Consider the following 55014-nt stretch of genomic DNA (forward strand, 5'->3'; position numbering starts at 1 on the left):
CCGAGACGCTGATCGCCACCTACCGCGAGCTCAACGCCGCCGACCTCGCGCACGCCCTGCAGGACCTGCCGATCAAGCGCCGGCACGAGGTCGCCGAGGCCCTCGACGACGAGCGGCTCGCCGACGTCCTGGGCGAGCTGCCCGAGGCCGAGCAGATCACCATCCTGGGCACGCTCGCCGAGGCGCGCGCCGCCGACGTGCTCGAGGAGATGGACCCCGACGACGCGGCGGACCTGCTGGCCGAGCTGTCCAACGTCGACCGCAACCGGCTGCTGGAGCTCATGGAGCCCGACGAGGCCGAGCCGGTCCGCCAGCTCCTGCAGTACTCCGAGGACACCGCCGGCGGCATCATGACCAGCGAGCCGGTCATCCTCACCCCCGACGCGACGATCGCCGAGGCGCTGGCCCGCGTCCGGGCGCCGGAGCTGACCCCCGCCCTGGCCAGTCAGGTCTACGTGTGCCGCCCGCCGTCGGCCACCCCGACCGGCCGCTACCTGGGGCTGGCGCACATCCAGCGGCTGCTGCGCGAGCCGCCGTCCAGCCTGGTCAGCGGGGTGCTCGACGACCTGGACCCGCTGACGCCGGGCGCGCCGCTGGCCGAGGTCACCCGCTACTTCGCCACCTACAACCTGGTCGCCGCGCCGGTCGTCGACGACCAGGGCCGGCTGGTCGGCGCGGTCAGCGTGGACGACGTCCTGGACCACCTGCTCCCCGAGGACTGGCGCGAGCGGGCCCGACGTGGCTGACCCGGGCCGGCGGCTCGACGTCCCGCGGGGGCGGGCGCGCGGTCTCGGCAGCTTCCTGCGGCTGGACCCCGACGCGGTGGGCCGGTTCGCCGAGGGCATCGCCCGGTTCCTGGGCACCGGCCGGTTCCTCGCCGTCCAGACGATCATCGTCATCGCCTGGATCACGCTGAACGTCGCCGCCGTCCGGCTGCGCTGGGACCCCTACCCGTTCATCCTGCTCAACCTGGCCTTCTCCACCCAGGCCGCCTACGCCGCGCCGCTGATCCTGCTGGCGCAGAACCGGCAGGCCGACCGCGACCGGGTGCAGGCCGAGGAGGACCGCGCCCGCGCCGCGACCACCCGCGCCGACACCGAGTACCTGGCCCGGGAGCTGGCGGCGCTGCGGGTGGCGATCGGCGAGCTGGCCACCCGCGACTTCATCCGCGGCGAGCTCGGCCGGATCCTGGAGGACGAGGGCGACCGGCGGGACGAGAAGCCGCGCAAGAAGAAGGACCGGGACAAGGACCGGGACGCCGCCCGCCCCTAGCGCCGGCCCCTGGCGCCGGCCTCTGGCGCCGGCCCCTGGCGCCGGCCCCTGGCGCCCGGTCCTGTCGCACCCAGGCGGCAGACTCCGGCCATGCGCGCGCACGCCGTGGTGCCCTCGCCGGTCGGGCCGCTCACCGTCGTCGCCGAGGACGGCGTCCTGGTGCGGCTGTACCTCGAGCCGCCCGGCCCGGCGCCCGACCTCGGGCCCCGCGACGACGCCGCCCTCGCCCCGGTGGCGCGCGAGCTCGGCGAGTACTTCCGCGGCGAACGGGCGGCCTTCGACCTGCCGCTGCGGCCGGCCGGCAGCGCCTTCGAGCTGGCCGTCTGGGAGCAGCTCACCCGCATCCCCTACGGCGAGACCCGCTCCTACGGCCAGGTGGCGCGGGCGGTCGGCGAGCCGGGCGGGGCGCAGGCGGTCGGGCTGGCGTGCGGGCGCAACCCGCTGGCCGTCGTCGTCCCGTGCCACCGGGTGGTCGGCGCCGACGGCAGCCTGGTCGGCTTCGGCGGCGGGCTGCCCCGCAAGCGGTTCCTGCTCGACCTCGAGCAGCGCGACACCCGGCTCTTCTAGGCGCCCCGGCCGGTCATCAACCAGGGTTGATGGAACGCGCTCATCAACGTAGGTTGATGAGCGTGGTCGACCTCCCGCCCCTGCCCGCCCCGGACGACCCGGAGGCGGCGCTCGCCGCCGTCGTGGCGCTCCGCCGGCTGGCGGCCCGGCTGGAGGTGGACGCGGTGACCGAGGCCGTCGCCCGGGGCTGGACCTGGGCCCAGGTCGGCGAGGCGCTCGGGATCAGCGCGCAGGCCGCGCACAAGAAGCTGGCTGCCGAGGTCCGCGCCCGGCGCGGACGGTGACGAGGAGACGTCGATGGGTCTGGTCCGGGCGTTCCGGGACATCCGCACGATCAAGCGCCTGCTCACGGGCGCGGAGGCCGAGGCGCGCCGCGCCGGGGAGCCGGTGCCCGGCCCCGAGCACCTGCTGCTGTCCGCGCTCGCGCTGCCCGACGGCACCGCCGCGCGCGCCCTCGCCCGGCTGGGCACCGACGCCGCCGGGCTGCGGGCGGCGGTGGCCCAGGTGCACGACGACGCGCTGACCGGCCTCGGGCTGGACGCCGCCCCGGCCCCGGTCACGGCCCTCGCCGCCCCGCCGGCCGGGCCGCTGCGCACCAGCCCGCAGGCGCAGCAGGTCTTCCGGCGGGCGGTGGCCCTCTCCCGCACCGCCTCCGCCGCCGGCCTGCGCGGCGCGGCCGTCGCCGCGGCGGTCGCCGAGCTGGAGCAGGGCACGGTGGTCCGCGCGCTGCGCCGGCTGGAGATCACCCCGGCGCAGCTCTCGGCGGCCGCCCGCGCCGAGGCGGGGCTGCCCGGCTGAGCTCAGGCCAGCACGTGGACGAGCGCCCCGGCCGCGCCGGCCAGCACGAGCACCACGATGAACGGCGCCCGCAGCGCCAGGGCCAGCGCGGCGACGGCCAGCCCGGCCAGCCGGCCGTCGACGACCAGCTCCTGCTCCGACGTCAGCGCCTGGACGGCGACGAGCGCGGCCAGCAGCGCGGCCGGCACGAAGTCGACGACCCGGGCCACCCACGGCTGCTCCACCCACCCGGCGGGCACCGAGAGGCCGGCGAGCTTGAGCAGGTAGCAGCCCAGCGAGGCACCGAGCACGAGGGTCCACAGCGTGCCGTCGCTCACGGCGCCACCTCCCGCGGGCGCGGCCGGCCGGCCAGCGCCACCGCGACGACCGCCGCGACCACCTGTACGCCCGGTGGGACGAAGGGGGTCAGCACCAGGGCGACCACGGCGCCCCCGAGCGCGACCCGGCGCTGCACCGCCGGCTCGGCGAAGGGCTGCCGCAGCCGCGGCCACAGCAGCGCGAGGAACGCGGCCGGGACGACGGCGTCCAGCGCCGCCTGCGCCGTGTCGCCCAGGGCGGCCGAGCCGAGCGCCCCGGCCACGGTGGTGGCGTTCCACAGCAGGTAGACGCTGGCCCCGGTGGCGAGGAACCCGACGCGGGCCAGCCGCCGGTCCGGCGCGGCCACCGCCATCGCCGTCGTCTCGTCGATCACCCACTGCGCGGTGCCCAGCCGGCGGAGCACCCCGCGGGGGCGCAGCAGCGGCACCAGCCGGACGCCGTAGACGGTGTTGCGGGTGCCCAGCAGCAGGGCGCTGCCCGCCGCGGCCAGCGCGCTGCCCCCGGCGCCGAGGACGCCCACCAGCGCGAACTGGGAGGCCCCGGTGAACATCAGCAGCGACAGCGCCGCGGCCTGCCAGACGTCCAGCCCCGCCGCGGCGGCCGCCGCGCCGAAGGCGACGCCGTAGAGGCCGACCGCCAACCCCAGCCCGATGGCGTCGCGGAGGACGGCGGTGCGGGCGGCGTCGGACACGCCTGCCGAGGCTAGGCGGCCCCTCCGACGTCCCCGGCGCGGGCCCGCCGGCGGCGGACCGTGCGGTCGAGGATGCCCAGCGTCCCCTTGAGCGCCGACTCCGGGACGATCGGGAAGCTGAGGAACGCCCGGTAGTCCGGTCGCAGGTTCGACCAGTCGTAGTACGAGGTGACCCGGGTGCCGCCGTCGACCGGCTCGAGCCGGTAGCCGTACACGTGGCGGAGCGGCGGCCGCACCGTGCCCTCGATGGTCCAGGCGATCTCCCGCTCGGCCTCGTAGACGGTGATCACGACCTCGACGTCGTACTGCCCCATCGGCAGGTCGCCCAGCGCCTCGCGGTCCATGTGCACGAGGAACCGGTCCCCGACCGCCGACACCGGCTCGCCCTCGGCGTCCATCAGCATCCCGGAGGCGTCGATGTCGACGTGCCCCTGCGGATCGCGCAGGACGGCGAACACCTCGGCCGGGCTCGCGGGCACGAAGCGGGTCACCTCGATCCGCTCGGCGTCGTCCCGCGGGGTCTCCTCGGCGCTGCTCATGGCCTCGAGCATGGCAGCCGGCTGCGCAGCAGATCACCCCGTCGGCGGACGGCCCCCGCCCGGCGCCGCCGTACAGTGGCTGCAGACCCGTGTGCGCACGTCGCGCCCAGGCCCGGAGGCCGGCAACGGGTGCCCCGTCGAAGGAGACACACACCAGGATGTCCGACACCCTGACCGGCCAGCCGGCGCTCGACGCCGTCAACGCCGCTCTGGCCACCGTCCAGGACCCGGAGATCAACCGCCCGCTCACCGAGCTGGGCATGGTCAAGGACGTGCAGATCGGTGCCGACGGCGCCGTCCGCGTGGAGGTCTACCTCACCGTCGCCGGCTGCCCGATGCGGGAGACCATCACCAACCGCGTGACCCAGGCCGTCTCCGCCGTCGCCGGCGTGACCTCGGTGCAGGTCGAGCTGGACGTGATGAGCGACGAGCAGCGCGCCGAGCTGCGCCGCACGGTCCGCGGCGACGCCGCCGACCCGGTCATCCCGTTCGCCCAGCCCGGCTCGCTCACCCGCGTGTACGCGGTCGCCTCCGGCAAGGGCGGCGTCGGCAAGTCCAGCGTCACGGTCAACCTGGCCGCCGCGCTGGCCAAGCGCGGCCTGTCGGTGGGTGTCGTGGACGCCGACATCTACGGCCACTCGGTGCCGCGGATGCTGGGCGTGGACGACAAGCCCACCCAGGTCGACAACATGATCATGCCGCCGCAGTCCTACGGCGTGAAGGTCATCTCGATCGGCATGTTCACCCCGGGCAACACCCCGGTCGTGTGGCGTGGGCCGATGCTGCACCGGGCGCTGCAGCAGTTCCTCGCCGACGTGTGGTGGGGCGACCTCGACGTCCTGCTCATGGACCTCCCGCCCGGCACCGGCGACGTCGCGATCTCCGTGGCGCAGCTCGTGCCCAACGCCGAGATCCTCGTGGTGACGACGCCGCAGTTGGCCGCCGCCGAGGTCGCCGAGCGCGCCGGCGCGATCGCCACGCAGACCCACCAGCAGGTGGTCGGCGTCGTGGAGAACATGTCGTGGCTGGAGCTGCCCGACGGCTCCCGGATGGAGGTCTTCGGCTCCGGCGGCGGCAAGGCGGTGTCCGACGCGCTGACCCGCACCCTCGGCGCCCGCGTCCCGCTGCTGGGCCAGATCCCGCTCGACACCCGGCTGCGCGAGGCCGGCGACAACGGCGCGCCGATCGTCCTGGCCGAGCCGGAGTCGGCGGCGGCGCAGGCGCTGAGCAAGGTCGCTGACGCGCTCGCCGTCCGCCAGCGCGGGCTGTCGGGCATGTCCCTGGGCCTGACCCCGGTCAAGCACTGACCTCCTGACGCCGAGAGGCCCGGTCCCCGGATGGGGGCCGGGCCTCTCGGCGTTTGTGGGCTCTTGCGGTGGTCCTCGCGGTCCTGCGCTGCTGCAGCGCCGCGAGAGCACGTGCAACGCCGCACGAGCGGCTCCGGGCCGTCAGGTCGCGTCGACGTCGAACGGCGGGGGGGAGCCGGCGTCGCGGGGGCGGGCCGCGGCGGCCTGACGGGCGGCCAGCGCGCGGCGGCCCGGCGTCATCCGCCGGCCGTCCGCGTCCGTGCCCAGACCGCCCGAGCCGTTCCCCTGAGCGACGCCGCGGCGCACCGGCGGCTCGTCGTCGTCATCGGCGAGAAGCTGCTCGCGGATGAAGGTCTTCGGGTGGTACTTGCGCAGGTCGAGGTCGCGCAGCCCGGCCAGGTCGTCGCCGAGGGACTCGTCGACCTGGGCGCGCATGCCGGTGATCGCGCCGCGCACCTTCTTCAGACCTGCGGCGGCGTCCTTGGCGAGGTGCGGCAGCCGCTCCGGGCCGAAGATGAACAGCGCGGCCAGCGCGAGCACCACGATCTCGCCCCAGCCGATCGAGTCGAACACCGCTGCTCCCGTCCTGCCGCCGCGCGCCTCGCGGACCGGCTCTCAGGGTAGGTCGCCGGTCCCGTCCTCCGGGAGTGCCCTGAAGTGGGGTGCGCCCTACGCCTCGGCCAGGGTGGCCTGCACGGTCGTCGACTCGGCGCCGCCGCGCACGTACTCGATGGTCACCGTGTCCCCGGGCGCGTGGGCGTCGATGGCGACCGCCAACTCCTCGGAGCTGCCGACGCGCATGTCGTCGACGGCGATGATCACGTCCTGCTCGCGCAGGCCGGCGGTGGCGCCGGGCCCGTTCGGCTCGACGTTGACCACCAGCGCGCCGTCCCGGGTGCCGTCGGTGACCGACCGGGCGTTGACGCCGAGGGTGGCGTGCACCGCCTCGCCGTCGGAGATCAGCTGCTCGGCGATGTCGCGCGCCCGGTCGATCGGGATGGCGAAGCCCAGCCCCACGCTGCCGCCGCCCAGCGAGGCGATCGCGGTGTTGATGCCGATGACGGCGCCGGTCGCGTCGACGAGCGCGCCGCCGGAGTTGCCCGGGTTGATCGGGGCGTCGGTCTGCACCGCGCTGATCACCGCGTTGGTGTCGCTGCCCTCGCCGGACAGCCGGACCGGCCGGTCCAGCGCACTGACGATGCCGCTGGTCACGGTGCCGGCCAGGCCGAGCGGCGAGCCGATCGCCACCACCGGGTCGCCGACGACGAGGTCGTCGACGCTGCCCAGGGAGGCCTCCAGCAGGCCGGGCTTCTCCACCTTGATGACGGCGATGTCGCTGGCCGGGTCGCGCCCGACGATGCGGGCCTCGGAGCCGCTGCCGTCGGAGAACACGGCCCGGATCTCCGCGTCGTCGTTGCCGTCGGCGCCCGAGATCACGTGGTTGTTGGTGACGATGTAGCCGTTCTCGCCGTCGACGACGACGCCCGAGCCGGTCGCCCCGGCGTCCCCGAGGCGGACCTCGATGGAGACCACGGCGGGGGTGACCGCGTCGGCGATCTCGGCGATCGAGCCCGGCTCCCGGACGACGCCCTCGTTCACCTCGGACAGCTGGGTGTCGGGGGTCAGCAGCGGCGACTCGGCCGCCGTCCGCGTCAGCCAGTAGCCCAGGCCGCCGCCGACGGCGCCGATCAGCAGGACCGCGAGCAGGCCCAGCACCGACAGCCGGACCGACAGGTCGCGGAAGCGCAGCTTCTTGCGGCCCTTGGCGTCGACGACGACCGGGCCCTCCTGCTCGGCCTCGTCGTCGAAGACGGCGGGGCCGGTCAGGGCGGCCGGCGAGTGCGGGTCGCGCCACGGGTCGCTGCGGGCGTCGGGCTTCCACCACGGCCCCGCCGAGGTGCGCCGGCGGCCGGGGCGGCCGCCGGGCGGCTCCTGCAGTCCCCGGCGGTCGGTGCCGGGCGGCGCGAACGCCCGCAGCACCGCCTCCGGCGGCGGGGGCGCGACCGGCCGCGGCGGCGGGGTGGGCCGGCCGTCGGCGAAGGTGCCGCTGACCGAGGACGGCCGCCCGAAGGCCTGCCGCAGCGCCGGGCTGGGCTCGGCCGGGGCGGGCCCGGAGACGCGCGGCCGCTCCGCCGGCGGGTCGAAGCCGCCCGCGCGCCCGGCCGGGCGCGCGAACAGCTCGTCGGGGGACCCGTCGACGGCGGGACGGTCGTCCCCCGGAGGGGACGGCGGGGTCTCGGGCAGCGGGTCCTCCCCCGGGCGCAGGGTGGTCAGGCTCGGTCGGTGGCCGGGTGGCCGGATCGCGGTCGCACGTCGGGTCAGGGCGTCCCGGCGCGGGCGCCCGCGTGGACGACGGCCGTCTGCGAGTCGCCCGTCATCGTGCGCACCACCGGCGGCACGACCTCGCTGTCCTCGCCGCCGACCCGGGAGTCGGCGACCGAGGACGCCGGGCGCTCCGACGTCTCGCCCGGCGCGGGCAGGCTCAGCGCGAGCGCGGTGACGCCGATGCCGAGGCCGGCGAGCGTGCCGGCCACGCCGCGGCGCAGCCAGCGGGCGTGCCCGGGGCGCACGGCCGGCGCCGGGTGCGGGTCGAGCGCGACCGACCACGCGCCGCTGCCGTCGCGCAGCGTGAGCTGGCCGGGGCCGGCGCTCAGCGCGCCCGGACCGCCGGTGCCGGGCACGTCGGTGGTGAAGGGGATGGCGCGCAGGCGGCTGAGCAGGTCGCCGGGGACGGCGACGTCGGTCGCCCCGTGCAGCGCCTCCTTGGCCTCGCGCTGGGCCTGGACCGCCATGCGGCAGCCGGCGCAGCCGGCCAGGTGGCGGGCGGCGCGGGCGGCGGGGCCGCTGGCCAGCTCGCCGTCGACGAGCGCGGCGATGGCCTCCTGGGCGAGGTGGATCTCGGGGAGGCTCATCCCTCTCCCTCCCCCGCGGACACGGCCTCGGGACGCCGGGGCGCCAGGTGCGCGAGGGCCTGCCGCAGCTGCACGCGGCCGCGGTGGATGCGGCTGCGCACCGTGCCGAGCTTGATGCCCAGCGTCGCGGCGATCTCCTCGTAGGTCAGGCCCTCGATGTCGCAGAGGACGACGGCGACGCGGAACTCCGGCGCCAGCGCGTCGAGCGCGGCCTGCACCTGCGGGTCGAGGTGGGTGTCGGCGTAGACCTGCTCGGGGCTGGGCGCCGTGCCGGGCAGCCGCTCGGTGTCCTCGGGCAGGGCGTCGAAGCGGATCCGCTGCCGCCGCCGCACCATGTCGAGGAACAGGTTGGTCGTGATGCGGTGCAGCCAGCCCTCGAAGGTGCCCGGCGAGAAGTCGGCCAGCGACCGGAACACCCGGACGAACGTCTCCTGGGTGAGGTCCTCGGCGTCCTGGGCGTTGCCCGACAGCCGGTAGGCCAGCCGGTACACGCGCGCCGAGTGCTCGCGGACGACCTGCTCCCAGGTCGGCGCCACCCAGGCCGCGCCGGCGGAGGGCGCGTCCGCCTGCGGGTCGGGCGTCGCGGCGCCGGGCTCCTCCACGGGTCCAGGATCGCAGATCGCGGGCTCCGGCACGGGTCCGGCACCCGCGGGTCCTCCCACGACGGGGGTACTGGCGGCTCGGCTACGTCGCACGGCACGTCCAACGGACGGCGACCGAACGCGTGTTCCCGTTCACAGGCACTTCACAGGTCGCGCCGCGCCTGCTCAGCGGCGGGTCGCGCCACTACCCTCGCCCGGTGACGACCGACCGGGGACGGCCGCCGGCGGGCGGGGACGGGAGCGACCCGGGCACCGGCGAGGCCGGCAGGTCCTACGCCGACCGCTTCGCCGCCGAGACACCGGCCCTGGCCGCCGCCCGCACCCGGGCCGCCGGGCTGGAGGGCCCGCCGCCGATCTCCCCCGCCGTGGGCGCCGCCCTGGCGGTGCTGGCGTCGGGGGCGAACGCCCGGGCGGTCGTCTGCGTCGGCAGCGGCGGCGGGGTGAGCGGGCTGTGGCTGCTGCAGGGCATGCGCCGCGACGGCGTCCTCACCTGCCTGGACGCCGACGCCGAGCAGCAGCGGGCCGCCCGGCGGGCCTTCACCGAGGCCGGGCACCCGCAGGGCCGCACCCGGATGATCTTCGGCACCCCGGGCGAGGTGCTCCCGCGGCTGTCCCCCGGCGCCTACGACCTCGTCGTCTGCGCGACCGCGCCCACCGACTTCGCCGGCGAGCTCGCCGGCCTGCTGGAGCTGCTCCGCCCCGGCGGCCTGCTCGTCTGCCACGGCCTGCTCGAGGGCGGGCGGGTCGCCGACCGCTCCGCCCGCGACCCGCAGACCGTGGCCTGGCGCGACGTCGCCCGCCGAGTGCGCGAGGACGAGCGGCTCACCGCCGCGGTGCTGCCGATCGGCGCCGGCCTGCTGGTGGCCAGCACCGCCCGCTAGCCGAAGGCGTGCTCGGCCACCGGTTCCCACGGGCCGCCGAGGTAGCGCCACAGGCCGAGCCCGCGGGCGGGCACGGACTCCGGGACGAACCCGGCGGACAGCTCGGCGTGCAGCGCCCGGGCGGCTGCCGGGTCAACCTTGTTCTGCACGGTGACGTGCGGGGCGTGCCGCTGCCGGTCCTGCGGCGTCAGCCACGGCTCCCACGCCGCGGCCAGCCCGGCCCGCAGCGCCGCCAGCTCGGCCGACGCCAGCGTGTAGGCGACCCCCCGCCCCAGGGAGCGCACGCCGGTCACCTCGACCTCGAACGGCGGGCGGGCGGCGGCCGCGGCCAGGTCGGCGTCCACCCGCGTCAGGTGCTCGCCGGGCAGCGCGTGGAACAGCGTCACGTGCGCGGCCAGGTGGTTGCGCTCGGGCGGGAAGTGCGCCGCCCGCAGCCGGTCGAACCGCCGCTGCGCCTCGTCCCCGAGCAGCAGCGTGACGACCAGCGGCTCCATCGGGCCGGCGCTCAGGCCAGCGCGCGGGCGCCCTTGCCGAGCACGGTCACCCCGCCCGCGCTGACGTGGTAGCGCTCCCGGTCGGCGTCGAGGTCCACACCGATCCGCGCCCACGGCGGCACGACGACGTTCTTGTCCAGGATCGCCCGGCGCACGTAGGCACCCTCGCCGATCTGGACGCCGTCCATGAGCACGCTGTCCTCGACCCGGGCGCCGCGGTCGATCCGCACCCCGGGCGAGACGACCGAGTGGTGCACGGAGCCGCCGCCGATGATCGCGCCGGCGCTGACCATCGACTCCTCCGCGCGGCCGCCGAGGACGAACTTCGCCGGCGGCAGCTGCGGCGGCAGGGTGAGGATCGGCCAGCGGTCGTTGTAGAGGTTGAACACCGGCGTCACCGAGACCAGGTCCATGTGCGCGTCGAAGTAGCTGTCGATCGTCCCGACGTCGCGCCAGTAGCCGTGGTCGCGCTCGGTCGCGCCCGGGACGACGTTGGTCGAGAAGTCGTAGACCCACGCCTCTCCGGCGTCGGCGAGCATCGGCATGATCGAGCCGCCCATGTCGTGCACCGAGTGTGGGTCCTCCGCGTCGGTCCGCAGCGCCTCGAGCAGCGCGTCGGTGGTGAACACGTAGTTCCCCATCGAGGCGAAGCTCTCCTCGGGCGAGTCCGGCAGGCCCGGCGGGTCGGTGGGCTTCTCCAGGAAGCCGCGCACCCGGCCGTCGGCGTCGGCGTCGATGACCCCGAACTCGGTGGCCTCGCTGCGCGGCACCCGCAGCCCGGCGATGGTCACCCCGGCGCCGGTCTGCAGGTGCTGGTCGATCATCTGCTCGGGGTCCATGCGGTAGACGTGGTCGGCGCCGAAGACGACGACGACGTCGGGCCGGGCGTCGTAGATGAGGTTGAGGCTCTGGAAGATCGCGTCGGCGCTGCCCATGTACCAGCGCGGTCCCAGCCGCTGCTGGGCCGGCACCGGCGTCACGTAGTTGCCGAGCAGCTGCGACATCCGCCACGTCGTGGTGATGTGCCGGTCCAGGCTGTGGCTCTTGTACTGGGTGAGGACGGCGATCTGCCGGATCTCGCCGTTGACCAGGTTGGACAGCACGAAGTCGATGAGCCGGTAGTTGCCGCCGAAGGGCACCGCCGGCTTCGCCCGGTCCTGGGTCAGCGGGGCCAGGCGCTTGCCCTCACCACCGGCCAGGACGATGCCGAGGACTCGAGGACCGCCACGCATGGTGCGAACGTAGCCGCTGGACGGGCCGGTGAACCCCCCATGTCCCGAGGGACCGCCCCCTAGGGTGACCCGGTGCGCATCGGCATCGTGACCCGAGAGTGGCCCCCGGACGTCTACGGCGGCGCCGGGGTGCACGTCGAGCACCTCGTGGCCGCCCTCCGCTCGCTGCCGGCCGGGCCGGACGTCGACGTCCACTGCTTCGGCGCGGCCCGGGCGGACGCGGTCGCCCACGCCGTGCCCGCCGGGCTCGTCGCGGCCAACGGCGCGCTGCAGGCGCTGGGCACCGACGTCGAGATCGCCGCCGCGCTCGAGGGCGTCGACCTGGTGCACAGCCACACCTGGTACGCCAACGGCGCCGGGATGCTCGCGGCGCTGGTGCACGGGACGCCGCACGTGGTCACCGCGCACTCCCTGGAGCCGCGGCGGCCGTGGAAGGCCGAGCAGCTCGGCGGCGGCTACCGGCTGTCCTCCTGGGTCGAGCGCAGCGCCTACCTGACCGCCGACGCCGTGGTCGCCGTCAGCGCCGGCATGCGCGACGACGTCCTGGCCGTCTACCCCGAGCTGGACCCGGCCCGGGTGCACGTGGTCCACAACGGCGTGGACGCCGAGGCCTACCGCCCGGTGCCGGCGCCCGACGTCGTCCGCGCGCTGGGCGTCGACCCCGACCGGCCGTACGCGCTGTTCGTCGGCCGCATCACCCGGCAGAAGGGGCTGGCCCACCTGCTGGCCGCCGCCGACCGGCTGCCGGCCGAGGCCGGGCTGGTGCTGTGCGCCGGCGCCGCGGACACCCCCGCCGAGCGGCAGGAGGTCGCCGAGGCGGTCGCCGCGCTGCAGGCCCGCCGCAGCGGCGTGGTGTGGATCGAGGCGATGCTGCCCCGCGAGCAGCTCGTCCCGCTGATCACCGGCGCGACGGTCTTCGTCTGCCCGTCGGTGTACGAGCCGCTGGGCATCGTCAACCTGGAGGCGGCCGCCTGCGGCACCGCGGTCGTGGCCAGCGCGGTCGGCGGCATCCCCGAGGTGGTCGACGACGGCCGCACCGGGCTGCTCGTCCCGTACGACCCGGCCGACCCGGCCGCGTTCGAGGCCGGCCTGGCCGCGCGCATGGCGGAGCTGCTCGCCGATCCGGCGCGGGCCGCGGCGATGGGCGCCGCCGGGCGGGAGCGGGTCCTCTCGGAGTTCGGCTGGCCGGCGGTGGCGCAGCAGACCGTCGCCGTCTACGCCGCGGTCCTCGACGCCCGCGGCTGACGTGGGCGCCCGCGCGGCTGACCTGGCCCGACGTGCGGGACCGGCGGGCAGCGGGGACGCTGGTCCGTCGTGAGCACGTCGCCGTCCCCCGCCGAGAGCGACCCCGTCCGGTCGCTGCTGCGGGCGTCGCACCAGCTGCCCGCCGGCCGGCTGGGCACGGTCGTCGCCGAGCACGCCGCGGCGCTGGGCGCCCGCGAGGCGGTGGTCTACCTGGCCGACTACGCCCAGCACGTGCTGGTCCCGCTGCAGGGCGCGGACGTCCCCGAGCGGCAGGAGCTCACCATCGACGGGTCGACCGCCGGGCGGGCCTTCCGCCGGGTCGAGGTGATCCGCTCCCCCGGCGCGGAGGCCCGGTTCTGGCTCCCGCTGCTGGACGGCGCGGAGCGGATGGGCGTCCTCGAGCTGCTGGCCGACGGCGACCCGGGTGAGGCCTTCGACGCGGAGGCCCGGGCCTTCGCCTCGCTCGTCGCCGAGCTGACCGTCACCCGCGACGCGTACAGCGACGCCTTCGCCCGGCTGCGCCGCCGCCGGCCGCTCGGGCTGGCCGCGGAGATCCAGTGGGACCTACTCCCCCCGCTCACCTACGCCAGCGACCGGGTGGTCATCACCGGCGCCCTGGAGCCCGCCTACGACATCGGCGGCGACACCTTCGACTACGCCGCCAACGACCCCGTCGTCGACCTGATGGTGCTCGACGCCGTCGGCCACGGGCTGCCGGCCGTGCTGCTGGCCGCCGCCGCCGTCGGCGCCTACCGGCACGGCCGCCGCCGCGGCCTGCCGCTGCCCCAGGTCGCCGCGGAGATGGACGCGGTCATCGCCGGGCAGTTCCCGGCCAGCCAGTTCGCCACCGCCGCGCTGGCCCGCCTGGACAAGCAGACCGGGCGGCTGGAGTGGGTCAACTGCGGGCACCCGGAGCCGATCGTCGTCCGGGACGGCGCGCTGATCCACCCGCCGTCCTGCCCGCCGGCCCGGCCGCTGGGGCTGCAGACCGGCCCGCCCGAGCTGTGCTCGACGCAGCTGCGGCGCGGCGACCGCGTCGTCCTGTACACCGACGGCGTGGTCGAGGCGCGCTCCGCCTCCGGCGAGTTCTTCGGCGAGGAGCGGCTGGCCGACCTCGTCGTCCGGGCCGAGCGGGCCGGCGACCCGCCGCCGGAGACCATGCGCCGGCTGATGGGCAGCGTGATGCAGCACCAGGACGGCCACCTGCAGGACGACGCCAGCATGGTGCTGGTCGAGTGGCGGGCCGGCACCGAGGACGCGCTGACCCTGTGAGTGCCCTGTTGTGAGTGCCCTGCTGTGAGTGCCCTGGAGGAGGACGCCGAACGGGCGTCCGGACCGTCCGCGCTGCCCGACGTCGTCGTGGGGCTGGTGGCCGCGCCCGGTCCGGCGACCGAGCTGGCCACCCGGCTCGCGCCCGAGCTCGCCGCGGAGCTGGCCGCCCAGCACCCGGAGGTGCGCTGGGACGTCCGCGCCGTGTCCGACGGCCTGGTGCAGCCGCCCGCGGACGACGACGAGATCGTCGCCGCGACCCGCGCCCGCCTGCTGGCCGAGGACTGGGACCTGGCGGTGGCGCTCACCGACGTCCCGCTGGAGGTGTCCCGGCGACCCGTGGCCGGCACGGCCAGCCCGGTGCACGGGGTCGCGCTGATCTCGCTGCCCGCGCTGGGCGCGGTGGGTCGGCACCGCCGGGCGCTGCACACCGCCGTCGACCTGATCCGGTCGCTGCTGGGCACCGGGGACGGCGAGGTGGACGACGACGACCGCGCCGCGCTGACCCGCCGGCTGCGCCAGCTGGCCGCCGACGACGGCGACGGGCTGCTCTCCACCGCCCGGGTGCTCAGCGGCAACCTCCGGCTGCTGGTCGGGATGGTGCGGGCCAACCAGCCGTGGCGGCTGGCGGTGCGGCTGTCCCGCGCGCTGACGGCGGCGGTCGCGGCCGGCGTCTTCGCGCTCATCACCAGCGACGTCTGGCGGCTGGCCGACTCCTTCGGCTGGGTGCGGCTCACCGTCGTCGCCCTCGGCTCGGTCGTCGCCGTGGCGGCCACCCTGATCGTGGGCGCGCAGCTGTGGGAGCGCCCCCGCGGCCGGCGGGTGCGCAAGCAGGTGCTGCTGTTCAACGTGGCGACCACGGCCACGGTCGTGCTGGGCGTGCTGTCGCTGTACGCCGTCCTGTTCCTGCTGGCGCTGGCCGGCGGGCTGCTGCTGGTGGTCGAGCCGCTGTTCAGCGAGGGGCTGGGGCACGGGGCGCACCTGTCGGACTACCTGGAGCTGGCCTGGCTGACCTGCTCGCTGGCCACGGTCGGCGGGGCGCTGGGCGCGGGGCTGGAGAGCGACGACGCCGTCCGGGAGGCCGCCTACACCCACCGGGCCGGCCGCACGAGCGGGCCGCCCGCCGGTTGACCCGCCCCCATCGCGGGCATCCCCGGAGGGTGGCGACCATCGCGGAGCGGTTCACCGCGGCCCTGGACGAGGCCGCGGAGCCCGGCCTGGCCGGGCCCGAGCTGCTGCCCGCGCGGCTGATGCGGGCCTGCGCCCGCACCCTGCCGGTGGACGGCGCCGGGCTGAGCGTCGAGGACGGCTCCGGCCGGCGGCTGCCGCTGGGCGCGAGCTCGGAGGACGCCGCGACGGCCGAGCGCCTGCAGTTCACCGTCGGCACCGGACCGTGCCTGGCGGCGCACCGCGGCGGGGAGCCGGTCTTCGCGATGGCCGACGACCTGCGCCGCCGGTGGCTGCCGTTCGCCGAGCTGCTGCTGGGGCGCACGCCCTACCGCGGCGTCGTCGCGCTGCCGCTGCCCCTGTCGCTGGCCGGCAACGTCGCCATCGACCTGTACTTCACCGACGACGGCGCGGTGCCGCGGCTGCCGGTCTTCGAGGCCATGGCCGTCGGCGGGCTGATCACCTCCACGCTGAGCGAGGCCGCGGTCTGGTCGGACTGGCAGCCGGCGCACGGCCCGGAGTGGCTGCACACGCCGGCCGCACGGCGCCGGGCGCTGGTGTGGGAGGCCCTGGGCCAGCTGAGCGTCACGCACGGCACCGACACCCGCGGCGCCCTGGACCTGCTCCGCGCCGCGGCCTACACCGCGGGCCGACCGGTCGACGACGTCGCGGCCGACCTGCTCTCCGGCCGGATCTCCCCGACCACCCTGCGCCGGCCGGACGCGTCGGCGGGCTGAGCGCCCATTCCCCGCACCGGTGTGGGGATCGGCGCAGGTCGGGAGCGGAACAGCCGCCGGCCGCGGGCCGCTGTACCCGACGTGGAGACCGCCGCTCCGTCGTCCCCCGTCCGCCCGGCCCCCTCGTCCTCCCCCACCCGCCTGCTCGACGTCCGCGAGATCTACGCCGAGCCCGCCGCCCTCGACTCCGCCCGCGGCCGCGAGGTGCTCGAGCGCTTCCCGGGCGCCGAGGTGGTCGAGGTGCCCTCGCACTGGCAGATCCCCGAGCTGCACGGCAACGCCGGCAACGTCGACCGCTGGGTGCGGGTCAAGACCGAGACGCTCGTGCTCGGCGTCAAGAAGTCGCTGTCGGCGCGGGCGAACAGCCGGTCGTCGAACTGGATCGCCCCGTCCACCGCCAACGGCTGCGCGATGGCCTGCGCCTACTGCTACGTGCCGCGCCGCAAGGGCTACGCCAACCCGATCACCGTCTTCACCAACATCGAGCAGATCACCGGCTACCTGCGCCGGCACGTCGCCCGGCAGGGGCCCAAGACCGAGCCGGACCAGTGCGACCCCGTCTCCTGGGTCTACGACATCGGCGAGAACAGCGACTGCTCGGTCGACGCGCTGGTCAGCGACAACGTCGCCGACCTGGTCGCCACCTTCAGGGAGCTGCCCACGGCGAAGGCCTCCTTCGCCACCAAGTACGTCAACCGGCAGCTGCTCGACCTCGACCCGCGGGGCCGCACCCGCGTCCGGTTCTCGCTCATGCCCGACGCCGACTCCCGCGTGATCGACGTGCGCACCAGCCGGGTCGCCGAGCGGATCGCCGCCGTCGACGACTTCGTGGCCGCCGGCTACGAGGTGCACCTCAACCTCTCCCCCGTCGTCCTGCGCGACGGGTGGGAGGCCGACTGGGCGCAGCTGCTGCGGCAGCTGGACGACGAGCTCGGCCCGGCCGCCAAGGCGCAGGCCGCCGCCGAGGTGATCATGCTGACCCACAACCGGGACCTGCACGAGGTCAACCTCGGCTGGCACCCGAAGGCCGAGGACCTGCTCTGGCGGCCGGACCTGCAGCAGCCCAAGCGCAGCCAGAACGGGCAGTGGAACGTCCGCTACCGCAACGACGTGAAGCGCGCCGGCGTCGAGCGGCTGCAGGAGCTCATCGCCCACCACGCGCCGTGGCTGCGGGTGCGCTACGCCTTCTGAGCGGCCGGCCGGGCACGCCCCCGGGCCGGTGCCGTCGACGAATCGCCATGTCGACACGGAGTGCCCGGGATCGCACCGGGCGTGTGCGATCCTGGGGCGACAGCAGAGGGCGGTCCACGGGGGAGGAACGGTGCCCGAGCCTGCCCCCGGCGTGCCCGGGGACGCCCTGCTGGCGTCCCTGCCGGACACCGTGGTGGCCGCCGACGCCGACGGCCGGATCGTCTACGTCAACGACGCGGTGACCACCCTGCTCGGGCACGACCCGGCCGACGTGGTCGGCCGGCCGCTGACCGCGGTCATGCCCGAGCGCTTCCGGGACGGGCACGGCGCGCACGTCACCCGCTTCCTCACCACCGGCGAGGGCGAGCTGGTCGGCAACACGACCCAGTTGCCCGCCCTGCACGCCGACGGGCACGAGGTCGCCATCGACGTGACCCTGGGCCGGCTCGACCTGCCCGGGCTCGGCGCCCACGTCGTCGCCGTCCTGCGCGACGCGAGCACGACGATCCTGCTGGAGCGCCAGCTGAACGTCAGCCGGTACCTGGCGGCGACGCTGCGGGTGACCGCCGCGCTCACCGAGGCGCCGGACGCCGATGCCGCGTTCGAGCGGCTGCTGCCCAGCCTGTGCGCCGAGCTGGACTGGGACTGCGCGACGCTGTGGCAGCCCGACGACACCGGGCAGTGGCTGACCTACGGCGGCATCTGGGCGGTGCCCGGCGTGGACGTCGCCCCGCTGCACACCGCCAAGCTGCCGCTCACCTTCGTCCGCGGGCAGGGGCTGCCCGGGCTCACCTGGCGCCGGCAGGCCCCGGTCGCGATCGAGGACCTGCAGGGGGCGCCGGCGACCTTCGGCGCGGCGGCGGCGCGCTCGGCCGGCTTCCGCAGCGGCGTGGCCTTCCCGCTGCTGCGCGGTGACACCCTGCTCGGCGTCTGCGAGCTGTTCACCCGTCAGCCCCGCCCGGTGCCGCCCGAGCTGCTCGACGTCCTGGGCAATGCCGGCCGCCAGATCGGCCAGTTCCTCGGCCGGCTGCGCGCCGAGTCCGCGGTGCGCGAGCTCGCCGACACCCTGCAGCGCAGCCTGCTGCCCGCGACGCTGCCCACGGTCCCGGGGCTGGAGCTGGCCGCCCGTTACCGCCCGGGCGGCGGCTCCGGCCTGGTCGGCGGCGACACCTACGACGTCGTCCCGCTGCCCGACGGGCGGTGGATGCTGCTCATCGCCGACGTCTGCGGCACCGGCGCGGAGGCCGCGGCGGTCACCGCGCTGACCCGGCACACCGCGCGGGCCGCGGCCGCCGGCTCCGGCGACCCCGCCGAGGTGCTGGCCGCCGTGCACGGCGCACTGCGGCACGAGCAGGCCGGCGGCCCGCTGCGCTTCGTCACCGCCGCCTGCCTGGTCCTCGAGCCGGGCCCGGGCACGACGCGGGGGCGCCTGGCCGTGGCCGGTCACCCCCGGCCGCTGCTGCGCGGGGCCGGCGGCTGGACGGAGGTCGGCGTCGTCGGGCGGCCGCTCGGCGTGGGCGACGAGGCCCGCTACACCTCGGTGCCGGTGACGCTGGGCCCCGGCGCCTCGCTGGTGCTCTACACCGACGGCGTCACCGAGGCCCGCGACGCCGACGGCGCGCAGTTCGGCGAGGACGGGCTCGTGGGCCTGCTGACCCGGCCGGGCCCGGACGCCGCCGAGTGCATCGCCGAGACGATCTCCGCGGCGGTGGCGGAGCGGGTCCGCGGGTCGCGGTACGAGGCCGACGACCTCGCCGTGCTCGCGCTGACCGTCCCCTGCTGACCCGCCGTCAGCCGGTCTCGCCGGTGTCCCCGTGCGCCGCCCCCACCGGCTTGGACTCCGGGGAGCCGCGCTGCCGCAGGAACACCGACAGCACCGCCATCGACCCCACCGCGAGCATCTCGGACTGCCAGTTCTGGAAGGACCGGTTCCAGAAGTCCGCCTCGCCGAGGTAGCCGAGCCAGCTCACCGGGTCCTGCCGGTCGGCGAGCTGCTCGGTGTTGAACGCCGACCACCCGGCGATCGACGAGGCCGCCCAGGTCAGCAGGAACAGCGCGCCCATCACGAAGCCGAGCGACCGGGAGAACAGCGTCGTCCGCCAGCCGCCGGCCCGCACCCAGGAGGGCGACCACCGGTGCGCGTGCTCGCCCACCAGCTGCTCGCGGTCGGACTCCGGCCCCTCCTCCCCGGGCTCCTTGGACTCGGCCGACCCGCGCTGGATCAGCCACACGGTCGCGAAGACGTAGAGGAAGAACTGCAGGTACTCCGACTGCCAGTTCTCCATGACGTCGACGCCGAACGACGACGAGGTGACGTAGCGCCAGAGGGAGACCGGCTCGAGGCCGTCCGCCACCTGCTGGGCGTTGAAGTCCGCCGTCCCCGAGATCGCCTGGCCGGCGAGCGTGACCAGGAAGAGGCCGCCGAAGGCCAGCCCGAGCGCGTTGTCCCGGACGAAGCCGTGCGGGGCGCTCATCGGCCCATCAGTCCCAGCAGCGTGACATAGGCGACGCCGAGCAGGATCACCACCAGGTAGGTCACGTACAGCCGGTGCACACCCCTCACGGCCCCTCCACCTCGCAGTCGTAGGGCGCCTCGCCGCGCGGCGTGCAGCCGGCCGCGGCGACCCGCCAGCCGGCCGCGGTCTCGGCGAGGAACAGCGTGTCCTCGGTCGTGCGCACCTGGGCGTTGCGGCCCCAGACCGCCACCGACTCCACGGCGCCGCCGCCCAGCGGCAGGTCGGCGAGGACGGCGGCGCACGGCGCCGACTCGTCCGACTCCAGCGCCGCCCGCGTGGTCGCGACGAGCAGCTCGCACCGCGCGCCCGGGTCCACGCCACGGTCGCCGAACGCCGTCGCGACGTCCCGGACGTCGTCCTCCTGCGCGCTCGCGCACCCGGCGAGGGCCAGCACCGCCGCCGCCCCGACCGCCGCTGCACCCACCCTCGACACGGCCACGTCGGCCCCTTCCCGCGGGCACACGTCCGCCGGCCGGTCTCACCCGCGACCACCTGCGGCTACCCGTGCCTCGCGATGCGGCAAACCGCCCTCACCCGGACGGGCGACGGCGGCGCCCGGCCGCCTACCGTGGCGGTCGTGGCGCGGGTGGCGGTGGTCGGCGCCGGGCTCGGCGGGCTGGCGGCCGCGGCCCGGCTCGCCGCCCTGGGCCACGCGGTCACCGTGCTGGAGCAGGCGCCCACGATCGGCGGCAAGCTCGGCTGGTACGCCCGCGACGGGCACGCGTTCGACACCGGCCCGAGCCTGGTGACGCTGCCGCAGGTGTACCGGGACCTGTTCGCCGCCACCGGCGCGCCGCTGGAGGAGTCGGTGGACCTGGTCCGGCTCGACCCCGCGGTCGCCTACCGGTTCGCCGACGGCACCCGGCTGGACCTGCCGGGGACCCCCGAGGCGGTGCCGGCCGCGCTCGACGACGCCCTCGGCGGGGGGGCCGGCGACCAGTGGGCGGCGCTCATGGCCCGCGCGGCGGAGATGTGGCGGGTCACCGAGCAGCCGTTCCTGCGCTCCCCGCTGGCCGGCGCCGCCACCCTGGCGCGGCTGGCCCGCAGCGGCCGCGACGTCGCCACCGTCGCGCCCTGGCGCACGCTGCGCGGGCTGGGCCGGGCGCACCTGCGCGACCCCCGGCTGCGCGTCCTGCTGGACCGCTACGCCACCTACTCCGGCTCCGACCCGCGCCGGGCGCCCGCGGTGCTGGTCACGGTGCCGTACGCGGAGCAGGCCGCCGGCTCCTGGTACGTGCGCGGCGGCCTGCACCGGCTGGCGACCGCCGTGGCCGACCGGGCGGCCGGGCGCGGGGCGGTGTTCCGGACGGGGACGGCGGTGGAGCGGGTGCTCGTGTTGGGCGGCCGGACGACGGGGGTCGCGCTGGCCGGCGGCGAGGTGGTGCGCGCCGACGTCGTCGTCTCCGGCGCCGACGCGGCCGCGCTGTACCGCGACCTGCTGCCGCCGCTGCCGGCGACCCGGCGGGTGCGCCGCGGCCTGGCCCGCAGCACGCCGTCGCTGTCGGGGTTCGTGCTGCTGCTGGCGCTGCGCGGCCGCACCCCCGCCCTGGCCCACCACACGGTGCTGTTCCCCGACGACTACGACGCCGAGTTCGACGCGGTGTTCGGCGTCGGCCGGCACCGCGGCGCCCCCCGGCCGGTCGAGGACCCCACCGTCTACGTCAGCGCCCCCGACGACCCGGCCACCCGCCCCGACGCCGACGGCGAGTCGTGGTTCGTGCTGGTCAACGCGCCGCGGCACGACCCGGCCGGCGGCGTGGACTGGGACGAGCCCGGCCTGGCCGACCGCTACGCCGCCCGGGTGCTCGAGGTGATGGCGCGGCGCGGGCTGGACGTGCGGGACCGGGTGCGCTGGTGCGTCGTCCGCACCCCCGCGGACCTGGCGCGGGAGACCGGCAGCGTCGGCGGGTCGATCTACGGCACGTCGAGCAACGGCGCCCGCGCGGCCTTCCTGCGGCCGGGCAACGCGGGACCGGTACCCGGGCTGTTCCTGGTCGGCGGCTCGGCGCACCCCGGCGGCGGGCTGCCGCTGGTGACCCTGTCCGCGGAGATCGTGGCCGGCCTGGTCGGCCCCGCCTAGCCGGGATCAGCTGACCTGATCGTGGCGCGTCCTCCCTCACGGTGGACGGTGAGGGAGGACGCGCTGCGGTGAGGGAGGACGGCGGTGCGGTGAGGGAGGACGGCGGTGCGCGGTGTCGGCGGCGGGTGCGAGGGTCGGCGGCGTGCGCACCGACCCGCCCGAGAACGCCGCCGAGGCCGCCCAGCTGACCGCCTACCTCGCCTACCAGCGCGAGACGCTGCTGCTGAAGACCGAGGGGCTGACCCGCGAGCAGCTGGCCCGGCCGCTGCCGCCGTCGTCGCTGACCCTCGCCGGGCTGCTCCACCACCTGGCGTTCGTCGAGGAGCGGTGGGCGGTCGAGCGGTTCGCCGGGCGGCCGGCGCCGGAGCCGTGGGCGGGGGTGGACTGGGCGGCCACCCCGGACTGGGAGATGGACGTCGCGCCCACGATGGAGCCCGAGGAGCTGCGCGAGCGCTACCGGCTGGCCTGCCGGCGCACCGACGAGGTGGTCGCCGCGGCCGCGAGCCTCGACGCGCTCTCGGTCGAGCCGCGGCGCGACGGCGGGCACTTCAGCCTGCGCTGGATGCTGCTGCACCTGCTGGAGGAGACCGCCCGCCACAACGGACACGCCGACCTGCTGCGGGAGGCGGTGGACGGCGTCGTCGGCGAGTGAGGCGGCGGGGGCGAACGGCTCTGGGGGCGGCGGCGCGCGGCTGCCAGGGTGCTCGACCGTCAAGGGTGTCGCGTCGCCGGAGGAGGAGCCATGACCGCTCCCGCCGATCGGGTCGAGCAGGCACGGCAGCGGTGGAACGCCGGGGACCTGCCCGGCTACCTCGAGGTGTACGCCGAGGACCTGCGGTTCCACGGCCTGGAGCCGGAGCCGATGGACAAGGCGGCGGTGGCCGGCTTCTACCAGCAGTTCTGGGCGGCGCTGGGCGCGCCGGGCCGCCCCAACCCGCAGCTCGACCTCGCCGAGCAGCTGACCGACGGCGACCTGTTCGCCTGCCGGTTCACCGTCACGGGCGAGCACCGCGGCGACTTCATGGGCATGCCGCCCACCGGCCGCCCCTACGTGCTCCAGGGCATCACGATCATGCGGTTCCGCGGGGACCGGGTGGCCGAGCGCTGGACGACGTCGGACCTCCTGGGCCTGATGGTGCAACTGGGCGCGGTCCCGGCCCCGGCCTGACCGTCACCCGCGGGCGGCACCGAGCCCGAGCACGGCGGCCAGCCCGAGGGCGCTGCGCGGCGCGTACGCGGTCCGCCACAGCCCGCCGTGGACGGCGGCGTGCGCCTCGTCCTGCCACGGGTGCGCCTGGCGCGGCCCCCCGCCGGTGTGCAGGTCGTGCACCAGCAGCGCGGCCATGAGCACGTTGGACGTCGCGGGCTCGAACACCTCCACGCCGAACCGGTGCGCGCCGGCGTAGGCGGCGGCCAGCGCCCGGTTCTTCACCACCGAGCGGGTGCGGGTGGGCGGCGCGACGTTCATCGACACCGTCGTCCCGGCCGCCCGCGCCGTCGTCGCCCGCCAGCGCTGCAGCCGCTTGGCCAGCGCGTAGTTGGGCCCCTGCTGCGGCACCAGGCTGTCGTTGACGCCGGGGTCGGCGCCGGGCACGTAACCGCGCTGCAGCAGCCGGCCCGCGGTGACGGTGCGCAGCGGGCGGACCAGCAGCTTCGCCGTCCGGGAACGGCCGGTGTAGGCCCGCACCGAGTGCTCGACGGCCTCGGCGGGGACGGCGAAGACGTCGGTCGGCGTGGCGAGGAAGGCCAGCGCCAGGTCCGGGTGCTCGGCCTGCAGGCGCAGGGTGAGGGCGTCGACGGCGGTGGAGACGCGGACGTTGTCGGCGCCGTCGGCGTAGACGTAGTTGCCGAGCACGAGGCCGCCGGTCAGCCCGGCCGCCCACTCGGCGACCGCCGGCACCTCGGCGACGAGGTCGACGCCCGCGGCCTCGGGCAGGTCCCCCTCGGACCGCGCCGGGACCAGCAGCGTGCCGGCGCCGCGGGCGGCGGTGTCGAGCACCCGCCGCCACAGCGGGGCCCGCGGCAGGTCGACCCCGGCCACCCGGGCGCCCCAGCGCAGCAGCGCCGTCAGCGGCCCCATCTCGGCCCCGGCGCCCAGCACGACGACGGTCCGGCCGGGCAGGGCCAGCCACTCGGGGTGGGCGGCGACGGTGCGCACGGCCTCGGCGGCCGACGGCTCCATCGCCCCGCAGTCGACCCAGGCGTCGAGCCGGCGGGCCAGCTCCGCGCCGCGCAGCCGGGTGCCGTGGAAGGGCAGGGAGAGCTCGCGCTCGGGCTCGGCGTCGCCGCGGACCTCGCGGGTGGCCAGCGGCCGGCCGGGCGCCGCGCCGGCGAGGGCGGCCAGCGGCTGCTCGCCGTCGTCGTCCGCGACCCGCATGCGGTCGTGCAGCGAGGCGAGGCCCGCGGCCGCGACGGTGCGCGCCGCGCCGGGGTCGCCCAGCCCGGCCTCGACCAGCCGGCGGAAGTGCACCAGGTAGCCGGCCCGCCAGTTGGTCTCCTGCTCGGCGGCGCGGGCGCCGGGCGGGTCCACCGGCCGCAGGGCGTCGGCGACGACCGCCCGGCCGAGGGCCGCGGTGCTCCGCCGGCCGTCCGGGCCGGCGGGGAAGACCACGCCCCGGTCGCCGGCCACTCAGTCCACCACCGCGGGGACGGGGTGCACCGGCGCGCCGGCCTCCAGCCAGCGCAGCAGCAGGCGGGCGCCGAAGCCGGTGCCGCCCTTGACCACCTCGGCGTCGTCGGAGCCCGCGCGGGCGGGCCCGGCGACGTCCAGGTGCGCCCACGGCAGGTCCCCGGCGAAGGGGCGGAGGAACAGCGCCGCGGTCGTGCCGCCGGGGTTGCCCGGGGCGTTGTTGGCGTCGGCGACGGCGCTCTCCAGCGCCTCGGCGTACTCCTCGGCCAGCGGCATCCGCCACACCCGCTCCCCGGCGTGACCCGCCGCGGTGGTCAGCGCCTCGGCCAGCCCGTCGGCGGTCGCGTAGAGGCCGGCGGTGCGGGCACCCAGCGCGGTCTTCATCGCGCCGGTGAGGGTGGCGACGTCGACCAGCACGGTGGCGCCGAGCTCGAGGCGGGCGTGGGCGAGCGCGTCGGCGAGCACCATCCGGCCCTCGGCGTCGGTGTTGAGCACCTCGGTGGTCCGGCCGCCGACGTGGCGCACCACGTCGCCGGGGCGGTAGGAGGAGCCGGAGACCGCGTTCTCCGCGGCCGGGACGACGGCGGTGAACGCGACCGGGACGCCGAGGCGGACCGCGGCGTCGAAGGCGGCGAGCACGGCGGCCCCGCCGGCCATGTCGGTCTTCATCTCCCGCATGCCGGCGTTGGTCTTGATCGAGAGCCCACCGGTGTCGAAGGTGATGCCCTTGCCGACGAGCACGGGGTGCTCGCCCTGCGGGGCACCCGGCGGGCGGTGGGTGGCGACCACCACGCACGGCGGGGCGGCCGAGCCGCCGCCGACGGCGAGCACGCCGCCGAACCCGCCGGCGCGCAGCTCGTCGGGGCCCAGCACGGTGACGGTGACGGAGTCGAGCCCGGCCAACCGCTGCTGCGCCTGGGCCGCCAGCCACGCCGGGGTCTTCGTGCCGGCCGGGGTGTTCACCAGGTCGCGGGCCCAGGCGACGGCCTCGGCGGTGACCCGCCCGGCGTGGGCGGCGGCCACCACCGCGGGGTCGTCGGCGTCGGCGGCGACCACGACGACCTCGGCCAGCCGCGGCGGGTGCGGCCGGCTGGTCTGGCGGAACCGGTAGCCGGCCAGCAGCGCGGCCTCGACGGCGGCGCGCACCTCGTCCGCCCCGGTGGGCGCCGGCTCGTCGACCGGCAGGACCAGCCGCCGGGCGCCGTGCTCGGCCAGGGTCTGGGCCCGCCGCACCGCGGTGGCCACGTAGGAGCGCAGGTCCGGCAGCGTCCCGGCGCCGATGCCCACGGCCACCACGCTGCGCGGGTGGCGGCCGGGCACGGGGAGGTTCGTGATCTTCCCGGCCGCGCCGGTGTTGCCGGTGTCGCGCAGGGCGCCGGCCAGGAACGCCGGCGGGACGGGCGGCGGCCGCCCCGGGCCCGGGTCGGTCAGCCAGCCGGGCAGGGCGCCGCGCGCGCCGACCGGCACGGCGAGGACGTCGTCCTCCCCGAGCGGCGGCAGGGCGGCGACGACCGCGACCCGCGGCAACGGCGCGGCCCCGGTCGCCGGCGTGCTGCCGTCGGCCGGGGCCGCGTCGTGCGGTGCGGAGCTGCCGGGAGGCAGGCTCGCCGCGGTGTTCAGCTGGTCGCGCCCTTCAGGGCCTCGGAGAGCGCCGTCGCCTCGTCGGGCGACAGCTCGACGACGAGACGTCCGCCGCCCTCGAGCGGTACGCGCATGACCAGGCCGCGCCCCTCCTTGGTGACCTCCAGGGGACCTTCACCCGTGCGCGGCTTCATGGCCGCCATGCGTGCCTCCTTCGCCGGCCACCCGTCGCCTCTGCTGGCGGCGGTGTGGCTCCTCTCAGTGCAGTGAGCTGCCCCATGATCCCGTATCCCTGCCCGCGAGACCAACACGGGCCGCCGTTCAGGTGACGGCGCGGAAGCAGGTGCTCACGTGGTCGTCGACCATCCCCGTCGCCTGCATCAGCGCGTAGGCGGTCGTGGGGCCGACGAAGACGAAGCCGCGGCGCTTGAGCTCCTTGGCCATGGCGACGGACTCGGGGCTGGTGGCCGGCACGTCGGCGAGGGTCGCCGGGCGGGTGCGCGGGCCCGGCGGCGCGAAGGACCACAGCAGCTGCGAGAGGCCCTCCGGCAGCCGCTGCGCGGCCCGCGCGTTGGCGATCGCGGCGTCGACCTTGGCGCGGTTGCGGACGATGCCGGCGTCGGCGAGCAGCCGGGCCCGGTCCTCCTCGGTGAACTCCGCGACCGCGTCGATGGCGAAGCCGGCGAACGCGGCCCGGAACGCCGGCCGCTTGCGCAGGATCGTCAGCCACGACAGCCCGGACTGGAACGCCTCGAGGCACAGCCGTTCGAACAGGGCGTCGTCCCCGTGCAGGGGCACGCCCCACTCCTCGTCGTGGTAGGTCACGTACTCGGGGGCGCTGTCGCCCCAGGCGCATCGGATGCGGTCCACGGGCCGGGACGCTAGCCCGGCGGGCCGACGGTCCCCGCCCGGTCGTCCACAGGCGCCCGCCACTCCACAGGCGGACCCGGACCCGCGGTCAGGGGACGGGTGTCTCCACCGGCGGGGTCTCCGCCGCGCGCGGCTGGTTGCGGCGGGTCGCGAGCACGCAGCCGGCGATCACCAGCGGCAGGCCGAGGGCCAGGCCGAGGGTGAACGGCTCGTCGAGCAGCAGCACGCCGAGCAGCACCGCGACGGCGGGGTTGAGGAAGGTGATGACCAGCGCCCGCTGCGGCCCGACCTCGCGGATCAGCGCGAAGAACAGCGACAGCGCGAGCGCCGTGCAGACCAGTCCCAGCACCGCCACCGACAGCAGCGCCGAGCCGGACGCCGCGGACACCTCGTCCAGCCGGGTCAGCGCGAACGGCGCGTACACGACCGCGGTGACCAGCAGCGCGATGGAGCTGGCCGCCACCCCGGGGACGTCGGCGAGCCGGTGGGTGACGATCAGCGGCGCGGTGCCGTAGCCGAGGACGGTGAGGCCGACCGCGAGCAGCGGCACCCACGCCGCCCCGCCGACGTCGAGGCCGAGCAGGAGGGCGATGCCCACCACGCCCAGCGCCATCCCGGCGAGCCGGACCGGGGTCAGCCGCTCGTCACCGACCAGGCGCCCGGCGATCGCGGCGACGAACGGCACGGCCGCCACCAGCAGCCCGGTCAGCGAGCTCGACAGGGTCTGCTCGGCGTAGCCCAGCAGCAGCCAGGGCCCGGTCATCTCCAGCAGCGTGAAGGCCAGCAGCCACCGCCAGTGCCGCAGCGCCGGGCGCAGGTGCCCCTTCGCGATCGTCCAGGGCAGCAGCAGCGCGGCGCCGATGACGCACCGGCCGAAGACGACGACCACCGGCGAGAGGTCCTCCACCGCGACCTTGATCAGCAGGTACGGCACGCCCCAGATCAGCGACATCGCCAGGAACAGGACCCACCCGCGCCGGCTCACCGGGCCTCTCCACATCGGTCGCGCACGCCGACATCATGACGGCCGTGACCGACGACTCCGAGCGGCGGCTGGCCGCCCTCGCGCAGACCCTGGCCGGCGAGCCCGGCGTCGAGCCACCGGGGGCCGGCGGGCGCCGCGGGTTTGGCTCCACCGCGCTGACGGCGAACGGGTCGATCTTCGCCATGGCCGTCGGCGGCGCCCTGGTGCTGAAGCTGCCCCGGGCGCGGGTCGAGGCGCTGCAGGCCGACGGCGCGGGCACCCCGTTCCGCAACGGCCGCGGCGCCGCGATGCGCGAGTGGGTCGCCCTCGGCCCGGACGACGCGCGCGACCTCGCCCTGGCCCGGGAGGCGCTGGAGTTCGTGCGCGACGATTGACCGCGTGTCCGGCTACGCGTCCTTCGTCGTCTTCGCCACGGTGCTGGTCCTCGTACCCGGACCGGACACCGCCGTCGTCATCCGGAACACGTTGGCCGGCGGCCGCCGCCGGGGCACCTGGAGCGCCGTCGGCATCGCCGCGTCGAACGTGGTGCAGGGCACCGCCGCCGCCGCGGGGCTGGCGGCCGTGGTCGTCCGCGTCGAGCCGCTGTTCCAGGCGATCCGCTGGCTGGGCATCGCGTACCTGGCCTACCTGGGGGTGCAGTCGCTGCGCTCGGCCGTCCGCGGCCGCTACGAGGACCTCGCCGGGAACGGGACGGCGGACCCCGGCGCGGCGCTGCGCGGGTTCCGCCAGGGCTTCCTCAGCAACATCACCAACCCGAAGGTGCTGGCGTTCTACCTCGCCGTGCTGCCGCAGTTCCTCGGGCCGCAGGCGGCCGTCCCGGTGCTGGTCGCGTTCGCGCTGACCCATGCCGTCCTCGGGCTGGCGTGGCTGCTGGTCCTGGTGGCCGGGCTCCACCGGGCACGGCGGGTGCTCACCCGGCGCCCGGTGCGGCGGGCCATGGACGCCGTCACCGGCTGCGCGCTGCTCGGGTTCGGCACCCGGCTGGCCCTCACCCGCGGCTGAGCCGGCCGGGGTCAGCGCACCGGCCAGGCCACCTCGACGTGGGTGCCGCCGTCGTCGGGCGCCGACCGGTCGGTCAGGTACACCTCGGCGGGGCTGCCGGCCCGCTGCAGGCCCGCGGCGTCGATCCAGCGGGCCACGGCGTCGTAGGCGTCCAGGATCCCGGGGAACTCCGCCGCGTCCCGCGACAGCCGGGTGACCGCCTCCCGCCGCGCCGCCTGCCGGCGCACCCGCAGCTCCCCCACCGGGTCGACCGACCCGGTGAACGGGACGGCGACCTCGACCGGGCCGTCGCCGTCCTCGGTCACCATCCCGTGGTAGACCACCCGCACCGGCCCGGCCTCGGGCACGCCGGCGGCGGCCAGCGCCGCGGCGATCTCGCGGCGGGCGGCGCCGATGAAGTCCGACAGCTCCGCGACGGTCAGCCGCCGCTCGGCCGACAGCAGCCGCAGCTCCGGCACGTCCCGCACCTCGACGTCGTACACGCTCGTCCCCTCTCCGTCGGTCCCCCTGGTGACGTGGGCGACCACCTGCGCGCGCCGGGCGTGCTCCTCCGCCACCCCGGCCCACCAGCGCCCGACCGCCGCCGACCGGGCCGCCGGGCCGAGGTCGACGACGTCGCGCACGCGGGCCAGCGGCATGCCGGCCCGGCGGAGCAGCGCGATGACCCGGGCCCGCTCGACCTGGTCGGCCGACCACAGCCGGTAGCCGCTGACCGGGTCGACGTGCGCCGGCGGGAGCAGGCCCTGCGCGGCGTACAGCCGCAGGGCCTTGGGCGAGAGCCGGGTGCGGCGGAGGAACTCCCCGACCCGCAGCAGTGGTGCGTCCACGTCGTCGACCCTCCGGCCGGCCCCAGGGGCCGGGTCAAGCGGGCGGTCGGGTCGGGCCGTCAGACCCGCCCGGCGAGGTAGTCGCGGCGCCGGTCCGCCGGTAACCGCTCGATGGCGTACCGGAGCATCGTGCGCGGCATCCGCCGGTACCGCGGCGCCAGGAAGGCCTCGGCGCACGCGAGGTCGCGGTTGCCGACCTCCCGCAGCATCCAGCCCACCGCCTTGTGGATCAGGTCCTCGGGGTCGGTGAGCAGCCGGTCGGCCAGCCGCAGGGTCGGCTCGGGCCGGCCGGCGCGCACGGCGGCGAAGGTGGCCATCACGGCGATCCGCCGGTCCCACAGCGACGCCGACGCGGCCAGGTCGTCCAGCGGCGCCCAGTCGTCGCGGGCCAGCAGCCAGGGGCCGAGCAGGTACGGCGCCGAGGCGTCCACGAGGTCCCAGTTGTCCACCCGCTCCCGCCGGGCCAGGTAGAGCTCGACGATCCGCGCGCGCTCGTCGTCGTCCGCCCGCTGGAAGCGGCGCACCAGCACGAACAGCGCGGTCAGCCGCTCCTCGTGCCACGGGCTGCCGAGCAGCTCGGCGACGTCGGCCGGCGGCGTCGCCGCGGCGTGCCGCCTCGCGACCGCCCGCTGCGGCGGCACCGCGATCCCGAGGAACCGGTCGCCCTCGCCGTAGCCGCCGGGCCGCGCCTGGAAGTAGCGCGCCATGCCCTCGGCGCGCTCGGGGTCGGCCAGCTCCGCCAGGTCGGCGCGGATCGCCTCGACGGACACGTCAGGCGGGGTACGTCCGCGCGAAGGCGGCGAACCGGCGCAGCGAGATCCGCACCCCGAGGACGACGAACGGCCTCGCCAGCGGCCAGCCGAGGACGCCGAGGACCCCGAAGGGCAGCCACAGCTGCTCGGTCCAGACGAAGGTCGAGCCCGCGCCCCGCGGCTCGACCTCGAAGATCCCGGGGCCGCGGACGATGCGTCCGGTGTGCTGCACGACCACCCGCCGCGGCGGGTCCCACTCGGTGACGACCATCGTGTCCAGGACGCCGACGTGCCGGCGCCGCCGGGGCAGCCTCAGCCCGGTGCGCGCGGCCAGCCGGCCGCCGACCCCCTGGGCCGGGCCGCCGACGGTCTCCACGTCGGTGGCGAGCATCCACTCGCCCTGCCGCGTCCAGTCGGTGAGCGCGGCCCACACCCGCTCGGGGGGCGCGTCGACGTCGATCCGCTCGGTCAGCTCACGCACCGGACGGCGCCCCGTTCCCGCTCGGCGCGCCGTCGGAGGGAGCCGCGTGCCTGCCCGCGCGGTCGTCGTCGTCCGTGGACCGGGCGCGCAGCGCGGCGATCTCCCGGTCCCGCTCCTCGAGCGTGTCGGCGAGCTGCTCGAGCAGCCAGTCCACCTCGGTCATCCGGTAGCCGCGGGCGGTCACCGAGATCCGCAGCGCCCGCAGGTCGTCCCCGCGCACCGGGCGGTCGGCGGGCAGCTCGACCGGGGAGCGGTCCAGCTCGGCGGGCGGCTGGGTCTCCCCGCGGCCCAGCAGCATCGACGCGAGCAGGAACAGCAGGCCGCCGACCAGCAGCACGCTGACGACGAAGACGACCGCGGACAGCACGGCACGCCCTCAGTCGTCGACCGGACCCGAGGGCAGCGGCGCCCGCATGCCCCCGCCGCCGTCCCCGGCCGCGCGCTGCGCCTCCGCCTCGCGGATCACCGCGAGCACCTCGTCGACGTCGTCGGTGATCGTGATCAGGTCCAGGTCGGCCGGGCTGATCGTGCCGGCGGGCCCCATCGTCGACCGGATCCACTCGATCAGCCCCGACCAGTAGGCGGTGCCGTAGAGCACCACCGGGAACCGGGTGACCTTGCGGGTCTGCACCAGCGTCAGGGCCTCGAACAGCTCGTCGAGGGTGCCGAACCCGCCGGGCAGGATGACGAAGGCCTGCGCGTACTTCACGAACATCGTCTTGCGCACGAAGAAGTAGCGGAAGGCGATGCCGACGTCCACCCACTCGTTGAGCTCCTGCTCGAACGGCAGCTCGATGCCCAGGCCGACCGACAGGCCCCCGGCCTCCGACGCCCCGCGGTTGGCCGCCTCCATCGCACCCGGGCCGCCGCCGGTGATGACGGCGTAGCCGGCGCGGGCCAGCGCGGCGCCGATCTCGACCCCGGCCGCGTAGTGCGGGTCGTCCGGCTTCGTCCGCGCGCTGCCGAAGACGCTGACCGCCTTGGGCAGCTCCGCCAGCAGCCCGAAGCCCTCGACGAACTCGCTCTGGATGCGCAGCACCCGCCACGGGTCGGTGTGCACCCAGTCGGTGGGGCCGCGGCGGTCGAGCAGCCGCTGGTCGGTCGTCGTCCCCTGCGTGCGCGGGTCCGGCTCCCCGCCGCGCAGCATCACCGGCCCGCGGTGACGGGTCGGCCGCGGCCTGCGGCCGTCGGCCGGCTCCGGCGTGGTCGTCATGCAGGCACTCCTCGGGGCTCAGGCGGTCGGCGTGGACAGGTAGGCGACGAGGGCGTCCTCGGCCGGCTGCAGCCGCTCCACGAGGACGGACTCCTCGCGGGTGTGGGCCAGCTGCGGGTCGCCGGGGCCGTAGTTGACGGCCGGGATGCCGAAGGCGGCGAAGCGGGCGACGTCGGTCCAGCCGAGCTTGGCGCGCGGTGGCCGGCCCACCGCGGCGACGAACGCGGCCGCGGCCGCCTCGGCCAGCCCGGGCAGCGCCCCGCCGGCGTTGTCGACGACGGTCAGCGTGGCGCCGTCGGCCAGCGCCTCGGCGAACACCTCGCGGACGTGGGCCTCCGCGGCGTCCTCGTCCCGGTCGGGCGCGTAGCGGAAGTTGACCGTCACCCGGCACTCGTCGGGGATCACGTTGCCGGCCACCCCGCCCTCGATGCGCACCGCGTTGAGCCCCTCGCGGTAGCGGCAGCCGTCGATGTCCACCTCGCGGGCCTCGTAGGCGGCCAGCGTGGCGAGGATGTTGGCGGCACCGTGGACGGCGTTCACCCCGAGCCAGCCACGCGCGCTGTGCGCCCGCCTACCGCGCACCTCGAGCACCGCCCGCAGCGTGCCCTGGCAGCCGGCCTCGATCTCGCCGTCGGTGGGCTCCAGCAGGACCGCGAGGTCGCCGTAGAGCCAGCCGCGGCGCTCGCGGGCCACCCGGCCGAGACCGTTCTTCACGGCCTCGACCTCCTCGTTGTCGTAGAGGACGAAGGTCAGGTCGTGCGCCGGCTCCGCCCCCGGGACGCCGAAGCGGGCGGCCAGCCGCAGGATCACCGCGTCGCCGGACTTCATGTCGCTGGTGCCGCAGCCGTACAGCCGGTCGCCGTCGAGCCGGCTGGGCACGTTGTCGGCGATCGGCACGGTGTCCAGGTGCCCGGCCAGGACGACGCGGCTCGGCCGGCCCAGGTTGGTGCGGGCCAGCACGGAGTCGCCGACCCGCTCCACCTCCAGGCCGCCCAGCGCGCGCAGCGCCGCCTCGACGGCGTCGGCCAGGGCGCCCTCCTCGCCGGACACCGACGGGGCGTCGACCAGCGCCCGGGTGAGCGCGAGGACGTCGGCCGACAGGTCCAGGGCGGGCACGGCGCTCACGACGCCCGAGCCTAGAGGAAGGACCCCGGCGCCCCCCGCCGCTCGCGGGCTCGCGACGGGCCCCTGCACCGGGGCCGACTGGCACGCGTCGGTACCGTCCCCTCCCGTGACTGACGACGCTCCCCGCTCCGCCGTCGCCGCCGGACTCGCCACCGTGACCCGCTCCGGGACCGTGCTCGACACCTGGTACCCCGAGCCGCGGCTGGGCGCCCCCGAGGGCGCCGCGAACGGCACCGTCAAGCTCGGCGCCCTGGAGCTCGCCGGGGAGCTGGGCCCCGACTACGGCGGCTTCGTCCGCAGCGACGAGGCCCGCGACGTCGAGGTGGTCGGCGTGCGCACGGTGATCGCCGACCTGTCCGCGCCGCCGGTCGACACCCACGACGTCTGGCTGCGGCTGCACCTGCTGTCGCACCGGCTCATCCGCCCGCACGGCGCCGACTTGACCGGCGTCTTCGGCCTGCTCACCAACGTGGCCTGGACCAGCGCCGGCCCGGTGGAGGCGGCCACCTTCAACGCCCACCGGCTGCGCGCCGCCGCGGGCCACGTGACCGTCTTCGGCGTCGACAAGTTCCCGCGGATGGTCGACTACGTGCTGCCCTCCGGCGTCCGCATCGCCGACGCCGACCGGGTGCGGCTGGGCGCCCACCTGGCCGAGGGGACGACGGTCATGCACGAGGGCTTCGTCAACTACAACGCCGGCACGCTCGGCCCCTCGATGGTCGAGGGCCGGATCAGCGCGGGCGTCGTCGTCGGCCCGGACAGCGACATCGGCGGCAGCGCGTCGATCATGGGCACGCTGTCCGGCGGCGGGAAGCAGGTCGTGTCGATCGGCAGCGGCTGCCTGCTGGGCGCCAACTCCGGCATCGGGATCTCGCTGGGCGACAACTGCGTCGTCGAGGCCGGCTGCTACGTGACCGCCGGGTCGCGGGTCACCCTGCCCGACGGCTCGGTGGTCAAGGCGCTGGAGCTGTCGGGCCGCAGCGGCCTGCTGTACCGCCGCAACAGCGTCAGCGGTGCGCTGGAGGCGCTGCCCCGCGAGGGCACGTGGGGCGAGCTCAACGCCGCGCTGCACACGAACTGACCGCCGCGTCGCCTCCAGGGACCTGACAGGCGGGGCACCTACTCTCGGGGGCGATGTCCAGCCCCCGTACCCGCCGCCCCCGGACGGGGAGCCGGACCAGCGGCAGCGGGGGACGGCGTCCGGCGGCCGCGAGGCGTCGGGCGACCGGCAGCTCCGCGCGTCGGGGCGCGCCCCGGCGTCGCCGACGCGGCCGGGCGCGGGTGTCCCCGGCGGCGCTGGGCTGGGCCGCGGCGCTCGTCGTCCTGGCCGTGCTGGTGGTGGTGGGCATCCGGGTGGCCGGTGAGCGGACCCCGGCCACGGCGAGCGGCCGGTGCACCGTCGCGGGCAGCGACCTGGAACTGACCGCCGAGCGGGCCGCGTCGGCGGCGACGATCGCGGCGGTCGCCCGGGCGCGCGGCCTGCCGGAGCGGGCGGTGGTCATCGCGCTGGCGACCGCCCAGCAGGAGTCGGGACTGCGCAACCTCGACTACGGCGACCGGGACTCGCTCGGGCTCTTCCAGCAGCGGCCCTCGCAGGGATGGGGGTCGCCGGAGCAGGTGCGCGACCCCGTGTACGCCGCCGGCAAGTTCTACGACGGGCTGGTCGAGGTGCCCGGCTGGGAGAGCGGCCGGCTCACGGTGGTCGCCCAGGCGGTGCAGCGCTCGGGGTTCCCGGAGGCGTACCAGAAGCACGAGGCGATGGCTCAGGCGCTGACCAGCGCGCTGCTCACCGGCGGGTTGAGCTGCAGCTGGCAGCCCCAGGAGGTGGGCGGCCGGCTGAGCGAGCGCACCGCGGCCGCCGCCGGGGAGGCCGAGCGGGAGCTGGGGGTGGCGGCCAGCGAGGAGTTCGGCGCCGTGGCCCTCGACCCGGCCGCCGGCTGGCTCGGTGCGACCTGGGCGGTCGCCCATGCCGAGCGGCTGCAGCTCGGGTCGGTCGCCTTCGCCGGCCGGACCTGGACCGCCGAGGGCGGCTGGACCGAGTCGCGGGCCGGCGACGGCGCCGTCCGTCTCGAGCTGCTCACCTGAGGCTCAGGCCAGGCCCATGCGGGCCCGGCCGTAGAGCTCCGGGTGTGGCACGTGGGTGGGGTCGACCACCCGCGGGCGGCCGTCGGTGCCGGCCCGCAGCCAGCGGGCCAGGACGGCGAGGTCGACGACGGCGAGGACGGCGAGCAGGACCAGGAACGCGATCACGGGATGCCTCCGGGGCAAGGGGTGGGGGTGAGGACGGGGCGGGGTGCGGGCGGGCGCCGGTCAGGCGACCCGCATCCGGACGGCGTACAGCTCGGGGTGGTCGGCGAACGCCGGCTCGCCGCGGCCGGCGCGGTCGGGGGTGCCGACGCTCCAGGTCTGCGCGAGGGCCATCAGCGAGACGGCGGCGAGGACGGCGAGCAGGACGATCAGCGTGGTCATCTGAGGACCTCCGGTGCAGGGGGCGCGGTGCCCCGGGTCGGGGAGCGCGCCGCCGCGGCGGGGGGTCCGCGGCGACGCAGGACGACGGTGCGCCCGACCGCTTGCACGGAGGTGGCGGTGCGCTGGCACCGCGCTTGAGCCCGGTTGCACCAGGCCCTGCTGGGGTCTCAGTAGTAGCCGGTGCGCCCGTCGAGCAGCTCCCGGACGGCGTCGAGGTGCCCGACGTGCCGGGCGGTCTCCTCGACCATGTGGGTGAGCACCCACCGCAGGTGCACGCCGGGCGTGTACTCCCGGTTGCGGCAGGGCTGGTCGAGGGCGGCGGCCGCGACGATCTCGTCCGACCGCGCGCACTGGGCGGCGTACTCGGCCAACAGCTGCTCCAGCGCGACGCCGTCCACCTGCTTGTCCGCGTCCGGGCGGGACTCGTCGAACTGCACGTTCGTGCTCGGCGACGCGCCGGCGAAGAGCACCTCGAACCAGCAGTGCTCGGTCCACCGCAGGTGGGAGACGATGCCGGCGACCGTCATCAGCGGGGACGACGGGAGCACCGGGCGGTGCGCGTCGGCCTCGGCGAGGCCCTCGCACTTCCACGGCACCAGCGCCCGCTGCAGCCCCAGCCAGCCGACGAGCTGGGCGCGCTCGTCGCCGTCGACGGGCGGCCGCACGCGGGGAGGCGTCATGCCGCCGCAAACTAACGGCGCCCACCGGTCACCGCACGAGGGAACTGTCGGAACGGGTGCACCACCGTCACGACGGGAAGGCGACGGGCGCGGCGGCCACCGGCCGTCGAACCGTGTAACTCCCCATCCTCCGGACAGCGTGTGAACCGGTGTGATCCAGGACACGAGAAGCATTCGGACGGATTACAGTCCTGACCGTGTCGCCCACGGGGGGTCGGTCGTCCCTGCCGCGACCGTACGGCGCCCTTGCCGGTCGGACCGCCGTCGTCGCAGGCGGTGCGACGCTCGCTGTCGTCCTCCTGCCCTTCCTCGGCTTCGCCTATCGGGCTCCGGCGCTTCGCGTCTCCCTGGAGACCGCCAACGCGCTCATCGCGCTGCTCGCCGCCTATCTGCTGTACGGCCGCTTCCGGACCGATCGGCAGGCCCGGCAGCTCCTGCTCGTTCTCGCCCTCTGCACCGTGGCAGGCGCCAACCTCGTACTGACTGCGGTCCCGAGCGCCGTGGCGCTGACGCAGGGCGAGGACTTCAGCCGGTGGACCGGGCTGTTCGTCCGCTTCTCCGGGACCCTGCTGCTCCTCGCTGCGGCGCTGACTCCTCCGGTGGTCCGGATCGGGCCCCGGTCGACTCGCCTCCTCTCCGCTGGCATCGGCACGGCCCTGATGGCCGTCACCGCCGTCGGGGCCGCCGTCGGCGACGCGCTCCCGCCCACCGTCGACCCGTCGCAACCCCTCGGGGACGGGACCCGCCCAGTCCTGGCGGCGCACGCGGCGGTCCTCGTCGTCCAAGCCCTGGGTGCACTCAGCTACACCGTCGCCGCCATCGCCTTCACCCGGCAAGGCCGGTGCACCGGCGACGAGCTGATGCGGTGGCTGGGGGCCGGCTGCGTCCTCGCAGCGCTGGCTCGCGTCCACTACCTGCTCTTCCCGTCGCTGTACTCGGAGTACGTCTACACCGGCGACGTCCTGCGGCTCGGCTTCTATGTCTTCCTGCTCATCGGAGCTTCCCGAGAGATCCGCTCCTACTGGGAGCTGCGCACCCGCGCCGCCGTGCTGGAGGACCGCCGCCGCATGGCGAGAGAGCTCCATGACGGGCTCAGCCAGGAACTGGCCTACATCGCCGCCCAGTCGAAGCGGTTGACCGCGGAGCCCGGGGATCCCGCGACCGCCGAGCGCGTCGACGCCGCGGCGACCCGAGCGCAGTTCGAGGCACGCAGAGCGCTACGGGCGATGACCCGACCACACGACATGCCGTTCCCGGCGGCGCTGCAACAGGCGCTCGACGACCTGGCGCAGAGGTACGACGTCGAGGTCGTCACCGACCTGGACACCGGGGCACGCCTCTCCGCCACCGAGGGCGAGACGCTGCTGCGGATCATCGGGGAGGCTGTGCGCAACGCCGTCCGACACGGGCAGGCGCAGCGGATCGACGTCCGGCTGACCTCCGAGCCGCTCTCCCTGTCCGTGACCGACGACGGCCAGGGATTCGCCGTCGGAGACCCGCACGGTACGCGCGCGGGCGGATTCGGCCTCACGAGCATGCGGGAGCGAGCGGCCCAGCTCGGCGCGGAACTCAGGATCACGTCCGCACCGGGACAGGGCACGAGGGTGCAGTTGAGGTGGCCGTGAGTGAAGCGCTGCGCGTACTCATCGCCGATGACCACACCCCGACGCGGATCTCGGTCGCCGAGGCATTGAGCCACCAGGGCATCGAGGTGGTCGCCTCGGTGGGCAGTGGGGATGCCGCGTTGGCAACGGCCCGGCAGCTGCGGCCGGACGCCTGTCTGCTCGACATCCACATGCCGGGCAACGGCATCGTGGCGGCGGCGGACATCACCCGTGAGGTGCCGGGCGTGGCCGTGGTCATGCTGACCGCGTCAGCGACGGACGAGGACCTGTTCGCCGCCCTCCGCGCCGGGGCCTCCGGCTACCTGCTCAAGGACATGGACCCCGCCCGGCTCGGGCCGGCGCTGCGGGGAGTGCTCGCGGGGGAGGCCGTCCTCCCCCGCTGGCTGGTGACCAAGGTGATCGCAGAGTTCCGGTCACAGCCACGGCGTCGCTTCACGCTGCCCGGACGTCCGAAGCCGGTGGAGCTCACGGAGCGCGAGGCCGAGGTCCTCGAGCTCATGGCCGCCGGGCTCTCCACGGACCAGATCGCCCGGAAGACGTTCGTCGCGCCGGTCACCGTACGAACCCACATCCGCGCAGTCCTCAAGAAACTCCGGGTGCCAGACCGGGAAGCCGCGATCCGCCTGGCCCGCGGAGAACACTGAGCGCGCCCCGGGACGGCCGGCACGTACCACGACGAGGGGCTCCGAGCGCCTGCTCGGAGCCCCTCGCCGTCAGGGTCGGTGCTGCGTCACCGGAGCCGGAACAGGGCGTTGATCGAGGCGCCGTCCGTGGTCCTGACGGTCACCTGGTAGCACTTGCCCGCGGCTCCGCTGGGGGTCTTCCAGTTCCAGATGTACTGCTGGCCCGTGGTGTCGTACCGGAGGTTGGTACCGCCGGAGACCAGCTGCTCGATGTCGTCCAGCGGCTGGGTGGCCCCGCAGGCGATCTCCCTGACGGCCAACCCCTCGAAGATGTCCGTGCTGGTCATCTCAGTGCTGCCTGCGAGGACGTCGAACTTCAGCGGCAGGGTCGACCCCGACTTCACGGCGTTCAGTGTGCGAGCGCCGTCGACCGGCTGGTAGAAGCCGCTGAAGGTGCGCTGGACCTTCACGGTGAAGGAACCCGTGGCCGTGTTCCCGCCGTCGTCCGTGGCGGTGCAGTTCACCCTCGTGGTGCCGATGGCGAACGTCGTCCCCGACGCCGGGGTGCAGACGACGTCGACGTTGGGGTCGACCGAGTCCGTCGCGGTGGGGGCGAAGGTCGCCGGGGCACCGTTGACGCCGGTCGCTGCCAGGAGCTGGTCGGCGGGCAGGGTCAGGGCGGGCGCTGTGGTGTCCACGACGTTGACGGTGAAGCTCGTCCTTCCGGTGTTGCCGGCGGCATCGGTCGAGGAGCAGTTCACCTCGGTGGCACCGAGCCTGAAGGTCGCGCCGGAGGCCGGGGTGCAGGTGACCGGGCCGGCGCCGACCGCGTCGGTGGCGGTCACGTCGAAGGTGGCCGGGGCACCTGCTGCGGAGGTGGCCTCGACCGTCGGGCTCGCAGGCGGGGTGAGGACTGGCGCAGTGGTGTCCTCGACACGGACCGTGAAGGCGTTCTCCGCCGGATTGCCCGCGGCATCGGCGACGGAGCAGTTCACCGTCGTCTCGCCGAGGGGGAAGGTCCCACCGGAGGGCGGGGTGCACCGGGGGTCGAGCGGACCGTCGACGATGTCGGAGGCGCTCACCTGGTAGCCGACCGTTGCACCATCCGCGGAGGTGGCCTCGGCGACGACGGTGTCAGGGACGACGACCACGGGCGACGTGGTGTCCTGGACCCTGACCGTGAACGTCTTCACACCCCGGTTGCCCCGGGCGTCCTCGGCGGTGCAGGTGACGGTCGTCTCGCCGAGAGCGAAGGATGCCCCCGAGGCTGGGTCGCAGGTGACGGGGACGGAGCCCGAGACCGCGTCGGTGGCGGTCGGGACGTCGTAGGTCACCGTCGCGCCACTGCCGCTGGTTGCCTCGGCGACCACCGGAGCGGTGATGTCGCCGATCACCGGCGCGCTGGTGTCCCGGACAGTGACGTCGAAGGAACCGCGGGCGGTGTTGTTCGCGGCGTCGGTCGCCGTGCAGTTGACCGTCGTGAGCCCGATCGGGAAGGTCGTGCCCGACGCGGGTGTGCAAGCAACGGGGACGGTGGTGCCGGAGTCGGTCGCGGAGGCGGTGTAGCGGACCACCGGGCCCTGTGCGTTGGTCGCCTCCGCTGAGAGCGGCCCCGGGAGCGACAGCGTGGGCGGTGTCGTGTCGCAGGTCTTCACGGTGGCAGACCAGGGGAGGGAGGCCGTCCGGGTCACCCCGCCGCCGGTCGCGGTGAAGTTCACGGAGCCGCTGGCCGTTCCCACCGAGGAAGGCGTGACGGTGACGGTCGCGGTGACCGGTGCACTCAGGGTGCTGTTGGCCCGGCTCGCCCAGTCCGCGGGCAGGAGCACCGTGTTGCCCGAGCGGAACTGCCCCGTGGGCGGGGAGGTGATGTTGCTCGACGAGGAGGACACCGACCAGGTGACCGTGGCGTTGTTGGGGTAGACCTGCCCCTGCCCGCTTCGCGAGACCGCCAAGAGGACGGGCTTGGTCACCGGCCCCTGATCCACGCAGATGTCGCCGAACGCCAGGGTGTTGGTGGCGACGGGCACGAGGCCGTCGCCATCGGCGACCGCGTTGTCTGCATGGGCAGCACCAGCCTGCAGAGCCAGCGCTGCCGAGGCGCCGACCGCGGTCACGAGCCGTGCGACCGCTCGTGTTCTGGACATGTGAGCCCCCCGAGAGAGTTCGGTGTCTGCAGCGCCATCGGCTGCCTCCGCCCACCAAGATGCGGCTGCACTGCCGTGATGCGGAAGCTCGCGGGGTGTTGGTATGTCTCAACGCTCGCTGCCCGCGGCCGAGCGACGAGCCGCTGTGCCGACCCGGACGACGCTCTCCGAGCCGGACGCCCGAAACGGGCGCAGCGGACTCATCGACGACCCGGCTCGGAAGCGCTCAGCCTCCTGTCCGTGCAGCCGTCGCCGCGACGTGAGGAGCCGCATCTCGATCTTCAGCTGCGACAACCGGTGGAGGCGCACATCCCTTGCCGAGGAGTCCGCCCCGGTCAGCCGGCCAGGCGCTCCACGGCGGCGTCGATCCGCTCGTCGGTCGCGGTCAGCGCCATCCGGACGTGCCGGGCGCCGGCCGGGCCGTAAAAGGAGCCGGGGGCGGCGACGATGCCCAGCCCGGCCATCCAGTCGACCGTCGTCCAGCAGTCCTCGTCGCGGGTGACCCACAGGTAGAGGCCGGCCTCGGAGGCGTCGATCCGGGCGCCCGCCGCCCGGACGGCCGCGGCCAGCCGGTCGCGGCGGGCGCGGTAGCGCTCCCGCTGCTCGTCGACGTGGCTGTCGTCGGACAGGGCCGCGGCCATGGCGGCCTGAACCGGCCCGGGCACGAGCAGGCCGAGGTGCCGGCGGACGTCCCACACCCGGCGGACCAGCGCGGGGTCGCCGGAGAGCAGCCCGGCGCGGTACCCGGCGGCCGTGGACTGCTTGGACAGCGAGTGGACCGCGAGCAGGCCGGTGTGGTCGGCGCCGGCGACGTCCGGATGCAGCAGCGAGCGGGGCTCGACGTCCCACCCGAGCATCGCGTAGCACTCGTCGGACACGACCGGGACGCCGTGCGCGCGGCCCCAGGCGGCCCAGGCGCGCAGCTCGTCGACGGTCAGCACCCGCCCGTGCGGGTTGCCCGGGGAGTTCAGCCACACCAGCACGACGTCGCGGGCCTCGGCCGGCGGGACGTCGCTGCGCAGCACCTGCAGCCCGGCGACCACGGCGCCGACCTCGTAGGTCGGGTAGGCGACCTCGGGGATGACGACGGTGCCGCCGCCGCGCAGGCCCAGCAGGGTGGGCAGCAGCGCGACGAGTTCCTTCGACCCGACGGTCGGGATCACCGACGGGGCGGCGCCGAGCGGATCGGCGACCCGGACGCCGAGCCGGCGCTCCAGCCAGCCGGCCGCCGCCGTCCGCAGGTCCGCGGTGCCGAGCGCCGTCGGGTAGCCCGGCGAGTCCCCCGCCGCGGCGAGCGCCGAGGTCAGCACCTCAGGGGTGGAGTCGACCGGCGTCCCGATGGACAGGTCGACGACGCCCCCGGGGTGCTGGGCCGCCCGCACCCGCGCTCCCGCCAGGGAGTCCCAGGGGAAGTCGGGCAGGCCGGCGGACGGGCCCGCGACCGACGTCGTCAGTGCCCTTCGCCCTGGGGCGGCAGGGCCGCGACCATCGGGTGGTCACGGCCGACCTTGCCGGTCTTGGCCGCGCCGCCGGGGCTGCCCAGGTCGGAGAAGAACTCCACGTTGGCGTTGTAGAAGTCCTTCCACTTGTCCGGGACGTCGTCCTCGTAGTAGATGGCCTCCACCGGGCAGACCGGCTCGCACGCACCGCAGTCGACGCACTCGTCGGGGTGGATGTAGAGCATCCGGTCGCCCTCGTAGATGCAGTCCACCGGACACTCGTCGATGCAGGCCTTGTCGAGGACGTCGACGCAGGCCTGGGTGATCACGTAGGTCACGGTGGTTGCCTCCCGAACGCGCAGCTCGACCGGGGCGCCCGCCGCCGGTCACATCTCGTCGCACAGTATGACGTCTCGCCGGGTGACAGGTGCGACCGGTCGGGCCGCGCCCACCCGTCGGGGCGAGCGACGGCACGGCACCGCAGGATCGGGGCATGGGACAGAGCCGCTCGCCACTGGACGTGACTGGCCTGGAGCTGCTCGCCGCCCGCGGCTGGCGCGGCTGGGAGTGCGACCGGCTGGGCGACTGGCTGCTGCGCGCGGCCGGCGGGTTCACCGGCCGGGCCAACTCCGCGCTGGTCGTGGGCGACCCGGGGCGGCCGCTGCCGGAGGCGGTCGAGGCGGTCACCCGCTGGTACGCCGGGCACGGCCTGCGGCCGACCGTGCAGCTGCCCGGCATCCAGGCCCGCGCGGCCGGCGCCGCCTTCGCCGCCGCCTGCTGGGAGCGCGACGAGGACGTGCTGGTGCTCACCACGCCGCTGCCCGCGCCCCGGATCGCGCCGGAGGTGCCGGTCATCCTCTCCCCCGCCCCCGACGAGGCCTGGCTCGCCGGCTACCGGCACCGCGGCCGGCCGCTGCCGCCCGCGGCCCGGCGGGTGCTCACCGACGCCGAGGACGTCGTCTTCGCCGCGGTGCGCCTGGCACCGGAGCCCGCGCCGCTGGCCGCGGTGGCCCGCGGCGTGGTGACCGACGGCTGGCTGGGCGTGAGCGCGCTGACCGTCGACGAGGCGCACCGCCGGCAGGGGCTGGCGACGGCGGTGATGGCCGCGCTGTACCGCTGGGCCGCCGGACGCCGCGCGCGCTGGGCGTACCTGCAGGTCGCCGCGTCGAACGAACCCGCCCGGACGCTCTACCGCCGGGACGGCTTCATCGAGCACCACCGCTACCACTACCGGCGCGCGCCGCTCCCCTGAGCGGCTCGGTGGGCCGCGGCCGCGGCGTGCCGAGCACCCGCCCGACGGCGACCGAGGCGCCGAGCACCCCGAAGAGCAGGAACGCCAGCCCCTGCCACCCGCCGGTGAGCACCAGGTCACCCTCGGGGCGCCGCTGGCTCGCCGGCAGCACCACCGCCAGCCACACCACGGCCGGCACCACGGCGGCCACCCGGGACCCGGTGAGCCGGTGGGTGAGCGAGACGAGCAGCAGGTTGGCGGCCACGGCGGCCGGGATGGACACCGGCACCGGCACGCCGCCGATGCGCAGCGGCAGCCAGAAGACCTCGACCAGCGCGAACCAGGCGGCGACCAGGCCGGCCAGCAGTCCCCCGGCGACCGCCCTCAGCCGGGCAGCGCTCACCCGGCCAGCCCGGCGAACAGGTCGTCCTCCCAGCCGTTCGGGCCGGCGCCGGCCGGGCCGCGCTCGCCCCGCACCAGCCGGTAGTGCTCCACGCCGAGCACCTCCTGGCCGAAGTTGTTCGACAGCGCGAAGAACGGCCCGTCGACCGTGATCTGGGTGGCGTGCGCGCGCATGGCGGCGTCCTTGGCCGCGGCGTGGGCGCGCCCGTCGACCGCGGCGGTGACCAGCTCGTCCGGGACGGCGAAGGGGATGTCCTCGATCGCGCCCAGCTGCTCGAACGGCGAGGCCTCCCCGAGCGACGCCATGGCCTCGGCGCCCTCGCGCAGGACCGACCGCGGCGTGCAGCACCAGTAGACCTTCGCGACCTGCCAGGGCTCGCCCAGCTCCGGCCGGTAGGCGGGGTCGGCGGCGGCGTCCACCGCGCCCATCGCCACCCGGTGGGCCTGGATGTGGTCGGGGTGGCCGTAGCCGCCGTTCTCGTCGTAGGTGACCAGGACCTGCGGCCGGGTCTCCCGGACGACCGCGACCGCGTGCCCGACCGCTCCGTCGAGGTCGGCGTTCCAGAAGGCCCGCGGCTTCGTGTTGGCCTCGGTGCCCATCATCCCGGAGTCCCGGTAGCGGCCCGGGCCGCCGAGGAAGCGCCAGTCGGTCACCCCGAGGGCGGTCATCGCGGCCGCCAGCTCCCCGATCCGGTAGCCGCCGAGCTGGTCGGCCTGGTCGGGGGCGAGCTGCGCGAGCTCGGGGACGAGGACCTCGCCCTCCTCGCCCAGCGTGCAGGTCAGCAGCGTGACGCGGGCGCCCTCGGCGACGTAGTGCGCCATGGTCGCCCCGTTGTTGATCGTCTCGTCGTCCGGGTGGGCGTGCACGAACAGCACACGGCGCTCAGCGGTCACGGTCGGCCATTGTCCCCGCCGCGCCCGGCGCCGCCGCTGCGGGCGCCGGTCGCGTCCTCCCTCACCCTGGAGCGTCCTCCCTCACCGCACACCGTGAGGGAGGACGCGCCACGATCAGGTCACCTGATCCCGGCTCAGTCCGCGTCGACGGGGACGACCGTCCGGGCCTCGGCGAAGTGGCAGGCGGCCGGGTGCCCCTGCCCGCGGTCGACCAGCGCCGGGGCCTCCTCGGCGCAGATGTCCTGGGCTTTCCAGCAGCGGGTGCGGAAGCGGCAGCCCGAGGGCGGGTCGGCCGGGCTGGGGACGTCGCCCTGCAGCAGGATCCGGTCCTTCTGGCCGCGCAGCGCCGGCTCGTGCAGCGGCACGGAGGACAGCAGCGCCTGCGTGTAGGGGTGCGCCGGGGTCGTGTAGACCTGCTCGTCCGTCCCCTCCTCCACGATCGAGCCGAGGTACATCACCGAGACCCGGTCGGAGATGTGCCGCACCACCGACAGGTCGTGGGCGATGAAGAGGTAGGAGAGGCCGAACTCGTCCTGCAGGTCCTCGAGCAGGTTGACCACCTGGGCCTGCACCGAGACGTCGAGCGCCGAGACCGGCTCGTCGCAGACGATGACCTCCGGCCGCAGCGCCAGGGCCCGGGCGATGCCGATGCGCTGCCGCTGGCCGCCGGAGAACTGGTGCGGGTAGCGGTTGACGTAGTCGGGGTTGAGGCCGACGCGGTCCAGCAGTTCCTGGGTCCGCTGCAGCCGGCCCTTCTTGGGCGCGACGTCGGCGTGCACCGACCAGCCCTCGGCGACGATGTCGCCCACGGTCATCCGCGGGTTCAGCGACGCGTACGGGTCCTGGAAGATGATCTGGACCTCGCGCCGGTAGTCCTTGAGCGCCCGGCCGGACAGCCCGGCGACGTCCTTGCCCTTGTAGACGATCGAGCCGCCGGTCGGCTTCTCCAGGGCGACCAGCAGCTTGGACACCGTCGACTTGCCGCAGCCGGACTCGCCGACGAGGCCGACCGTCTCGCCCCGGCGCAGGGTCAGGTCCACCCCGTCGACGGCGCGGACGTGGCCGATGGTCCGCTTGAAGACGACGCCCTGGGTCAGCGGGAAGTGCTTCTTCAGCCCGCGGATCTCCAGCAGCGTCTCCCCCAGCGCGCCGCGGGCGCCCGTCGCGGCGGTGGCGCCGGTGGCCGGTGTGGTGACGTCAGACACCGAGGACCTCCTCGCTGTAGTGGCACGCCGCCTCGCGGCCCGGCACGACCAGGCGCAGCGGCGGCTCGTCGGTGGCGCACTCCCGGCCGGGCGCCGCGGCGGCGCCGAGCCGGCGGTGCGTGCACCGCGGGTGGAACGGGCAGCCGCTCGGGATGGCGGCCAGGTTGGGCGGCTGGCCGGCGATGGGCTGCAGCCGGCCGCCCTTGGCCTCCACCTGCGGCACCGAGCTCATCAGGCCATCGGTGTAGGGGTGCGCCGGGTCGGTGAAGACGTCGTCCACGGTGCCGCGCTCGACGATCCGCCCGGCGTACATGACCGCGACGTCGTCGGCGACCTCGTTGACCACGCCCAGGTCGTGGGTGATGAGGATCAGCCCCATCCCCGTCTCCCGCTGCAGGTCCTTGAGCAGGTCCATGACCTGCGCCTGCACGGTGACGTCGAGCGCCGTCGTCGGCTCGTCGGCGATGAGGATCCGCGGGTCCAGCGCGATCGCCATGGCGATCATGACGCGCTGGCGCATGCCGCCGGAGAACTGGTGCGGGTAGTCGTCGACCCGCTTGGCGGCGGCCGGGATGCGCACGCGGTCCATCAGCTCGATGGCCCGCTGCTTGGCCTCCTTCTTGGAGGCGCCCTGGTGCACCCGGAACATCTCGCCGATCTGCCAGCCCACGCTGTAGACGGGGTTCAGCGACGACAGCGCGTCCTGGAAGATCATCGAGATGCCCGGGCCGCGGATCTTGCGCTGGTCCTCGGGGGACATCGCCAGCACGTCGCGGCCCTCGAACCGGATCCCGCCGGTGATCACCGCCGGCGGCGTGTCGAGGATGCCCATGATCGCCTGGGCGGAGACCGACTTGCCGGAGCCGGACTCGCCGAGGATGGCCAGCGTCTGCCCCTCGGCGAGGGTGTAGCTGACGCCGTTGACGGCGTTGACGACCCCGGAGCGCTGGCGGAACTCGACGTGCAGGTCGTCGACCTCGAGCAGGGCCGCGCCGGTCGGGGCCGGCTCGGTGGAGGAGATGATCTCGGAACGGGTCATGCGCGCTGCCTCGGGTCGAGGGCGTCGCGCAGGGCGTCGCCCATCATGATGAAGGCCATCACGGTCAGGGTCAGGATCAGGCTGGGGAACAGCACCAGGTGCGGGGCCGTCCGCAGCAGGGACTGACCGGCCTCGATCTGCAGGCCCCATGAGTTCGCCGGCCGCTGGAGTCCGACGCCCAGATAGGTGAGTGTCGCCTCGGCGGCGATGAGCACCCCGATCGTGATCGTGGCGTACACCAGCACCGGCGCGACGGCGTTGGGCAGGATGTGCCGGACGAGGATCCTGCTGTTCGACGCCCCCATGGCCCGGGCGGCCGCGACGTAGTCGGAGCTCTTCACCGCGATGACCTGGGAGCGGACCAGCCGCATCGCCGTCATCCAGCCGAACAGCGCCAGCGCGAGCGCGACGGCCCCCGGACCGGGCCTGTTGATGATCGGGATGTCCGTCGTCGGCCCGACGCGGAGCAGCACCAGCGCGCCGAGGACCAGCGGCAGGGCGTAGAAGACGTCGGTGATCCGGGAGAGGACGCCGTCGGTCACACCGCCGTAGAAGCCGGCGATCGCGCCCATGACCACGCCGAGGAGAAGGACGAAGACGACGGCGAGCAGCCCGATGATCAAGGAGTTGCGCGCCCCGTACACGACTGCCGCCTGGTAGTCGCAGCCCTGCTGGTCGAAGCCGAACCAGTGCTCCGCCGACGGCTTGACGAGCGAGTTCTGCAGCTGGCAGTCGCGCGGGTCGGCGCCGCGCGCGAACAGGCTCGGGAAGAGGGCCACGAGCACGAAGACCAAGGCGAGGAACGACCCGATCCAGAACAGCACGTTGCGCTTGAGCGAGGCCCACGCGTCGGTCCACAGCGTGTTCTGTCGGCCACTGGTCACGTCGACGGACGGGGTGCCCAGGACGGTGGTCGTGCCGGCCTCGACCTCGTCGTGTCGGAGGTCGGCCTGCTGCTGGTCAGTCATAGCGGATCCTCGGGTCGAGGACGGCGTAGAGCACGTCGACGACCAGGTTGAAGAAGATGAAGAAGAAGACCATCAGAGTGACGATGCCGACGACCAGCGCACCCTCCTGCTGGTTGATGGCGTCGAAGACCGCCCGGCCGATGCCGGGCAGGTTGAACACCGACTCCGTCACGATCGCGCCACCCATCAGGGTGCCGAGATCGGCGCCGATGAACGTGACGACCGGGATCAGGCTGTTCCGCAGCGTGTGCCGGATGATCACCCGGCTGCGCGGGAGACCCTTGGCCTTGGCGGTCCGGACGTAATCGGCCCGCAGGTTCTCGGCCACGCTGGTGCGCGTCAGCCGGGCCACGTAGGCCAGCGAGCCGGACGCGAGCACCAGCCCTGGGAGGATGTAGCTGTACCAGCCCTCCCCGATGCCGGACGTGGGGAACCACCCGAGCTGCAGGCCGAAGGCGTACTGGGTGACGAAGGCGAGCACCAGGATCGGGATCGACACGATCAGCGTCGTGGAGACCAGGACCAGGTTGTCGAGGAAGCCGTTGCGCCGGATGCCGGCGAGCACACCGGCGATGATCCCGATGATCGCCTCGAACAGGATCGCGACGACGGCCAGCCGGATCGTCACCGGCAGCCGCTGCTCGATCGTGTCGATCACGGGACGCCGGCTGAAGTCGATGCCGAGGTCGCCCTGAACCAGGTCACCGATGTACTTGGCGTACTGGACGAAGAACGGGTCGTCCAGGTTGAAGTCCTGCCGGATCTGCGCCTCGACGGCGGGCGGGAGGGCCCGGTCACCGCCCAGGGCGGCCACCGGATCGCCGGGCAGGGCGAAGACCATCGTGAAGATCAGGAACGACGCGCCGATCAGGACAGGGATGGTCAGCAGGAGTCGGCGCGCGACGTAGCGGCCCATGGTCCCCCCGGGTTCCGTGGCGCCGCCGACTGGCTCAAGCGGCGCCGGTGTCTATCGTGCAGGTTCGGGCGCACACGCGCCGCCGGGGGCGGCCGTCCTGGTCGGACGAGCGCCCCCGGCGGTCGGTGTGGGGTGTCCTTCGAGTCGGATCAGCCGGCGACGGTGACCGCGGCGGCGTCGATGCGACCGAACGCGTCGATGATCACGTTGTCGACGTTCTCCGAGTGCGCCCCCTGGTTCACCCGGTAGAACAGCGGCGCCGACGGCATGTCGCGGACGAGGACGTCCTCCGCCTGCTGGTACAGCGCGACGGCCTCGTCGTCGCTGGCCGCTGCATTGCCCTGCTCGAGAAGCGCGTCGAACTCGGGGTTGCTGTAGAAGGTGTAGTTCGAGCCGCCGATGGCGTCCGTGGAGTAGAGCGGGCCGAGGAAGTTCTCTGCCGTCGGGTAGTCCATGATCCACGCGTCGCGGAACGGACCGGTCATGCCCTGCTGACGCCGCAGGGGCAGGATCTCCGCCTGCTGCAGGTCACCGCGCAGGACATAGTCCACGCCGAGGTTCTCCCGGAGCTGGTTCCCGACGGCCTCCATCCAGGCCTCGTGGCCGGCACCGGCGTTGAACCACAGGTCGATCGGCTGGCTCCGGTCGAACCCGGCCTCGTCGAGCAGGCTGTTGGCCTCCTCCACGTTGAGCTCACAGGCGTCGCAGGCGTCGTCGCGGTGCCCGTTGACCACGGGGCTGATGAACGAGGTCGCAGGAGTGCGGGTGCCCTGGAAGATGGCCTCGGAGATCGCCTCCCGGTCGATGGCCATCGAGATGGCCCGCCGGACCCGAGGGTCGGCGTAGCGCTCGTCGTAGGTCGGGAACCCCAGCGAGGTGATGTCGCCGTAGGTGGTCTCCAGGTAGCGGTCACCGAACTCCGCCTCGGCCGAGGCCAGTGCGTCCGGCGGCAGGGTGTCGATGATGTCCAGCGAGCCGCCCTGCAGGTCGGTGTACGCCGTGTCCACCTCGGTGTAGATGCGGTATTCCACCGACTCGGCGTTGGCCGCGTCCTCGCCGGCGTAGTCCTCGTACCGGGTGAGGGTGATGCCGCCGCCCGCCCCGGGGACGAAGTCGTCCTCGGCCTGGAACGGGCCGTTGCCGATGGGCCGCTCACCGTAGGCCGCGGGGTCGTCGAAGAACACCGGAGGCAGTGGGAAGAAGGCGGTGTAGCCGACGGTCGTGGGCCACTGGGCGTACGGCGCGGACAGGGTGACCTCGAAGGTCAGGTCGTCCACCACGCTCAGGCCGCTCATCTCGGTGGCGGCAGGCTCACCGGTCACGTTGCCGGCGTCGTCGGTGGGCGCCTGCAGCTCGTCGTAGCCGGCGATGTTCGAGAAGAAGTACGAGTTCTGCTGGGCGTTGGGGCTGTAGGCGTTGTAGTTCCAGGCGTCGACGAAGGACTGCGCGTTGACCGGCGAGCCGTCGTGGAACGTCCAGCCGTCCTTCAGCGTGACCGTCCAGGTGGTCGAGTCCGAGGACTCGATGGACTCGGCCACCCCGGTGAACTCGGGCTCCGCGTCCTGGTTGTACTTCACGAGGCCGGTGAACAGCGAGTCCAGGACCTGGTTGCCTTCGGACTCGGCGGTGTTGCCGGGCAGGAGCGGGTTCTCCGGCTCCCCGATGTAGATGCTGAAGGAGCCGCCGCCCGAGGCGTCCGACCCGCTGTCGTCGTCGCCACCGCCACAGGCGGACAACACCATCGCAGCGGCCACGGCCGTAGCGACGAGCGCCCCAGGGCGCTTGCTGAGCTTCACGTGGAAGGCCTCTCTCGTCCCGCGATTGCGGGGGAACGGACTGGGGTAGCCAGGCACCGGCTCGAGGCCTGCGGCCTGGCGGTCATCTGTCGGACAGGTGGACACGGAGCAACATCTCCGTGCACGTCCAACAACGCTAGGGAGACCTCGCGGTGGCCGCCACCGGCGTTGTCCATTTGTGACCTTGGCTCACGATCTCACACGCCGGCCGGAAGCTCTCCGTGGGGATGCCCCTGCCGCGGGAGCCGTTGCGGTCACATCGGCGGACACCCGGACGGATTACGGCGGCCACGGAACGTGTCGCCACAGGTCCGCGAGGGTACCCACCTCGGTGTTTCCGAGGAGAGGAGCTCACCGTGAGCAGCGACGACAAGCTGGCGAACAAGGCCCAGGAGCTGGCCGGGCGGGGCAAGGAGACCCTCGGCGCGGCCACCCACGACCGCGACCTGGAGGCGGAGGGCAAGAAGGACCAGGCCGCCGGCAACCTGAAGCAGGCCGGCGAGAAGATCAAGGACGCCTTCAAGTGATCCGGCCGGCCTGACGGCCGGATCGGACGGGTCGAGGGGGTGCGGGCGCCGCACCCCCTCGCCGCGTCCGGGAGGCCTCGGTCCCCGCCCTCAGGCCGCGGCCGGCCCGGTCAGCAGCCGGACGACGGCCGGCAGCAGCGGCCGGTCGGCCGGGATCCACTCCAGCTCCGCCAGGTCCCCGGCCGCCACCCAGCGCAGCTCGGCGTGCTCGTGCGGGGTGACCACGCCGGCGTCGACGCGCCCCCACCAGACCCGCAGGGTGGACGCGCCCGGGGCGCCGCCGCCGACGACGCCGTCCAGCGGCACCTCCCCGAGGAAGGCCTGGGGGACGACGTCCACGCCCAGCTCCTCCCGGCACTCGCGGACCAGCGCCTCCAGGTCGGCCTCCCCCGGTTCCACCTTGCCGCCGGGGAACTCCCAGCAGCCGGCGTACGGGCCGTCGGCGCGCTGGGCGACCAGCACCCGGTCGCCCTCGACCAGGGCCACGCCGACCACCTGCACCACGTCGAGCGCCGCCCGGGCGGCGGCCGCGGCGTAGGCGTCCAGGTGCGCCTGCATCGCGCGGACCACCCGCCGGCGCAGGACGAGCTGGTCCACCGCCCCACCCAGGACCCCGGGCAGGGCGGTCGCCCAGTCCAGCTGCTCGTCGACGAGGGTGCCGGCGCCGGTGGCGGAGAAGCGGCGCGAGTGGGTCAGCCACCGCCAGCCGCGGCCCGGCCGGGCGGCGTAGACGTCGCGGAACGGGCGCACCGACACGACCTCCTCCAGCGGCTCGCCCCACGGGCGCCCGAGGGCCCGCGCGACGTCGAAGGCGACGGTCAGCGGCGCCTCCACCACGGTGGTGAATCGCAGCTGGTACACCGCGTCACCCTGACAGACGGGCGCGAGGCGGCAAGATGGGGCGATGCGCATCACCGCCCGGGTCGACTACGCCGTCCGCGCCGCCGTCGAGCTGGCCGCCGCGGCACCCGGCGCCCTCACCTGCGACAAGATCGCCACCGCGCAGGACATCCCCTCCCGCTTCCTGCAGTCGATCCTCGGCGACCTGCAGCACGCCCGGCTGGTCACCAGCCAGCGCGGCCGCGAGGGCGGGTACCGGCTGGCGCTGCCGCCGGAGGAGATCTCCATCGCCCGGGTGATGCGCGTCGAGCAGGGCTTCCTCGCCGAGGTGCACGGCCAGCGCCCCGAGGACGTGTCCTATCCCGGCACCGCCGAGCCGCTGGCCGCGGTGTGGGTCGCCGCCCGGGCGGCCTACCGGCGGGTGCTCGAGGAGGTGTCGCTGGCCGACGTCGTCGCCGGCAAGCTGCCGGCCGAGGTCGCCGACCTGGCCGCCGTCGAGGACGCCTGGCGCTCCTTCAGCGACGCCCCCTCCGCCTGACCGGCCGCGGGTCCGGAGAGACTGGGGGCATGACCCCCGCCCCGCCCCCCGGCGTCACCGTGTTCCTCACCGGGCTCTCCGGTGCGGGCAAGTCCACGATCGCCGACGCCCTGGTGGCCGGGCTGGAGGGCGAGGGCCGGCCGGTCACCGTGCTGGACGGCGACGTCGTCCGCACCCACCTGTCCAGCGAGCTGGACTTCAGCCGGGAGCACCGCGACCTCAACATCCGGCGCATCGGCTTCGTGGCCGGCGAGGTCGTCAAGCACGGGGGCACCGTCGTGGTGGCGGCGATCGCGCCCTACGAGCAGGCGCGGGAGGAGGCCCGGGAGCTGGTCGAGCGGCACGGCCGCTTCCTGCTGGTGCACCTGTCCACCCCGCTGGAGGTGTGCGAGGGCCGCGACGTGAAGGGCCTCTACGCCCGCGCCCGGGCCGGTGAGATCCCCGGGTTCACCGGGATCGACGACCCCTACGAGGTGCCGGCCCGCCCCGACCTCGTCATCGACACGTCGGTGACGCCGCTGGCCGAGTCCGTCGCGCGGATCCGCGCGGCGATGGACGGCCGGCCCGCGCCGGTCGCCTGACCCGCACGGCGTCACCCGGGTCACACCGGCCACGCCCGGCGGTGTGAGACCATCGGGGGCGTGACCGGTGGTGGCGTCCTCCTCGTCGCGCGCCGGCACGTCGACCTGGCGCGTGTGAGCAGCGCCGCGTGTCGCGCCGAGCGCTGACACCAGTCCTCCCCCGCAGCTCCCGCTGCGCCTCCGACCTGGCAGCGCCTCCCGACCGGGGCTGCCCCCGGCGAACGGCGCAGGAAGAAGTCCCTCCGTGTCCTCCCCCACGCGAACCAGCAACCGGCCCCAGCGCGGGCAGGGCCAGTGGGCGCTCGGCTACCGCGAGCCGCTGAACCCGAACGAGCGCATGAAGAAGGACTCCGACGGCCTCGAGGTGCGCCAGCGGATCATCGACATCTACGCGAAGGCCGGGTTCGACTCGATCGACCCGCAGGACCTGCGCGGCCGGATGCGCTGGATGGGCCTGTACACCCAGCGCGCCCAGGGGATCCCCGGCGGCAAGACCGCCGTCCTGGAGCCCGAGGAGCTCGAGGACTCGTACTTCATGATGCGGGTCCGCATCGACAGCGGGCAGCTGACCAGCGACGCCCTGCGGGTCATCGGCGGCATCAGCACCGAGTTCGGCCGGGACGTCGCCGACGTGACCGACCGGCAGAACGTGCAGTACCACTGGATCCGCATCGAGGACGTGCCCGAGATCTGGCGGCGACTGGAGACCGTCGGCCTGAGCAGCATGGAGGCGTGCGGCGACGTGCCTCGCGTCATGCTCGGCTGCCCGCTCGCCGGCATCCTCGAGGACGAGGTCATCGACGCCACCGACGTCATCGCCCAGACGGTCGAGAAGTACGTCGGCAACCCCGAGTTCAGCAACCTGCCGCGCAAGTGGAAGACGTCCATGTCCGGCTGCGTCGACCACTGCACCGAGCCCGAGATCGACGACGTCGCCTTCGTCGGCGTCCGCAACGAGGCCGGCGAGGCCGGCTACGACCTGTGGGTCGGCGGCGGGCTGTCGACCAACCCCATGTTCGGCAAGCGGATCGGCGTCTTCGTCCGCCCCGACGAGGTGACCGAGGTCTGGGCCGGCGTCACGTCGGTGTTCCGCGACTACGGCTACCGGCGGCAGCGCAACCGCGCCCGGATCAAGTTCCTGATGGCCGACTGGGGCCCGGAGAAGTTCCGCCAGGTGCTGCAGGACGAGTACCTGCACCGTGCCCTGCCCGACGGCCCGGCCCCCGCGCCGGCCAAGCACGACCAGCGCGACCACGTCGGCGTCAGCCGGCAGAAGGACGGCAACAACGCCGTCGGCTTCGCGCTGCGCACCGGCCGCATCACCGGCTCCCTGCTCACCACGATCGCCGACCTGGCCGACGAGTACGGGCAGGGCCGGATCCGGACGACGACGCAGCAGAAGCTCGTCATCCTCGACGTGCCCGACGAGAAGGTCGAGGCGCTGGTCGACGCGCTGGCCGCGCACGACCTGCAGGTGCGGCCCAGCGCCTTCCGCCGCGGCACGATGGCCTGCACCGGCCTGGAGTTCTGCAAGCTGGCGATCGTCGAGACCAAGCAGCACGCGCAGGACCTCTACGCCGAGCTGGAGAAGCGGCTGCCCGACTTCGACGTGCCGATCGGGATCAACGTCAACGGGTGCCCGAACAGCTGCGCCCGCTTCCAGACCGCCGACATCGGGTTCAAGGGCTCGATGGTCAAGGACGACAACGGCGAGATGGTCGAGGGCTTCCAGGTGCACCTGGGCGGCCACCTCGGCGTCGAGGCGACCTTCGGCCGCAAGTTCCGCGGCCACAAGGTGACCAAGGCCGAGACCG

Annotated in this window: 64 protein-coding genes (2 of these 64 only partly in view); 28 read left to right on the forward strand and 36 right to left on the reverse strand. The window is 75.2% G+C overall.

The features are described 5' to 3' along the window. From ACI79F_RS06400 to ACI79F_RS06420, 5 genes are all read left to right on the forward strand, one after another. Positions 1-746: the 3' portion of a magnesium transporter MgtE N-terminal domain-containing protein gene (locus ACI79F_RS06400; protein ID WP_456546352.1), read on the forward strand. It extends 493 nt beyond the left edge of the window; the window shows 746 of its 1239 coding nt (coding positions 494-1239); the start codon falls outside the window, past its left edge; the stop codon is at positions 744-746. Beyond that, entirely contained in the window at positions 739-1272 is a 534-nt protein-coding gene (locus ACI79F_RS06405; protein WP_456546351.1) for a DUF1003 domain-containing protein, read from the forward strand. Before ACI79F_RS06400 ends, ACI79F_RS06405 begins: the two co-directional genes overlap by 8 nt. 90 nt (positions 1273-1362) lie before the next feature. After that, positions 1363-1839 carry a methylated-DNA--[protein]-cysteine S-methyltransferase gene (locus ACI79F_RS06410; RefSeq protein WP_456546350.1) on the forward strand — a complete coding sequence of 159 codons (477 nt, stop codon included), beginning with the start codon at positions 1363-1365 and terminating at the stop codon, positions 1837-1839. Positions 1840-1895: 56 nt separating this feature from the next. Next, positions 1896-2123, forward strand: coding sequence for an RNA polymerase subunit sigma-70 (locus ACI79F_RS06415; protein WP_456546349.1), 228 nt, complete (start codon positions 1896-1898; stop codon positions 2121-2123). A 13-nt stretch (positions 2124-2136) separates the two neighbouring features. Then, complete coding sequence (locus ACI79F_RS06420; protein ID WP_456546348.1) at positions 2137-2637, forward strand: Clp protease N-terminal domain-containing protein; 501 nt, start codon at positions 2137-2139, stop codon at positions 2635-2637. A gap of 2 nt (positions 2638-2639) precedes the next feature. Here the strand turns inward: ACI79F_RS06420 and ACI79F_RS06425 are convergent, their stop codons facing one another. The 3 genes from ACI79F_RS06425 to ACI79F_RS06435 are packed head-to-tail and all read right to left on the reverse strand — an operon-like array spanning position 2640 to position 4185. Continuing rightward, a complete protein-coding gene (locus ACI79F_RS06425) occupies positions 2640-2954 on the reverse strand; it encodes an AzlD domain-containing protein (RefSeq protein ID WP_456546347.1) in 315 nt (104 codons plus the stop codon). Next, positions 2951-3646: an AzlC family ABC transporter permease gene (locus ACI79F_RS06430; protein WP_456546346.1), complete on the reverse strand. Its 696-nt coding sequence runs from the start codon at positions 3644-3646 to the stop codon at positions 2951-2953. Before ACI79F_RS06430 ends, ACI79F_RS06425 begins: the two co-directional genes overlap by 4 nt. Positions 3647-3657: 11 nt before the next feature. Continuing rightward, complete coding sequence (locus ACI79F_RS06435) at positions 3658-4185, reverse strand: SRPBCC family protein (protein ID WP_456546345.1); 528 nt, start codon at positions 4183-4185, stop codon at positions 3658-3660. A 158-nt stretch (positions 4186-4343) separates the two neighbouring features. Between ACI79F_RS06435 and ACI79F_RS06440 the strand changes: the two genes are divergently transcribed. Then, positions 4344-5492 (forward strand): Mrp/NBP35 family ATP-binding protein, encoded by a 1149-nt coding sequence (locus tag ACI79F_RS06440; protein ID WP_456546344.1) that lies wholly within the window; start codon positions 4344-4346, stop codon positions 5490-5492. A 141-nt stretch (positions 5493-5633) separates the two neighbouring features. Here the strand turns inward: ACI79F_RS06440 and ACI79F_RS06445 are convergent, their stop codons facing one another. From ACI79F_RS06445 to sigE, 4 genes are all read right to left on the reverse strand, one after another. Continuing rightward, the gene (locus ACI79F_RS06445; RefSeq protein ID WP_456546343.1) at positions 5634-6065 is read right to left on the reverse strand and encodes a twin-arginine translocase TatA/TatE family subunit; all 432 of its coding nucleotides are present in this window, start codon (positions 6063-6065) and stop codon (positions 5634-5636) included. Positions 6066-6161: 96 nt separating this feature from the next. Continuing rightward, entirely contained in the window at positions 6162-7472 is a 1311-nt protein-coding gene (locus ACI79F_RS06450) for a S1C family serine protease (protein ID WP_456546342.1), read from the reverse strand. Positions 7473-7810: 338 nt separating this feature from the next. Next, positions 7811-8404, reverse strand: a complete 594-nt coding sequence (locus tag ACI79F_RS06455) for an anti-sigma factor family protein (RefSeq protein ID WP_456546341.1) — start codon at positions 8402-8404, stop codon at positions 7811-7813. After that, positions 8401-9006: an RNA polymerase sigma factor SigE gene (gene sigE, locus ACI79F_RS06460; protein WP_456546340.1), complete on the reverse strand. Its 606-nt coding sequence runs from the start codon at positions 9004-9006 to the stop codon at positions 8401-8403. The genes ACI79F_RS06455 and sigE overlap by 4 nt, the downstream gene beginning before the upstream one ends. 197 nt (positions 9007-9203) lie before the next feature. Here sigE and ACI79F_RS06465 point away from each other — a divergent pair, with 197 nt between their 5' ends. After that, the gene (locus tag ACI79F_RS06465) at positions 9204-9887 is read left to right on the forward strand and encodes an O-methyltransferase (protein WP_456546339.1); all 684 of its coding nucleotides are present in this window, start codon (positions 9204-9206) and stop codon (positions 9885-9887) included. On the opposite strand, the gene ACI79F_RS06470 is transcribed toward ACI79F_RS06465, so the two are convergent. Together ACI79F_RS06470 and glgC are read right to left on the reverse strand one after the other, a co-directional pair. After that, positions 9884-10381: a 2'-5' RNA ligase family protein gene (locus ACI79F_RS06470; RefSeq protein ID WP_456546338.1), complete on the reverse strand. Its 498-nt coding sequence runs from the start codon at positions 10379-10381 to the stop codon at positions 9884-9886. The two genes, ACI79F_RS06465 and ACI79F_RS06470, sit on opposite strands and share 4 nt — an antisense overlap. 11 nt (positions 10382-10392) lie before the next feature. Next, on the reverse strand, positions 10393-11613 hold the full coding sequence (gene glgC / locus ACI79F_RS06475) for a glucose-1-phosphate adenylyltransferase (protein WP_456546337.1): 1221 nt from the start codon (positions 11611-11613) through the stop codon (positions 10393-10395). 72 nt (positions 11614-11685) lie between these two features. Here glgC and glgA point away from each other — a divergent pair, with 72 nt between their 5' ends. The 6 genes from glgA to ACI79F_RS06505 all read left to right on the forward strand — a co-directional run bounded on the left by glgA (position 11686) and on the right by ACI79F_RS06505 (position 19005). Then, positions 11686-12858, forward strand: a complete 1173-nt coding sequence (gene glgA, locus ACI79F_RS06480) for a glycogen synthase (RefSeq protein ID WP_456546336.1) — start codon at positions 11686-11688, stop codon at positions 12856-12858. 69 nt (positions 12859-12927) lie between these two features. Further along, positions 12928-14130, forward strand: a complete 1203-nt coding sequence (locus ACI79F_RS06485) for a PP2C family protein-serine/threonine phosphatase (protein WP_456546335.1) — start codon at positions 12928-12930, stop codon at positions 14128-14130. Between the two features lie 24 nt (positions 14131-14154). After that, the gene (locus ACI79F_RS06490) at positions 14155-15258 is read left to right on the forward strand and encodes a hypothetical protein (RefSeq protein ID WP_456546334.1); all 1104 of its coding nucleotides are present in this window, start codon (positions 14155-14157) and stop codon (positions 15256-15258) included. A gap of 29 nt (positions 15259-15287) precedes the next feature. Next, on the forward strand, positions 15288-16031 hold the full coding sequence (locus ACI79F_RS06495) for an ANTAR domain-containing protein (protein ID WP_456546333.1): 744 nt from the start codon (positions 15288-15290) through the stop codon (positions 16029-16031). Between the two features lie 81 nt (positions 16032-16112). After that, positions 16113-17222, forward strand: coding sequence for a spore photoproduct lyase family protein (locus tag ACI79F_RS06500; protein WP_456546332.1), 1110 nt, complete (start codon positions 16113-16115; stop codon positions 17220-17222). 130 nt (positions 17223-17352) lie between these two features. Next, positions 17353-19005, forward strand: coding sequence for a SpoIIE family protein phosphatase (locus tag ACI79F_RS06505; protein WP_456546331.1), 1653 nt, complete (start codon positions 17353-17355; stop codon positions 19003-19005). A 7-nt stretch (positions 19006-19012) separates the two neighbouring features. Here the strand turns inward: ACI79F_RS06505 and ACI79F_RS06510 are convergent, their stop codons facing one another. Beyond that, on the reverse strand, positions 19013-19696 hold the full coding sequence (locus ACI79F_RS06510; protein ID WP_456546330.1) for a DUF6766 family protein: 684 nt from the start codon (positions 19694-19696) through the stop codon (positions 19013-19015). A gap of 85 nt (positions 19697-19781) precedes the next feature. Then, positions 19782-20177: a hypothetical protein gene (locus tag ACI79F_RS06515; RefSeq protein WP_456546329.1), complete on the reverse strand. Its 396-nt coding sequence runs from the start codon at positions 20175-20177 to the stop codon at positions 19782-19784. A 138-nt stretch (positions 20178-20315) separates the two neighbouring features. On the opposite strand from ACI79F_RS06515, the gene ACI79F_RS06520 reads away from it, so the two are divergent. The 3 genes from ACI79F_RS06520 (at position 20316) to ACI79F_RS06530 (ending at position 22986) form a co-directional block, all read left to right on the forward strand. Then, positions 20316-21818 (forward strand): phytoene desaturase family protein, encoded by a 1503-nt coding sequence (locus ACI79F_RS06520; RefSeq protein WP_456546328.1) that lies wholly within the window; start codon positions 20316-20318, stop codon positions 21816-21818. 142 nt (positions 21819-21960) lie between these two features. Beyond that, entirely contained in the window at positions 21961-22470 is a 510-nt protein-coding gene (locus tag ACI79F_RS06525) for a DinB family protein (protein WP_456546327.1), read from the forward strand. A 90-nt stretch (positions 22471-22560) separates the two neighbouring features. Next, positions 22561-22986 carry an ester cyclase gene (locus tag ACI79F_RS06530; RefSeq protein WP_456546326.1) on the forward strand — a complete coding sequence of 142 codons (426 nt, stop codon included), beginning with the start codon at positions 22561-22563 and terminating at the stop codon, positions 22984-22986. A gap of 3 nt (positions 22987-22989) precedes the next feature. Here ACI79F_RS06530 and ACI79F_RS06535 read toward each other — a convergent pair whose 3' ends face one another. The 5 genes from ACI79F_RS06535 to ACI79F_RS06555 form a co-directional block, all read right to left on the reverse strand. Continuing rightward, the gene (locus ACI79F_RS06535; RefSeq protein WP_456546325.1) at positions 22990-24447 is read right to left on the reverse strand and encodes a hypothetical protein; all 1458 of its coding nucleotides are present in this window, start codon (positions 24445-24447) and stop codon (positions 22990-22992) included. Further along, positions 24448-25974 (reverse strand): leucyl aminopeptidase family protein, encoded by a 1527-nt coding sequence (locus tag ACI79F_RS06540; RefSeq protein ID WP_456546324.1) that lies wholly within the window; start codon positions 25972-25974, stop codon positions 24448-24450. 89 nt (positions 25975-26063) lie between these two features. Beyond that, positions 26064-26231, reverse strand: a complete 168-nt coding sequence (locus ACI79F_RS06545; RefSeq protein ID WP_081807929.1) for a DUF3117 domain-containing protein — start codon at positions 26229-26231, stop codon at positions 26064-26066. 118 nt (positions 26232-26349) lie between these two features. Beyond that, the gene (locus ACI79F_RS06550; protein WP_456546323.1) at positions 26350-26898 is read right to left on the reverse strand and encodes a DNA-3-methyladenine glycosylase I; all 549 of its coding nucleotides are present in this window, start codon (positions 26896-26898) and stop codon (positions 26350-26352) included. An 88-nt stretch (positions 26899-26986) separates the two neighbouring features. Next, entirely contained in the window at positions 26987-27883 is an 897-nt protein-coding gene (locus ACI79F_RS06555) for a DMT family transporter (RefSeq protein WP_456546322.1), read from the reverse strand. Between the two features lie 44 nt (positions 27884-27927). Here ACI79F_RS06555 and ACI79F_RS06560 point away from each other — a divergent pair, with 44 nt between their 5' ends. Continuing rightward, the gene (locus ACI79F_RS06560) at positions 27928-28257 is read left to right on the forward strand and encodes a hypothetical protein (protein WP_456546321.1); all 330 of its coding nucleotides are present in this window, start codon (positions 27928-27930) and stop codon (positions 28255-28257) included. A gap of 4 nt (positions 28258-28261) precedes the next feature. Continuing rightward, positions 28262-28885 (forward strand): LysE family translocator, encoded by a 624-nt coding sequence (locus ACI79F_RS06565; RefSeq protein WP_456546320.1) that lies wholly within the window; start codon positions 28262-28264, stop codon positions 28883-28885. Positions 28886-28896: 11 nt separating this feature from the next. Here the strand turns inward: ACI79F_RS06565 and ACI79F_RS06570 are convergent, their stop codons facing one another. The 6 genes from ACI79F_RS06570 to dapE are packed head-to-tail and all read right to left on the reverse strand — an operon-like array spanning position 28897 to position 33283. Further along, complete coding sequence (locus ACI79F_RS06570; RefSeq protein WP_456546319.1) at positions 28897-29712, reverse strand: MerR family transcriptional regulator; 816 nt, start codon at positions 29710-29712, stop codon at positions 28897-28899. Positions 29713-29771: 59 nt separating this feature from the next. Further along, positions 29772-30482 (reverse strand): DNA alkylation repair protein, encoded by a 711-nt coding sequence (locus ACI79F_RS06575; protein WP_456546318.1) that lies wholly within the window; start codon positions 30480-30482, stop codon positions 29772-29774. A 1-nt stretch (position 30483) separates the two neighbouring features. Beyond that, complete coding sequence (locus tag ACI79F_RS06580; protein ID WP_456546317.1) at positions 30484-30945, reverse strand: SRPBCC family protein; 462 nt, start codon at positions 30943-30945, stop codon at positions 30484-30486. Beyond that, positions 30938-31312 (reverse strand): DivIVA domain-containing protein, encoded by a 375-nt coding sequence (locus tag ACI79F_RS06585; RefSeq protein ID WP_456546316.1) that lies wholly within the window; start codon positions 31310-31312, stop codon positions 30938-30940. The genes ACI79F_RS06580 and ACI79F_RS06585 overlap by 8 nt, the downstream gene beginning before the upstream one ends. 9 nt (positions 31313-31321) lie before the next feature. Beyond that, positions 31322-32158 (reverse strand): LOG family protein, encoded by an 837-nt coding sequence (locus ACI79F_RS06590; protein WP_456546315.1) that lies wholly within the window; start codon positions 32156-32158, stop codon positions 31322-31324. Between the two features lie 18 nt (positions 32159-32176). Then, complete coding sequence (dapE, locus tag ACI79F_RS06595; protein ID WP_456546314.1) at positions 32177-33283, reverse strand: succinyl-diaminopimelate desuccinylase; 1107 nt, start codon at positions 33281-33283, stop codon at positions 32177-32179. Positions 33284-33389: 106 nt separating this feature from the next. Between dapE and dapD the strand changes: the two genes are divergently transcribed. Next, positions 33390-34364: a 2,3,4,5-tetrahydropyridine-2,6-dicarboxylate N-succinyltransferase gene (dapD, locus tag ACI79F_RS06600; protein WP_456546313.1), complete on the forward strand. Its 975-nt coding sequence runs from the start codon at positions 33390-33392 to the stop codon at positions 34362-34364. A 200-nt stretch (positions 34365-34564) separates the two neighbouring features. Next, a complete protein-coding gene (locus tag ACI79F_RS06605) occupies positions 34565-35368 on the forward strand; it encodes a hypothetical protein (protein ID WP_456546312.1) in 804 nt (267 codons plus the stop codon). A 3-nt stretch (positions 35369-35371) separates the two neighbouring features. Here ACI79F_RS06605 and ACI79F_RS06610 read toward each other — a convergent pair whose 3' ends face one another. The 3 genes from ACI79F_RS06610 to ACI79F_RS06620 all read right to left on the reverse strand — a co-directional run bounded on the left by ACI79F_RS06610 (position 35372) and on the right by ACI79F_RS06620 (position 36432). Next, the gene (locus tag ACI79F_RS06610) at positions 35372-35533 is read right to left on the reverse strand and encodes a hypothetical protein (protein ID WP_456546311.1); all 162 of its coding nucleotides are present in this window, start codon (positions 35531-35533) and stop codon (positions 35372-35374) included. Between the two features lie 60 nt (positions 35534-35593). After that, positions 35594-35752 (reverse strand): hypothetical protein, encoded by a 159-nt coding sequence (locus ACI79F_RS06615; RefSeq protein ID WP_456546310.1) that lies wholly within the window; start codon positions 35750-35752, stop codon positions 35594-35596. A gap of 167 nt (positions 35753-35919) precedes the next feature. Beyond that, a complete protein-coding gene (locus ACI79F_RS06620) occupies positions 35920-36432 on the reverse strand; it encodes a DinB family protein (RefSeq protein WP_456546309.1) in 513 nt (170 codons plus the stop codon). A 197-nt stretch (positions 36433-36629) separates the two neighbouring features. Between ACI79F_RS06620 and ACI79F_RS06625 the strand changes: the two genes are divergently transcribed. Beyond that, entirely contained in the window at positions 36630-38057 is a 1428-nt protein-coding gene (locus tag ACI79F_RS06625) for a sensor histidine kinase (protein WP_456546308.1), read from the forward strand. Next, on the forward strand, positions 38054-38701 hold the full coding sequence (locus ACI79F_RS06630) for a response regulator (protein ID WP_456546307.1): 648 nt from the start codon (positions 38054-38056) through the stop codon (positions 38699-38701). Before ACI79F_RS06625 ends, ACI79F_RS06630 begins: the two co-directional genes overlap by 4 nt. Positions 38702-38787: 86 nt before the next feature. On the opposite strand, the gene ACI79F_RS06635 is transcribed toward ACI79F_RS06630, so the two are convergent. The 3 genes from ACI79F_RS06635 to fdxA form a co-directional block, all read right to left on the reverse strand. Next, on the reverse strand, positions 38788-40707 hold the full coding sequence (locus ACI79F_RS06635; RefSeq protein ID WP_456546306.1) for an HYR domain-containing protein: 1920 nt from the start codon (positions 40705-40707) through the stop codon (positions 38788-38790). Positions 40708-41159: 452 nt separating this feature from the next. Next, the gene (gene dapC, locus ACI79F_RS06640; RefSeq protein WP_456578891.1) at positions 41160-42278 is read right to left on the reverse strand and encodes a succinyldiaminopimelate transaminase; all 1119 of its coding nucleotides are present in this window, start codon (positions 42276-42278) and stop codon (positions 41160-41162) included. After that, positions 42275-42601, reverse strand: a complete 327-nt coding sequence (gene fdxA / locus ACI79F_RS06645) for a ferredoxin (RefSeq protein WP_158548659.1) — start codon at positions 42599-42601, stop codon at positions 42275-42277. Before fdxA ends, dapC begins: the two co-directional genes overlap by 4 nt. Positions 42602-42756: 155 nt before the next feature. On the opposite strand from fdxA, the gene ACI79F_RS06650 reads away from it, so the two are divergent. After that, the gene (locus ACI79F_RS06650) at positions 42757-43515 is read left to right on the forward strand and encodes a GNAT family N-acetyltransferase (RefSeq protein ID WP_456546305.1); all 759 of its coding nucleotides are present in this window, start codon (positions 42757-42759) and stop codon (positions 43513-43515) included. Here the strand turns inward: ACI79F_RS06650 and ACI79F_RS06655 are convergent. The 7 genes from ACI79F_RS06655 to ACI79F_RS06685 all read right to left on the reverse strand — a co-directional run bounded on the left by ACI79F_RS06655 (position 43469) and on the right by ACI79F_RS06685 (position 50672). Further along, positions 43469-43897 (reverse strand): DUF6113 family protein, encoded by a 429-nt coding sequence (locus ACI79F_RS06655; protein WP_456546304.1) that lies wholly within the window; start codon positions 43895-43897, stop codon positions 43469-43471. The two genes, ACI79F_RS06650 and ACI79F_RS06655, sit on opposite strands and share 47 nt — an antisense overlap. After that, positions 43894-44790 carry an N-acetyl-1-D-myo-inositol-2-amino-2-deoxy-alpha-D-glucopyranoside deacetylase gene (gene mshB / locus ACI79F_RS06660; RefSeq protein WP_456546303.1) on the reverse strand — a complete coding sequence of 299 codons (897 nt, stop codon included), beginning with the start codon at positions 44788-44790 and terminating at the stop codon, positions 43894-43896. The genes ACI79F_RS06655 and mshB overlap by 4 nt, the downstream gene beginning before the upstream one ends. 134 nt (positions 44791-44924) lie before the next feature. Beyond that, positions 44925-45995, reverse strand: coding sequence for an ABC transporter ATP-binding protein (locus ACI79F_RS06665; RefSeq protein WP_456546302.1), 1071 nt, complete (start codon positions 45993-45995; stop codon positions 44925-44927). Beyond that, a complete protein-coding gene (locus ACI79F_RS06670) occupies positions 45988-47034 on the reverse strand; it encodes an ABC transporter ATP-binding protein (RefSeq protein ID WP_456546301.1) in 1047 nt (348 codons plus the stop codon). Before ACI79F_RS06670 ends, ACI79F_RS06665 begins: the two co-directional genes overlap by 8 nt. After that, positions 47031-48002: an ABC transporter permease gene (locus ACI79F_RS06675; protein ID WP_456546300.1), complete on the reverse strand. Its 972-nt coding sequence runs from the start codon at positions 48000-48002 to the stop codon at positions 47031-47033. The genes ACI79F_RS06670 and ACI79F_RS06675 overlap by 4 nt, the downstream gene beginning before the upstream one ends. Then, on the reverse strand, positions 47995-48918 hold the full coding sequence (locus ACI79F_RS06680) for an ABC transporter permease (RefSeq protein ID WP_456546299.1): 924 nt from the start codon (positions 48916-48918) through the stop codon (positions 47995-47997). The genes ACI79F_RS06675 and ACI79F_RS06680 overlap by 8 nt, the downstream gene beginning before the upstream one ends. A 149-nt stretch (positions 48919-49067) precedes the next feature. Continuing rightward, on the reverse strand, positions 49068-50672 hold the full coding sequence (locus tag ACI79F_RS06685; RefSeq protein ID WP_456546298.1) for a peptide ABC transporter substrate-binding protein: 1605 nt from the start codon (positions 50670-50672) through the stop codon (positions 49068-49070). 398 nt (positions 50673-51070) lie between these two features. Between ACI79F_RS06685 and ACI79F_RS06690 the strand changes: the two genes are divergently transcribed. Further along, positions 51071-51241, forward strand: coding sequence for a CsbD family protein (locus ACI79F_RS06690; protein ID WP_456546297.1), 171 nt, complete (start codon positions 51071-51073; stop codon positions 51239-51241). 90 nt (positions 51242-51331) lie between these two features. Here ACI79F_RS06690 and ACI79F_RS06695 read toward each other — a convergent pair whose 3' ends face one another. Beyond that, positions 51332-52102 (reverse strand): (deoxy)nucleoside triphosphate pyrophosphohydrolase, encoded by a 771-nt coding sequence (locus ACI79F_RS06695; protein ID WP_456546296.1) that lies wholly within the window; start codon positions 52100-52102, stop codon positions 51332-51334. Between the two features lie 43 nt (positions 52103-52145). Between ACI79F_RS06695 and ACI79F_RS06700 the strand changes: the two genes are divergently transcribed. The 4 genes from ACI79F_RS06700 to ACI79F_RS06715 form a co-directional block, all read left to right on the forward strand. Further along, positions 52146-52619 carry an RrF2 family transcriptional regulator gene (locus ACI79F_RS06700; RefSeq protein WP_456546295.1) on the forward strand — a complete coding sequence of 158 codons (474 nt, stop codon included), beginning with the start codon at positions 52146-52148 and terminating at the stop codon, positions 52617-52619. 29 nt (positions 52620-52648) lie between these two features. Beyond that, the gene (gene cysC, locus ACI79F_RS06705) at positions 52649-53200 is read left to right on the forward strand and encodes an adenylyl-sulfate kinase (RefSeq protein ID WP_456546294.1); all 552 of its coding nucleotides are present in this window, start codon (positions 52649-52651) and stop codon (positions 53198-53200) included. Positions 53201-53260: 60 nt separating this feature from the next. After that, positions 53261-53347 (forward strand): putative leader peptide, encoded by an 87-nt coding sequence (locus tag ACI79F_RS06710; RefSeq protein ID WP_456546367.1) that lies wholly within the window; start codon positions 53261-53263, stop codon positions 53345-53347. A 97-nt stretch (positions 53348-53444) separates the two neighbouring features. After that, positions 53445-55014: the 5' portion of a nitrite/sulfite reductase gene (locus tag ACI79F_RS06715; protein WP_456546293.1), read on the forward strand. The gene runs 104 nt beyond the window's last position; the window shows 1570 of its 1674 coding nt (coding positions 1-1570); its start codon is at positions 53445-53447; its stop codon lies off the right edge, out of view.

This window comes from Blastococcus sp. SYSU D00868 (assembly GCF_054050575.1).

Coding starts and splice junctions, on each gene's coding strand:
- ACI79F_RS06615 (WP_456546310.1), bottom strand. CDS start 35,752: ATGACCACGCTGATCGTCCTGCTCGCCGTCCTCGCCGCCGTCTCGCTG.
- ACI79F_RS06620 (WP_456546309.1), bottom strand. CDS start 36,432: ATGACGCCTCCCCGCGTGCGGCCGCCCGTCGACGGCGACGAGCGCGCC.
- ACI79F_RS06410 (WP_456546350.1), top strand. CDS start 1,363: ATGCGCGCGCACGCCGTGGTGCCCTCGCCGGTCGGGCCGCTCACCGTC.
- ACI79F_RS06675 (WP_456546300.1), bottom strand. CDS start 48,002: ATGACTGACCAGCAGCAGGCCGACCTCCGACACGACGAGGTCGAGGCC.
- ACI79F_RS06650 (WP_456546305.1), top strand. CDS start 42,757: ATGGGACAGAGCCGCTCGCCACTGGACGTGACTGGCCTGGAGCTGCTC.
- ACI79F_RS06435 (WP_456546345.1), bottom strand. CDS start 4,185: ATGAGCAGCGCCGAGGAGACCCCGCGGGACGACGCCGAGCGGATCGAG.
- ACI79F_RS06700 (WP_456546295.1), top strand. CDS start 52,146: ATGCGCATCACCGCCCGGGTCGACTACGCCGTCCGCGCCGCCGTCGAG.
- ACI79F_RS06440 (WP_456546344.1), top strand. CDS start 4,344: ATGTCCGACACCCTGACCGGCCAGCCGGCGCTCGACGCCGTCAACGCC.
- ACI79F_RS06530 (WP_456546326.1), top strand. CDS start 22,561: ATGACCGCTCCCGCCGATCGGGTCGAGCAGGCACGGCAGCGGTGGAAC.
- glgC (WP_456546337.1), bottom strand. CDS start 11,613: ATGCGTGGCGGTCCTCGAGTCCTCGGCATCGTCCTGGCCGGTGGTGAG.
- ACI79F_RS06415 (WP_456546349.1), top strand. CDS start 1,896: ATGAGCGTGGTCGACCTCCCGCCCCTGCCCGCCCCGGACGACCCGGAG.
- ACI79F_RS06455 (WP_456546341.1), bottom strand. CDS start 8,404: ATGAGCCTCCCCGAGATCCACCTCGCCCAGGAGGCCATCGCCGCGCTC.
- ACI79F_RS06590 (WP_456546315.1), bottom strand. CDS start 32,158: ATGACGACCACGCCGGAGCCGGCCGACGGCCGCAGGCCGCGGCCGACC.
- ACI79F_RS06420 (WP_456546348.1), top strand. CDS start 2,137: ATGGGTCTGGTCCGGGCGTTCCGGGACATCCGCACGATCAAGCGCCTG.
- ACI79F_RS06680 (WP_456546299.1), bottom strand. CDS start 48,918: ATGGGCCGCTACGTCGCGCGCCGACTCCTGCTGACCATCCCTGTCCTG.
- ACI79F_RS06510 (WP_456546330.1), bottom strand. CDS start 19,696: ATGAGCGCCCCGCACGGCTTCGTCCGGGACAACGCGCTCGGGCTGGCC.
- cysC (WP_456546294.1), top strand. CDS start 52,649: ATGACCCCCGCCCCGCCCCCCGGCGTCACCGTGTTCCTCACCGGGCTC.
- ACI79F_RS06670 (WP_456546301.1), bottom strand. CDS start 47,034: ATGACCCGTTCCGAGATCATCTCCTCCACCGAGCCGGCCCCGACCGGC.
- ACI79F_RS06470 (WP_456546338.1), bottom strand. CDS start 10,381: ATGGAGCCGCTGGTCGTCACGCTGCTGCTCGGGGACGAGGCGCAGCGG.
- ACI79F_RS06545 (WP_081807929.1), bottom strand. CDS start 26,231: ATGGCGGCCATGAAGCCGCGCACGGGTGAAGGTCCCCTGGAGGTCACC.